The organism is Pseudomonas sp. GW821-FHT11D10 (assembly GCF_058808435.1).
Window position 1 is genome coordinate 126,871 of record NZ_JBXARR010000008.1, and the last position, 57,205, is coordinate 184,075.

Sequence of the window (57,205 nt, forward strand, 5' to 3'; positions counted from 1 at the left end):
CTCTCACCTAAGGGAGAGGGACTGACCGAGGTGTTTGGGCGAGGTACGCCGACGTGGGATACCGAGGTGAACTCAGGTTTTTGAAAGCACCTCAATCTGCCTCTCACCTAAGGGAGAGGGACTGACCGAGGTGTTTGGGCGAGGTACGCCGACGTGGGATACCGAGGTGAACTCAGGTATTGAACAGCACTTCAATCGGCTTCTCACCACTCAACAGGATGAGCGTTAGCTCGGCTGCGGCTTTTGATCTTGATCCACGGGCGACGTCGGAAGGCTGAGTGGAGGGATTTATCCGGGGGTGGGAGCGCAGCGACCGTTTGGCGAAGCCAAACACATCGAGAGGAGGTGCAGCGAAGCAAACCGTAGGCGATGCCCCCCGGATGAATCCCGGAGCGAAGGAACCCCGAGCCTTAGCGAGCGGGCCGAACGTAGGAGCAAGCCTTTTTTTGCTTACTTTTTTGAGGCGTTTGTCAAAAAAGTGAGTCGCCGTAAGGGCGAAACCCTAGGTGGGCTTGACCGCAGCAATGGATATGCACACAGATCGAAAAGTGTGCAACGTTCAAGATCTACCCCCTCACCCCAGCCCTCCCGAAACGTCGGACCGCCCCCAAGGGGGCGAGGGGGAAAGGGAGCCGATCTTCATGCGGTTCAAAATCTCGATCAGTGCTTGAGAAACGCGGCCACTTTCTGCGCGGCGGCAGCCAAATGCTGTTCATGGGTAAACCCGGAAACCTTCAATGGCTTGAGGTCATGATCGCCGGCCGCTAGCCAAGTCACCTCAATACTCGGCGATAGATCATAAGCCTCGACAGCGTCCCGATTGCCAAGCGCATCCCGCTCCCCCTGAACAATCAACGTCCGAGTCCGCAAAGCAGCCAAATGCTCAACCCGAGGCTTCTCCGGTTTCCCAACCGCATAAAACGGATACCCCAGACAAACCAACGCATCAGCGCCAAGCTCATCGGCAAGCAGGCTGGCCATCCGCCCCCCCATCGACTTCCCGCCAACCGCCAAAACCCCAGCGACATGAAGTCGCACCAAGCCATAAACCTCACGCCAGCACTCCTGCAATTTCCCCGCAGGATTGGGCGGCCGCTTGACCCCATCAACCCGCCGCTGCGCCATATAAGGAAACTCAAACCGCAACACGTTCACCCCCAGCCCAGCAAGGCGCCCAGCCATATCCTTCATCCACTCACTGTCCATCGGCGCCCCCGCCCCATGCGCGAGAATGAGCGTCGCCGAAGCCTCACCAACAGCGGCATCCCAAAGCCACCCGTGATCCCGCAGGCACTGCGCCCATTGATCCCCGTCAATACTGGCCTTGTGCTGTTTGTCCATGCTTGCCTCGCTTTTAGTCTGCCTATAACTCCAGGCGAAGGATTCGCGGCGTTTTCTGCGCGAGCTCACTTCGGCTGAACCGTGGATGGGGAACCATGAACACTTCTATCAGTACCGCCTACAACTACAAGGTGGTCCGCCAATTCGCCATTATGACGGTGGTGTGGGGCATCGTCGGCATGGGGCTCGGGGTTTTTCTCGCGGCTCAATTGGTCTGGCCCGAACTCAACTTCAACCTGCCGTGGACCAGCTTCGGACGCCTGCGCCCGCTGCACACCAACGCGGTGATCTTCGCGTTCGGCGGCTGTGCCTTGTTCGCCAGTTCGTTCTACTCGGTGCAGCGCACCTGCCAGACCCAACTGTTTGCGCCAAAAATCGCCGCCTTCTGCTTCTGGGGCTGGCAGCTGGTGATCCTGCTGGCGGCCATCAGCCTGCCACTGGGTTACACCAGTTCCAAGGAATACGCCGAGCTGGAATGGCCGATCGACATCCTGATCACCATCGTCTGGGTCGCCTACGCCATCGTGTTCTTCGGCACGATCATGCAGCGCAAGACCAAGCACATTTATGTGGGCAACTGGTTCTTCGGCGCGTTCATCATCACCGTGGCGATCCTGCACATCGTCAACAACCTTGAGTTGCCGGTGAGTTTCACCAAGTCCTACTCGGTGTACGCCGGTGCAACCGACGCGATGGTGCAATGGTGGTACGGCCACAACGCCGTAGGCTTTTTCCTCACCGCCGGTTTCCTCGGGATGATGTACTACTTCGTGCCGAAACAGGCCGAACGTCCGGTGTATTCGTATCGCCTGTCGATCGTGCACTTCTGGGCACTGATCACCCTGTACATCTGGGCCGGCCCGCACCACTTGCACTACACCGCGCTGCCGGACTGGGCGCAGTCGCTGGGCATGGTGATGTCGCTGGTACTGCTGGCGCCGAGCTGGGGCGGCATGATCAACGGCATGATGACGCTCTCGGGCGCCTGGCATAAGTTGCGCAGCGATCCGATCCTGCGCTTCCTGGTGGTGTCGCTGGCGTTCTACGGCATGTCGACCTTCGAAGGTCCGATGATGGCGATCAAGACGGTGAACGCCCTCTCCCACTACACCGACTGGACCATCGGCCACGTACACGCCGGCGCGCTCGGCTGGGTGGCGATGATTTCCATCGGCGCGCTGTACCACATGATCCCGAAAATCTTCGGCAAAGAGCAGATGCACAGCATCGGCCTGATCAACGCGCACTTCTGGCTCGCAACCATCGGCACCGTGCTCTACATCGCTTCGATGTGGGTCAACGGCATCGCCCAGGGCCTGATGTGGCGTGCAGTGAACGAGGACGGCACGCTGACCTACTCCTTCGTCGAAACCCTGGTGGCCAGCCACCCAGGCTTCGTCGTGCGGCTGATTGGCGGGGCGATCTTCCTCAGCGGCATGTTCCTGATGGCTTACAACACCTGGCGCACCGTGCGGGCCTCGCAGCCTGCTGACGTCGTTGCTGCCGCGCAGATGGCCTGAGGAGTCCGCCATGAAACACGAAACGATTGAAAAGAACGTCGGCCTGCTGATGCTGCTGATGGTGTTCGCCGTGAGCATCGGCGGCCTGACCCAGATCGTCCCGCTGTTCTTCCAGGACGTGACCAACAAACCGGTGGAAGGCATGAAGCCCTACACCGCGCTGCAACTGGAAGGCCGCGACATCTACATCCGTGAAGGCTGCGTCGGTTGCCACTCGCAGATGATCCGTCCGTTCCGCGCCGAAACCGAACGCTACGGCCACTACTCGGTGGCCGGCGAAAGCGTGTGGGATCACCCGTTCCTGTGGGGTTCCAAGCGGACCGGTCCGGACCTGGCCCGGGTTGGCGCGCGTTACTCGGATGACTGGCACCGCGCGCACTTGTACAACCCGCGCAACGTCGTACCGGAATCGAAAATGCCGGCCTACCCATGGCTGGTCACCCAGCCGGTCGACAGCAGCCACACCGAAACCAAGCTCAAGGTCATGCGCACCCTCGGCGTGCCGTACACCGACGACGACATCAGCGGCGCGGTGGCCAGCCTCAAGGGCAAGACCGAAATGGACGCCCTCGTCTCCTACCTGCAAGTGCTTGGCACTGCGATCAAGAGCAAGAGGTGAGCCATGGTCTTTGAAATGAGCGCGGGGCTGATTCGCGGCCTCGGCACGGTCGTGGTGTTCGTGGCCTTCATCGGCCTGACCCTCTGGGTATTCAACCGCAAGCGCACGCCGGAATTCGCCGAAGCGCGCCTGCTGCCGTTTGCCGACGAGCCGCAACCCGACACTACCCAAGCTAATGAAACAAGGAGTACCCGGCCATGACCACCTTCTGGAGTACGTGGATCTGCGTACTGACCATCGGCAGCCTGATCGGCCTGACCTGGCTGCTGGTCGGCACCCGTCGGGGCGAAACCAAGGGCAGCGTCGACCAGACCATGGGCCACAGCTTCGACGGCATCGAGGAGTACGACAACCCGCTGCCGCAGTGGTGGTTCATGCTGTTCGCCGGCACGCTGGTGTTTTCCGTGGGCTATCTGATTCTTTACCCGGGCCTGGGCAACTGGAAAGGCATCCTGCCCGGCTACGAGGACGGCTGGACCGGCGTCCACGAGTGGGAAAAGGAAATGAGCAAGGCTGACGCCAAATTCGGGCCGATCTTCGCCAAATTCGCCGCCATGCCGGTGGAAGAAGTGGCGAAGGATCCGCAGGCGCTGAAAATGGGTGGCCGTCTGTTCGCCTCCAACTGCTCGGTGTGCCACGGCTCGGACGCCAAGGGCGCGTTCGGTTTCCCTAACCTCGCCGACAAGGACTGGCGTTGGGGCGGCAGCGCCGAAACCATCAAGACCACCATCATGGGTGGCCGGATGGCGGCGATGCCGGCGTGGGGCGAAGCACTGGGCGAGGCCGGGGTGAAAAACGTGGCGGCGTATGTACGCCATGAACTGGCCGGGCTGCCGTTGGCAGCGGACAACAAGGCCGATCTGCAAGCCGGGCAGCAAGCGTTCAGCACTATGTGCGTGGCTTGTCACGGGGCAAACGGCCAGGGCACCGAAGCCATGGGCGCGCCGAACCTGACGCATCCGGCCGGTTTCATCTACGGCACCAGCCTGACCCAACTTGAGCAGACCATCCGCCATGGCCGTCAAGGCCACATGCCAGCTCAGAATGAGCTGCTGGGCAACGATAAAGTGCAATTGCTGGCTGCTTATGTGTACAGCCTGAGCAATGGATTGAATACAGAAAAACTGATTACTGAGGACAATAAAAAGTAATCATTGCGCACAATACTGCCGTACGTTTCCAGTGCGGCAGTTTCCAGCCCCTTTGCGACGCATTGTCGCACCCCTTCACCCCCTCTCCTTTCGGTTACCCGGATTCGGGTCTACGCTTGCTCGATGCGGACTGGCCCGTGCCGGTTCCAGGTCGACCCCGAGCGAGGCGTTGAACGAATCGGCTGACTGACATGGCCGCAAAGGCCGGTAGATACCGGCTGTCGTGCCAATTACCGTCCGTCACCCGAACCGAGCGTTCGAACACACCCCGTTACATCCGACCGGGACCCCTCGCTTTTTTCGTTCGCTGCGACATTTTGCCCGAGGGCAATTTTGTCCTTACGCGGCGCATGGAAAGGCCGCAGAATCAGCGTTGGAAAGCATTGACCCAGGTCATGGCGCGTTGCATTGACCCCCTGCTTTCTACATACTTGCGGCCGATTTTAATCCTAATAAAACACCCAAACCGTGGAACCTTAGAATGAGCACAGCAATCAGTCCGACTGCTTATAACTATAAGGTAGTCCGCCAGTTCGCCATCATGACGGTGGTCTGGGGGATCCTTGGCATGGGGCTCGGTGTCTTCATCGCCTCGCAACTGGTCTGGCCGGAGTTGAATTTCGGTCTGCCGTGGACGAGCTTTGGACGCCTGCGCCCGTTGCACACAAACCTGGTGATTTTCGCCTTCGGTGGTTGTGCACTGTTTGCCACTTCCTACTATGTCGTGCAGCGAACCTGCCAGACGCGACTGATTTCCGACAGCCTCGCGGCCTTCACCTTCTGGGGATGGCAAGCGGTGATCGTCGGCGCGATCATTACCTTGCCGCTGGGTTACACCACCACCAAGGAATACGCGGAACTGGAATGGCCCCTCGCCATTTTGCTGGCCATTGTCTGGGTCACCTACGGTCTGGTGTTCTTCGGCACCATCACCAAGCGCAAGACCAAGCACATCTATGTCGGTAACTGGTTCTACGGTGCGTTCATCGTGGTGACCGCGATGCTGCACATCGTCAACCACATGTCGCTGCCGGTCAGCCTGTTCAAGTCCTACTCGGCCTACTCGGGCGCCACCGACGCGATGATCCAGTGGTGGTACGGCCACAACGCCGTGGGCTTCTTCCTGACCACCGGCTTCCTGGGGATGATGTACTACTTCGTGCCGAAACAGGCCGAACGTCCGATCTACTCGTATCGTCTGTCGATCGTGCACTTCTGGGCGCTGATCACCCTGTACATCTGGGCCGGCCCGCACCACCTGCACTACACCGCACTGCCGGATTGGGCACAATCGCTGGGCATGGCGATGTCGATCATCCTGCTGGCGCCAAGCTGGGGCGGCATGATCAACGGCATGATGACCCTGTCGGGCGCCTGGCATAAGCTGCGCACCGACCCGATCCTGCGCTTCCTGGTGGTATCGCTGGCGTTCTACGGCATGTCGACCTTCGAAGGTCCGATGATGGCGATCAAGACCGTCAACTCGCTCTCGCACTACACCGACTGGACCATCGGCCACGTACACGCCGGCGCACTCGGCTGGGTAGCGATGATCTCGATCGGCGCGATCTACCACATGATCCCGAAACTGTTCGGCCGTGCGCAGATGCACAGCACCGGCCTGATCAACGCGCACTTCTGGCTCGCGACCATCGGTACCGTTCTGTACATCGCTTCGATGTGGGTCAACGGCATCACTCAGGGCCTGATGTGGCGTGCAATCAACGATGACGGCACCCTCACCTACTCGTTCGTCGAAGCGCTGCAGGCCAGCCACCCTGGTTTCATCGTCCGCGCCCTGGGCGGTGCGTTCTTCGCCAGCGGCATGCTGCTGATGGCTTACAACGTATGGCGCACCGTTCGCGCCTCGAACCCGGCTGAAGCCGAAGCCGCCGCCAAGATTGCCGTAGTTGGAGCTCACTGATGAAGCATGAAGCCGTCGAGAAGAACATTGGCCTGCTGGCTTTCTTCATGGTCATCGCCGTCAGCGTCGGTGGTCTGACCCAAATCGTTCCGCTGTTTTTCCAGGACGTCACCAACAAGCCGGTCGAAGGCATGAAGCCGCGCACCGCCCTTGAACTGGAAGGCCGCGACGTTTACATCGCCAACGGATGTGTCGGCTGCCACTCGCAGATGATCCGTCCGTTCCGTGCCGAAACCGAACGCTATGGCCACTACTCGGTCGCCGGTGAAAGCGTCTGGGATCACCCGTTCCTGTGGGGTTCCAAGCGTACCGGTCCGGACCTGGCCCGCGTCGGCGGTCGTTACTCCGATGACTGGCAGCGTGCGCACTTGTACAACCCGCGCAACGTTGTCCCCGAGTCGAAAATGCCGGCCTACCCGTTCCTCGTAGAAAACAAGCTCGATGGCAAAGACACGGCCAAGAAAATGGAAGTGTTGCGCACGCTCGGCGTCCCTTACACCGACGAAGACATCGCCGGTGCCAAGGATGCCGTGAAGGGCAAAACCGAAATGGACGCGCTGGTGGCCTATCTGCAAGGCCTGGGCACCATCATCAAAAGCAAACGGTGATCTTGATGGATATCGGGATGATTCGAGGCCTGGGCACCGTTGTCGTGATGGTTGCCTTCATCGGCCTGGCGTTGTGGGTGTTCAGCCCCAAGCGCAAGTCGGAGTTTGAAGACGCGACCTTGCTGCCCTTCGCGGATGATCCCGAAGCCATCAAGCACGTCGAGCAAGCTTCTAGGAGTAACAAAGAATGACTACATTCTGGAGTCTGTACGTCACAGTCCTCAGTCTCGGTACGATCTTTTCCCTGACCTGGCTGTTGCTGTCGACCCGCAAGGGCCAGCGCACCGAGCAGACCGACGAGACGGTCGGCCACTCCTTCGACGGGATCGAGGAGTACGACAACCCACTGCCGAAATGGTGGTTCATGCTGTTCGTGGGCACCATCGTTTTCGCTCTGGGTTATCTGGTGCTGTACCCGGGCCTGGGCAACTGGAAAGGTCTGCTGCCGGGCTACAACTACCTCGATACCGAGAAGCAGACCGCGTTCGCCAACGGCCAGACCGGCTGGACCGGCGTTCACGAGTGGGAAAAGGAAATGGCTCGTTCGGACGCCAAGTTCGGTCCGATCTTCGCCAAGTTCGCTGCCATGCCGATCGAAGAAGTCGCCAAGGATCCGCAAGCCCTGAAGATGGGTGGCCGTCTGTTCGCCTCCAACTGCTCGGTCTGCCACGGTTCCGACGCCAAGGGCGCTTATGGTTTCCCGAACCTGACCGACGCCGACTGGCGCTGGGGCGGCGAGCCGGAAACCATCAAGACCACCATCATGGGCGGTCGTCACGCCGTGATGCCGGCCTGGGCTGAAGTGATCGGTGAGCAAGGCGTGGCCGACGTGGCCGCGTTCGTGGTGAGCAATCTGGATGGCCGCAAGCTGCCGGAAGGCACCAAGGCAGACGTCGCCAACGGCCAGAAACTGTTCGCCGCCAACTGCGTGGCGTGCCACGGCCCGGCGGGCAAAGGTACGCCAGCGATGGGCGCACCTGATCTGACCCACCCGGCCGCGTTCATCTACGGTTCGAGCTTCGCCCAACTGCAGCAGACCATCCGTTACGGCCGTCAGGGCCAGATGCCTGCCCAGGAACAACTGCAAGGCAACGACAAGGTTCACCTGCTGGCGGCGTACGTTTACAGCCTGTCCCACGGTGAAAAACCAGCGGAAGCCGAGGCCCAGTAAAGCCAACGCTTGAAGCAAAAAAACGGCCCCGCCAATGAGAATTGGCGGGGCCGTTTTGTTTCTGCCCTTTGAATGGCCGACCAGCGGTCAGGCTCGTCAGGCCTTCCCGGTTGTGAGACGCCGGACGCAGTAGTAACGTTGCTACATATCTTCTTCAGGAGAGGTCGCAATGATGGCCATCACCACCATTTCCAGCCGTGAATTCAATCAGGACACAAGCAGTGCCAAAAAAGCCGCGCGCAATGGGCCGGTGATCATCACGGATCGTGGCAAGCCCGCCCACGTACTGCTAAGCATTGAGGAGTACGAAAAACTCACCGGCCTCAACGCGAGCATCGTCGATCTGCTGGTCATGCCTGAAGCGGCAGACATCGAGTTCGAAACCGAGCGTGCCGTGATCACTCACCGCCCCGTGGATCTGTCCTGAATGTATTTGCTCGACACCAACGTAATTTCTGAACTGCGCAAACCCCAGGCCGACAAGAACGTTGTCGCCTGGGCCAGAACCGTCATCTCCCCTCGCATGTTTATCTCGGCCATTACGCTGAAGGAACTGGAGACCGGCGTCCTTCGCATGGAACGCCGTGATCCGGCTCAGGGAAAGATTCTGCGCACCTGGCTCAAGCGCCACGTGATGCCGGCCTTCGATGCGCGAATCCTGCCGGTCGATGCCGCTGTCGCCCTGCGCTGCGCGCGCATTCATGTGCCGGATCAGGCCAATGAAAGTGATGCGCTGATTGCCGCGACGGCGCTGGTTCATGGGCTGACGGTGGTCACCCGCAATGTCGCCGACTTTGAATCCAGCGGCGTTGCATTGATCAACCCGTGGGAAAGCCGAAACTCCGAGACCTTTTGATAGGCGCTGGCCGGCAATCAATCAGGGAAGCCGGCCGCCACCCAGACTGTCCATTGCGCCAGGCGGTTTGCGCTTGTCGCCGGTTTTCGACTGATTGTTGCTCACCTGAAGCCCTTCGCCTTTCGCCGACTCCAGCGCGCCCAGAGCCGCTTGCATATACGAGACCACCAAAGGCGAACCGGGAACACTGCCACTTAAAAGGTGCTTCAACGCCTCTATTTCCTGAGCGACACTCCATTCATTGCTCTTGAAGTCATCCATATCTGTTCATCCTTGAAAAATTCGAGATTGAAAAGCGTCGAACCGACAGACACTGCCGCGCCAGGACGCTTTACTCACGCACCCTACAATTGCTCACGCCTCGCCTCCAACGTTGCATTGTCACAGTGCATGTTCAGAAGCAGGCATGGCCCACGAACGACGCGCGCCGAAAACCCGTCCATACTTAGCAAGTCAATTGATCTGCATCATGCTTTGTTACATTCGCTACACCATTCATGATTTTTCCCCAACGCGACCAAAGGTCGCACCCGTTCGTCGGCATGACAGGCGTATCATTGCGCCACCGCAACACCCCTTTTTGACCCCGGCCGGCACGTATCGACCGAGGCATTTTTCCACTGCCGTGGGATGCAATGATGAGCAACCAGATTCCGGTACACGACGTCACGCCACCCAGCAAGAACGCGAACAACAGCGTCGACCTTTACGCCTCTCGAGAAAAAATCTACACCCGTGCTTTCACCGGCCTGTTCCGCAATCTGCGGATGATGGGCGGCGCGGCGCTGTTCCTGCTGTATTTCGGTACGGTGTGGTTGAACTGGGGCGGCCATCAGGCCGTGTGGTGGAACCTGCCGGAGCGCAAGTTCTTCATCTTCGGCGCCACGTTCTGGCCGCAGGACTTCATTCTGCTTTCCGGCCTGCTGATCATTGCGGCGTTCGGCCTGTTCTTCATCACCGTGTATGCCGGCCGGGTCTGGTGTGGGTACACCTGTCCGCAAAGCGTGTGGACGTGGATTTTCATGTGGTGCGAGAAGGTCACCGAAGGCGACCGCAACCAGCGCATCAAGCTCGACAAGGCGCCGATGAGCGCCAACAAGTTCCTGCGTAAATTCGCCAAGCACGCGCTGTGGCTGCTGATCGGTTTCGTCACCGGCATGACCTTCGTCGGCTACTTCTCGCCGATCCGCGAACTGGTCTTCGAATTCTTCACCGGGCAAGCCGATGGCTGGTCGTATTTCTGGGTTGGTTTCTTCACCCTCGCCACCTACGGCAACGCCGGCTGGCTGCGTGAGCAGGTGTGCATCTACATGTGTCCGTATGCGCGTTTCCAGAGCGTGATGTTCGACAAAGACACGCTGATCGTTTCCTACGACCCGCGTCGCGGCGAAAGCCGTGGCCCGCGCAAGAAAGGCGTCGACTACAAGGCCCAGGGCCTGGGCGACTGCATCGACTGCACCATGTGCGTTCAGGTCTGCCCGACCGGCATCGACATCCGCGACGGCCTGCAGATCGAGTGCATCGGTTGCGCCGCGTGCATCGACGCCTGTGACAGCATCATGGACAAGATGGATTACCCGCGCGGGCTGATCAGCTACACCACCGAACACAACTTGTCCGGGCAGAAAACCCATAAACTGCGGCCACGCCTGATCGGCTATGCCGTAGTGCTGCTGGCGATGATCAGCCTGTTGGTGACAGCCTTCTTCATGCGTTCGCTGGTGGGTTTCGACGTCAGCAAGGACCGCGTGCTGTACCGTGAAAACGCCGAAGGCCGGATCGAAAACGTCTACAGCCTGAAGATCATGAACAAGGATCAGCGCGACCACACCTACGTGCTGGAAGCCGCCGGTTTGCCGGATCTGCGCCTGCAAGGCAAGCGCGAGATCAAGGTGCCGGCCGGGGAAATCTTCAGCATGCCGGTCGAGCTGTCGAGCGCGCCTGAGCAATTGCCATCGAGCACCAACGAGGTGAAATTCATCCTCAAGGATGCCGATGACGACAGCGTCCATGTAGAAGCCAAGAGCCGGTTCATCGGCCCACAAAATCGTTGAGAGAACTGAACATGCCCGCAGCAAACGCCGCAAGTCCCTGGTACAAGCACCTTTGGCCATGGATCATCATCGGGATTCTGGCCTGTTCGGTGACCCTGACGCTGTCCATGGTGACCATCGCGGTGAACAACCCGGACAACCTGGTCAACGACAACTACTACGAGGCCGGCAAAGGCATCAACCGTTCGCTTGATCGCGAACTGCTGGCGCAGACCCTGAAGATGCGCGCTGCCGTGCATCTGGATGACGTCACCGGCGAAGTCGACCTGCGCCTGAGCGGCGACAGCCAGCCGAAAACCCTGGAACTGAACCTGATCTCGCCGACCCAGCCGGAGAAGGATCGCAAGATCGTCCTGGCCCGCAGCGAGACTGAAACCGGCCGCTACATCGGCCAGTTGAGTGACAAGATTGAAGGCCGGCGTTTTGTTGAGTTGCTGGGCACTCAGGACGATCACGTGTGGCGGATGTTCGAGGAAGAGCTGGTCAGCCATGACAAGGATTTGTTGCTGGGTGATGAGCCGCTGCAAGGTGCTGAAGACCTGAAGAAGTAAGCCTTTTCCTGATGACCACCCCCATCCCCTGCTACCACTGCGCCCTGCCCGTCCCGTCCGGCAGCCGCTTCACCGCCGTCGTGCTCGGGGAATCCCGCGAGTTCTGCTGCCCGGGCTGCCAGGCCGTGGCCGAAGCCATCGTCGCCGGCGGGCTGGAAAGCTATTACCAGCACCGCAGCGAAGCCTCGGCCAACCCCGAAGCGCTGCCGGTGCAACTGGTCGATGAGCTTGAGCTGTACGACCGCGCCGACGTGCAGCAACCCTTCGTGCGCCACGAAGGCGAACTGGCCGAAACCACTCTGTTGATGGAAGGCATCAGTTGCGCCGCCTGCGGCTGGCTGATCGAGAAACACCTGCGCACCCTGCCCGCCGTGGCCGAGGCGCGGCTGAACCTTTCCAATCATCGCCTGCATGTGCGCTGGGCTGACGCCCAATTGCCGCTGAGCCAGATCCTCGGCGAACTACGCCACATCGGCTACGCCGCATACCCGTATCAGGCCGACCGCGCCAGCGAGCAACTGGCCAGCGAAAACCGCCTCGCCTTGCGTCAGCTCGGCGTCGCCGGGCTGCTGTGGTTCCAGGCCATGATGGCGACCATGGCGACCTGGCCGGAATTCAACATCGACCTCAGCCCGGAGCTGCATACGATCCTGCGCTGGGTCGCGTTGTTCCTCACCACGCCGATTGTGTTCTACAGCTGTGCACCGTTTTTCAAAGGGGCCATGCGCGACCTGCGCACTCGCCATCTGACCATGGACGTCTCGGTTTCGCTGGCCATCGGCGCGGCGTATGTCGCCGGGATCTGGACCTCGATCACCGGGGTCGGCGAGCTGTATTTCGACGCGGTGGGCATGTTCGCGCTGTTCCTGCTCGCCGGCCGTTACCTCGAACGCCGCGCCCGCGAGCGCACCACTGCTGCCACCGCGCAACTGGTCAATCTGCTGCCCGCTTCGTGCCTGCGCCTCGACGACGCCGGCCAAAGTGAACGCATCCTGCTCAGCGAACTGCGCCTCGGTGACCGGGTGCTGGTGCAGCCCGGTTCGGTGCTGCCGGCGGACGGCAAGATTCTCGATGGTCAGTCGAGCATCGATGAGTCGGTACTGACCGGCGAATACCTGCCACAACCGCGCACCAAGGGCGATGCCGTCACCGCCGGCACGCTGAACGTGGAAGGCGCGCTGACCGTCGAGGTACAGGCGCTCGGACAGGACACGCGACTCTCGGCCATCGTCCGCCTGCTGGATCGCGCCCAGGCGGAAAAACCACGGCTGGCGGAAATAGCCGACCGCGCCGCGCAGTGGTTCCTGCTGCTGTCGTTGATCGCAGCGGCCGCCATCGGCCTGCTGTGGTGGGAGCTGGATTCTTCGCGAGCGTTCTGGATCGTCCTCGCCATGCTGGTGGCGACCTGCCCGTGTGCGCTGTCTCTGGCAACACCAACTGCGCTGACCGCCGCCACCGGCACCCTGCACAAACTCGGCCTGCTGCTGACGCGCGGCCATGTGTTGGAAGGCTTGAATCAGATCGACACGGTGATCTTCGACAAGACCGGCACCCTCACCGAAGGCCGGTTGGTGCTGCGTTCGATCCGACCGCTCGGCGCCCTCGACAGCGATCAGTGCCTGAGCCTCGCCGCCGCCCTGGAAAACCGTTCCGAACACCCGATTGCCCGCGCCTTCGGTCGCGCGCCGCTGGCTGCCGAAGATGTCCACAGCACGCCGGGGCTGGGGCTGGAAGGTTTGGTTGGCGAACAGCGCTTGCGCATCGGTCAGGCGGATTTTGTCTGTGACCTCAGCGGCGCGCCGGTGCCATCGATGCCGAAAGAACCGGGTCAATGGCTGCTGCTCGGTGACAGTCAGGGGCCGCTGGCCTGGTTCGCCCTAGACGACCGTCTGCGCGATGACGCTCCGGCCCTGCTCGCGGCGTGCAAGGCGCGCGGCTGGCGCACGTTGTTGCTGTCGGGTGACAGTTCCCCGATGGTCGCCAGCGTCGCCGCCGAACTGGGTATCGACGAAGCCCGTGGCGGCTTGCGCCCGGACGACAAGCTGCAAGTGCTGCAACAACTGCACAAGGACGGCCGCAAGGTATTGATGCTCGGTGACGGGGTCAACGACGTGCCGGTGCTGGCTGCTGCGGACATCAGCGTGGCCATGGGCTCGGCCACCGATCTGGCGAAAACCAGCGCCGATGCTGTGTTGCTGTCCAACCGCCTCGACGCCTTGGTACAAGCCTTCACGCTGGCCCGCCGTACTCGCCGGGTGATCATCGAGAACCTGTTGTGGGCCGCGCTGTACAATGGCCTCATGTTGCCGTTCGCCGCCCTCGGCTGGATCACTCCGGTGTGGGCCGCCGTCGGCATGTCGATCAGTTCGCTGACCGTGGTGCTCAACGCCCTGCGCCTGACTCGCCTGCCGAGCGCGCCGGCCGTCAGCGCCACGTCAGAAACCCGCCCGCTGCCGGCCTGAGCCGCGCGGGCATGGAGTACAGATGCCAGCTCTCTACGTGATGATTCCGGCCGCGCTGCTGATCGTGGCCATCGCCGTCTACATCTTCTTCTGGGCGGTGGACAGCGGCCAGTACGACGACCTCGACGGCCCGGCCCACAGCATCCTGTTCGACGACCAGGACCCGAACCACACCGCCGCAGTGGACGAAGCCAACCCGACCAAACCGGACGACAAGGCGCCACCCCATGCTTGAACTGGCGCCGCTGCTGGTGTCTGCGTTGATTCTCGGCCTGCTCGGCGGCGGGCATTGCCTGGGCATGTGCGGCGGTCTGATGGGCGCGCTGACCCTGGCGATTCCCAAGGAACAACGCAGCCGACGCTTTCGATTGTTGCTGGCCTATAACCTCGGGCGGATTCTCAGCTATGCCACGGCCGGATTGCTGATCGGGCTGGCGGGATGGGCGGTGGCCAACAGTCCTGCTGCGCTGTTCATGCGCGTACTCGCCGGGTTGCTGCTGATCGCCATGGGCCTGTATCTGGCGGGCTGGTGGAGCGGTCTGACCCGCATCGAAAGCCTCGGGCGCGGACTCTGGCGTTACATCCAGCCAGTCGCTAACCGATTGCTGCCGGTGTCGAGCCTGCCCCGGGCTTTGCTGCTCGGCGCGCTGTGGGGATGGCTGCCGTGCGGGCTGGTTTACAGCACGTTGCTGTGGTCGGCCAGCCAAGGTAATGCACTCGACAGCGCGTTGCTGATGCTCGCTTTCGGGCTCGGCACCTGGCCGGTGCTGCTGGCGACCGGACTCGCGGCCGAACGAGTGACCGCGCTGTTGCGCAAACGCAGCGTGCGCATGGCCGGCGGTCTGCTGGTGATCCTGTTCGGTATCTGGACCCTGCCGGGGCCGCACCAGCACTGGCTGATGGGCCACTGATCCCGTTGATGCAAATCAAGATGCCTTTTTGTGCCCTCCCCTAGACTCGGCACACTGCCAGCCTATCCGGGGGAATGCCCGCATGCTCGACGCCATTCGTTGGGACACCGATTTGATCCGCCGCTACGACCTGGCGGGGCCGCGTTACACCTCGTACCCGACGGCCGTGCAATTTCACAGTCAGGTCGGCACCTTCGACCTGTTTCACGCCCTGCGCGACAGCCGCAAGGCCCTGCGCCCGCTGTCGCTGTACGTGCACGTGCCGTTCTGCGCGAACATCTGCTACTACTGCGCCTGCAACAAGGTCATCACCAAGGATCGCGGCCGAGCGCTGCCGTATCTGCAACGGCTCGAGCAGGAAATCCAGCTGATCGCCTGCCACCTCGACCCGGCGCAGAAAGTCGAGCAACTGCACTTCGGCGGCGGCACGCCGACCTTTCTCAGCCACGATGAGTTGCGCCAGTTGATGGCGCACCTGCGCAAGCATTTCAATCTGCTGGACGATGACTCCGGCGACTACGGCATCGAAATCGACCCACGCGAAGCCGACTGGTCGACCATGGGCCTGCTGCGCGAATTGGGCTTCAACCGGGTCAGCATCGGCCTGCAGGACCTCGATCCGGCGGTGCAACGGGCAGTCAATCGCCTGCAAAGCCTGGAAGAAACCCGCGCGGTGATCGATGCGGCGCGCACCCTGCAATTTCGCTCGATCAACATCGACCTTATCTACGGTTTGCCCAAGCAGACTCCGGACAACTTCGCCCGTACCGTCGAGGAAGTCATCAGCCTGCAACCGGACCGTCTCTCGGTGTTCAACTACGCGCACCTGCCGGAACGCTTCATGCCGCAGCGGCGGATCAACGGCAACGAACTGCCGAGCCCGGCACAGAAGCTGGAAATGCTGCAACGCACCATCGAACAACTGACCGCCGCCGGTTACCGCTACATCGGCATGGATCACTTCGCCCTGCCCGACGATGAACTGGCGATTGCCCAGGAAGAATCGACCCTGCAACGCAACTTCCAGGGCTACACCACACACGGCCATTGCGACCTGATCGGGCTGGGCGTATCGGCCATCAGCCAGATCGGTGATCTGTACTGCCAGAACAGCAGCGACCTCAATCATTACCAGAACACCCTCGCCGGCGCGCAACTGGCCACCAGCCGGGGCCTGGTGTGCAACGCTGACGACCGCCTGCGCCGCGTGGTGATTCAGCAACTGATCTGCAATTTCAGCCTGGAGTTCGCCGAGATTGAGCGCAGTTTCAACATCGATTTTCAGGGTTACTTTGGCGCGCTCTGGCCACAATTGCAGGGCATGGCGCAGGACGGGTTGATCGAACTGGATCGCGAGCGCATCACCGTGCTGCCGGCCGGGCGCCTGCTGGTGCGTTCGGTGTGCATGGTGTTCGACGCGTATCTGGAACAGCAGAACCGCCAGCGTTTTTCGCGGGTGATTTAGCTCTTCATCAGCAGCGAGTTGGTTTTCAGGTTCTGGTCAGCGGTCAGGCCCGATTGGTCGATGACTTTGGCCAGGGACAGGTTGGCGGTGATCAGACCGTTGTTGAGGGCGGAGATGGCGCCTTTGAGGGCAGCGATCTTGGCGAAGCGCTCTTCGTTGGAAAGGGTCTTGTTGGCCATCAGTGCGTTGATCTGGGCATTCTTCTCGGCGATCTGCTGGCGAAACTTGCGAATCATCTTCAGCAATTGCTGGACGTTTTCCGGCAAACCGCTTTCTTCGATATCGCGGTTTTTCCCGCCGGCACCGGCGGATTTTGCGATGGCGGCACCGGACAGCGACACTTTGACGCCCTCGACCAAGGTCGGGCTTCCCAAAGACGCCGCGTCTGTGCCGGACTCATCGTCAACGGAGGTTTCAGTACTTTCCAGCAACGACGCAACGCCACTGTTACCGGGGGTCAGCGTACCAATAGCGGTCATCGAAGCGGTTCCTTGCATGCCGTCAGATACCTGCTTATCGGCCGTCATCCCTGCGGCTTTATGCCGTGGGGGCAATCTCGCCACAGGCTGGCCTGAATGTCCTCCGCTGGGTTACCCTTACGCCTTATGTGTGTTTTCCCACAAGGATTTAAGAAATGTCCGAGCCAGTTAAACTGCGCGCTCACAACCAGGCTAATTGCAAGGATTGCAGCCTGGCCCCTCTCTGCCTGCCACTTTCGCTGAATCTGGAAGACATGGATGCGCTGGACGAAATCGTTAAACGTGGCCGCCCGTTGAAAAAGGGTGAGTTCCTGTTCCGTCAGGGCGACACCTTCGATTCCGTTTATGCAGTACGCTCCGGCGCCCTCAAGACCTTCAGCCTGAGCGACACCGGCGAAGAGCAACTGACCGGCTTCCACCTGCCGAGCGAACTGGTCGGGCTGTCCGGCATGGACACCGAGAAACATCCGGTTTCCGCCCAGGCGCTGGAAACCACCTCGGTCTGCGAGATTCCGTTCGAACGCCTCGACGAACTGGCCCTGCAATTGCCTCAGCTGCGCCGTCAGTTGATGCGCGTAATGAGCCGCGAAATCCGCGACGACCAGCAAATGATGTTGCTGCTGTCGAAGAAAACCGCCGACGAGCGCATCGCCACCTTCCTGGTCAACCTGTCGGCGCGTTTCCGCGCTCGCGGGTTCTCGGCCAACCAGTTCCGCCTGAGCATGTCGCGCAATGAAATCGGCAACTACCTTGGGCTCGCCGTGGAAACCGTGTCCCGGGTCTTCACCCGCTTCCAGCAGAACGAACTGATCGCAGCCGAGGGCAAGGAAATCCATATCCTCGACCCGATCCAGCTCTGCGCCCTGGCCGGCGGCTCGCTCGAAGTCTGATCTCGACCCGCGGCCGAGCGTATCGTTTCAGCCGCGGGTATACTGCGCCGTTTGCAGCCCTGCCAGGACACCTCGACGATGGTCTTCGACTCCTTCGACATCAAATCCCTGATCCGCCCCGTGATCGATTTCCCGAAACCGGGCGTGATCTTTCGCGACATCACCCCGCTGTTCCAGTCGCCCAAGGCCTTGCGCCTGGTGATGGACAGCTTCGCCCACCGTTACGTCGAAGCCGACTTCACCCACATCGGCGCGATGGATGCGCGCGGTTTCCTGATCGGTTCGGTGCTGGCTTATCAGCTGAACAAGCCTCTGGTGCTGTTCCGCAAGCAAGGCAAACTGCCGGCGGACGTGCTGGCTGAAGGTTACGCGACCGAGTACGGCGAAGCGTTCCTCGAAGTACACGCCGACAGCCTGTGCGAAGGCGATTCGGTGGTGATGTTCGATGACCTGATCGCTACCGGCGGCACGCTGATCGCAGCGGCCAACCTGATCCGCCGCATGGGCGCCCGCGTTCATGAAGCAGCGGCGATCATTGATCTGCCGGAGCTGGGTGGTTCGCAGCGTCTTGAGGACATGGGGATTCCGACGTTCTGCCTGACGCAGTTTGCGCTGACTGACAAGTAATCAGCCCCGCGCTTCCGATCGCTCCCACGCTCTGCGTGGGAGCGATCAAATCTAAAGCCCCATCTGCTTGCTGATGATCTCGTTCATCACTTCCCGCGTCCCGCCGCCGATCGACAAGATGCGGTTATCCCGATACAGCCGCTCCACCAGGCTTTCGCGCATATAACCCAGCCCGGCGAGAATCTGCACCGCCTCGTTGGTGATGCGGTCCGAAGTGTCCGTGGCAAAGTTTTTGGCCATGGAAATCTCCTTGATCACGCTCTGCCCCGCCGCCATCTTCGCCGCCTGCCGGTAGGTGAACTCCCGCGAGACTTCCAGCGCCGTGGCCATTTCCGCGAGGCGATGCTTGATCACCTGGAACTTGCCGATGGGTTTGCCGAACGCTTGCCGCTCCTTCGCCCACTTCAGGCTTTCTTCCAGCGCCAGTTGCGCGGTCATGTTGGCCATCAGCGCCAAGGCCAGACGTTCGCTCTGGAAGTTGCCCATGATGCAGGCGAATCCCATGTTTTCAGCGCCGATCAGATTTCCCACAGGCACCCGGCAATCGTCGAAGAACAATTCAGCCGTGTCCGACGCCCACCAACCCATTTTCTTCAGTTGCCGGCCGACGGTGAAACCGGGCGTGCCCTTCTCGATCAACAACAGGCTGATGCCGCCAAAACCGGGCGCACCGGTGCGCACCGCGACGGTGTAGTAATCGGCGCGCACGCCACTGGTGATAAAGGTTTTGCTGCCGCTGACCCGATAGTGATCGGCATCGCGTATGGCGCGGGTTAGCAGGTTGGCGACGTCGGAACCGCCGCCCGGTTCGGTGACGGCCAAAGCACTGATTTTCTCGCCGCTGAGCACTTGGGGGACGACACGGTCGCGGACTTCGGGCCGGGCCCATTTGACGATCGGCGGCAAACCGATGTCGAGCGAGCCGAGCCCGGCCACCAGTCCGCCGGAGCCGCAGCGCATCAGTTCTTCACTGGCGGCGATCTTGGCGAACAGATCACCTTCGTGACTGCCGCCGAGCGCTTCGGGGTAACCGATGCCGAGGATACCGGCCGCACCGGCCTTGAGGTACAGCTCACGGGGAAAGCTTTCGGCTTCTTCCCACGCATCGATGTCCGGAAGGATCTCGCGCTCGACGAAACGTCTGACGCTGTCGCGGACCATTTGGTGGCTGGGGTCGAAGTATTCCTGGAAGGCGGGCATCGGCGAACTCCATGGAAGGGTTCGCCGAACTTAACCGAGCGCTTGCTTGGTTTTCAACAGGATTGTGTGGCTCAGAGGGAAATCGGCTTGCGCCCGGCAAACGAGTGAGCCAGCGTGCCGCCGTCCACCAGCTCCAGTTCGCCGCCCAACGGTACGCCGTGGGCGATGCGCGAGGCGATCAGGCCTTTGTTCTGCAGCAACTGAGCGATGTAGTGGGCCGTCGCTTCGCCTTCCACGGTCGGGTTGGTGGCGAGGATGACTTCGGTGAAGGTGCCCGCCTCTTCGATCCGCGCCATCAGTTGCGGAATGCCGATGGCTTCCGGGCCCAGGCCGTCCAGCGGCGACAGGTGCCCCTTGAGCACGAAGTAGCGACCGCGGAAACCGGTCTGCTCCACCGCGTAGACGTCCATCGGACCTTCCACCACGCACAGCAACGTGTCGTCGCGGCGGGTGTCGGCGCATTGCGGGCACAGATCGTCTTCGGTCAGCGTGCGGCACTGGCGGCAGTGTCCGACCCCTTCCATGGCCTGGCTCAAGGCCTGGGCCAAGCGCGTACCGCCGCTGCGGTCACGTTCGAGCAACTGCAACGCCATACGCTGGGCAGTTTTCTGACCCACGCCCGGCAAAGTTCGCAGGGCGTCGATCAGTTGGCGAATCAAAGGGCTGAAGCTCATGGGGAAAAAGTCCGACAAAACAACGAGACGCGGTTTATACCCGCGCCTCCGGCCAGCGTCAAATCCTCAGTCCCGGGCGACCCGCACCACCAGTTTGCCGAAGTTGCGCCCCTCCAGCAGCCCGATAAACGCTTGCGGCGCCTGCTCCAGGCCATCGACCACGTCCTCGCGGAATTTCACCTTGCCGTCGCGCACCCACGGCACCATGGCGCTGATGAATTCCGGCTGACGGTCGCCGTAGTCGTCGAACACGATGAAGCCCTGAATCCGTACGCGCTTGGTCAGCAAGGTGCGTTGCAGTGCAGGCAGGCGATCCGGGCCTTTCGGCGCTTCCGAGGCGTTGTAGCCGGCGATCAAGCCGCACAGCGGGATCCGCGCCTTGGGATTTAGCAGCGGCACGACCGCATCGAAGACATGGCCACCGACGTTTTCGTAATAGATGTCGATGCCATTGGGGCAGGCCTTGGCCAGTTGCTCGGCGAAGTCCGGCGCCTTGTGATCGATACAGGCGTCGAAGCCCAGTTCTTCGACCACGTATTTGCACTTCTCGGCACCGCCAGCCACGCCAACGGCGCGCAGGCCTTTGATCTTGGCGACCTGGCCGACCACCGAGCCCACTGCGCCGGACGCGGCGGCGACCACCAGGGTCTCGCCTTCTTTTGGCTGGCCGATGTCCATCAAACCCATGTACGCGGTCATGCCGGGCATGCCCAGCACGCCGAGCGCCATCGACGGGCTCGGCAGCCCGGACGGGATCGGGATGATGTTGCGGCCATCGCTGATGCTGTGGCTTTGCCAACCGGTGGCACCCACGACCAGATCGCCGGGATGGAATTTCGGATGACGCGACTGTTCGACCCGGCTGACAGCGCCGCCGGTCATGACCTCGCCGATTTGTACCGGCGCCGCGTAGGACGGCGCGTCACTCATGCGCCCGCGCATGTAGGGATCGAGCGACAGGTACAGGGTCTTGAGCAACACCTGGCCGTCTTCAAGGTCCGGCAGCGCCTCGCGCTCCAGACGGAAGTTCTCGGGCGTCGGCGCGCCCACCGGCCGCGAGGCCAGCACGAAGCGTTGATTGAGGGTCAGAGGGTCGGACATGTCAGCGTCTCCTTTGAATGATGAATTCGGCGGTATAGGGAGCAGACCGTTGGGGCGGTAGGGTGTTCGATGTTTATTCCGGCAAATCGTGTTGACGCTTTCGCGAGCAAGCCCGCTCCCACATTTGAAATGCAATCCCATGTGGGAGCGGGCTTGCTCGCGAAGGCGTCATTACAGCCAACACATCTCTACCGGCCGGAAACAAAAATGCCAGGCGCGATGCCTGGCATTTTTTGTAGCTCATCCAACCCGCAAAGGCGAATCAGAACGGCAGCTTCATACCGGCCGGCAGGTTCATGCCAGCGGTCATGCTGCCCATTTTCGCCTGGCTGTTGGCTTCGATCTGACGCACGGCGGCGTTGACGGCTGCAGCCACCAGATCCTCGACCACTTCGCGGTCGTCTTCGTCCAGGCCCGGCAGTACGCTCGGGTCGATGCTGACTTTTTTCACGTCATGACGACCGGTCATCACCACGGTGACCAGATCGCCACCGGCTTTGCCGGTGACTTCGGCGTTGGCCAGTTCTTCCTGCATCTTGGCCATTTTTTCCTGCATCTGCTGCGCCTGCTTCATCAGGCCGGCCATGCCACCTTTCATCATGGGAATCACCTCAAAAGTACTTGGATCAAAACAGCGCCCGGCCAAACTGGCCGGACGCCTTCAGTTATTAGCCCTGACTGACCAGGGCGTCGACAGGTTCAATAGTATCGTGTCGCACGACCGCACCGAACTGCTGCACCATCTGCTGGATGAACGGATCGCCGTGGATCGATTCCTCCGCCTCGCGCTGACGGTTGGCACGGCGCCGGGACGCGGCCTGGGCCGGGGTTTCCTGCTCGGGCTTGATCAGCTCGATGGTCAGGGTCAGCGTGCGGCCGTGGAACTGGTTCAGCGCATCGTTCAGACGACGCTGCTGGGTGGCGTTGAACAAGGCGCTGTGGGCCGGGTCCAGGTGCATCAGCCAGTTGTCGCCATCGACCGCGATCAGCGTGCAGTTGGCGGCAATGCTGCCGGTCATGCCGGAGATCGGCAGTTGCGGGAACAGCTCCAGCCATTGCAGGGCCAGACCGGTGGCCGGTGCGGCGGCAGGTTCCGGCTCGGGTTCGGGGGCCGGTTCTGCGGCGTGTTCGCTGGCCAGATCGTCGAGGTAACTGTAGGCCGAATCCATGTCCGGCTCGATGTAGTCCTCGTCGAGCGGCGGCTCGTCGTCCATGTCCATGCCCGGTGTGGCGGCATCGACGTCGGCTACTGACGGCTCGGGAATCGGCGCGGCGGCCCACTCCGGGGCGTCCGGCACGACGCTGTCCGGGGTCGGCAGCGGCATCGGCGGCAAATCCGGTGGTTCGGCGGTGGTTTCCAGCACCGGCTCGACGGCTGGCTGCTGCACAGGCGCCGGTTCTACCGGATCGTTCCACGGCAGGTCGACGACGTCTTCAACGGCGACCGGCTCGGGCTCAGGAACGGGTTCAGGCGCAATCACCGGGGCAACCGGCGCAGGCTCGGAAGCCGGCGCAGGTGCAACCACCGGCGCCGGCGCCGGCGCAACAGCCGCAGCAACTACCGGCGCAGGTTTCGGCGCGGCAGCCACTGAGTTTGCGGAATCAACTGTGGCCTGGCTGATCCCCACTGGCTTTAGCGGTTGCCTCGGGGCGTCCGCCGTGTCTGCCGGCCGGAAGGCCAGCATCCGCAGCAGCACCATTTCGAAACCGCCTCGCGGGTCCGGCGCCAGCGGCAAGTCGCGGCGACCGATCAGGCCCATCTGGTAATAGAACTGCACGTCTTCGGCCGGCAACGCCTGGGCCAGGGCCAGCACCCGGTCACGGTCGCCGTGGCCGTTGTCGACACCTTCCGGCAAGGCCTGGGCGATGGCGACGCGGTGCAGCACGTTGAGGATTTCCGAGAGCACGCCGTTCCAGTCCGGCCCCTGTTCGGCCAGATGGCGCACGGCTTCGAGCAACGCCTTGGCGTCGCCTTCGATCAGCGCATGCAGCACGTCGTAAACCTGGCCGTGATCCAGCGTACCGAGCATTGCCCGCACATCGGCGGCCAACACTTTGCCTTCACCGAAGGCGATGGCCTGATCGGTCAGGCTCATGGCGTCACGCATCGAACCGTCGGCCGCGCGGCCGAGCAGCCACAGCGCGTCGTCTTCGAACGGGACGTTTTCGGCGCCCAGAACGTGGGTCAGATGCTCGACCACTCGCTCAGGCGTCATGTTCTTCAGGGAGAACTGCAGGCATCGCGACAAAATCGTTGCCGGAAGTTTCTGCGGGTCGGTGGTCGCCAGGATGAACTTGACGTAGGGCGGCGGCTCTTCGAGGGTTTTCAGCAGCGCATTGAAGGAATGGCTGGAGAGCATGTGCACTTCGTCGATCAGGTAGACCTTGAAGCGCCCGCGGCTCGGGGCGTACTGCACGTTGTCGAGCAGCTCGCGGGTGTCCTCGACCTTGGTCCGGCTCGCGGCGTCGATCTCGATCAGGTCGACGAAACGGCCTTCATCGATCTCGCGGCACACCGAACACTCGCCGCACGGGCTTGAAGTGATACCTGTTTCACAGTTCAGGCATTTGGCGATGATCCGCGCAATCGTGGTCTTGCCGACGCCCCGCGTACCGGTGAAGAGGTAGGCGTGGTGCAGGCGCTGGCTGTCCAAGGCATTGATCAGAGCCTTGAGCACATGGGTCTGGCCGACCATTTCGCGGAACGAGCGCGGACGCCATTTACGTGCAAGAACCTGATAACTCATCGAAAACCGTCGCGGCAAAGGAAGCAGAAGCGGCTAATGCTAGCGGAGCAAGGGCAAAATTGCATCCGGTGTGCTCGTCTATTCTGGCTAAGCTGCATGAGCGAGGGCTTTTGTCGGCTCGGGATCGGGAATTACCGGAGCGTTTATGCGGTGGGCCGTGGGGGCATTACTGGGATTGAGCCTGAGCGCGATGGCGTCGCAACCGCCGCTGCGCTTCGTGGTTGCCGACAGCTGGGCGATGCCGATGGTGCAGATCGAACGCGGCCGCCCGACCCAGGGCATCCTCTACGACATGATGCTCAGCCTGGCGACCCAGGTCGGCGTACCGGCGCAATTTCACGTCCTGCCCCGCGCCCGGGTGCAGAACGCCATGGAACACGGCGAAGTCGACGTGCGCTGCTATGCCGCACAATCCTGGCTGCCGAACCTGTCCGGCGATTACATCTGGAGCATCCCGCTGTTCTTCCAGCGCGACCTGCTGATCAGTCGTCAGGACCAACTGCCCAACGCCGACCCGGCCCACCTGCCCCGCCAGTCGATCGGCACCGTGCTCGGCTACAGCTACCCCACGCTGCAACCGATATTCGACGCCGACCGACTATGGCGCGAAGACGCGCGCAATCAGGAGCAGGTTCTGGACAAACTGCTGGCCGGCCGCTACCGCTACGCCGTGAGCAATCAATGGACCCTGGACTGGTTCAACCAGCGCCTGCTGCCGGGGCAGCAACTGCAAGCGGTGGCGGTATTGCAGGAGCAGAAAGTCGGCTGCTATGTGCGTAACGACCCGAATGTGCCGGTGCAGCGGATATTGAGGACGTTGCTGCGAATGAAAATGTCGGGGGAGATTGATGACATTATCCGGTTGTATACCGGTGGTTCGGGCGGCGAGCCGTAAGCCAGATCCTCAATGCCCCGCCGTATCACGAAACTGCTGGTACTCGTGATACTCCACCCACGCGACCACATCGTACGGCACGTAAAGTTTCAGCCTGGCGCGGGAGATCGCGATGTACACGGCGCAGATCCGCTGATCGAACGCGTAGGCATCCTTGAATTTCTCGTTGGTCAGCAACCCCGGTGTCAGCAGGACCTTGTCGAACTCCATGCCCCCCGCCTCTTCCGCCAGCATCAACAGGCAGCCGTTGCCGGCGTTGTCGATCATTCGGTTCAGGCGCGTCAGGTCGGCAATCATGAAGCCGTTTTCCAGCTTGGCCTTGACCCGCAGAAACGACTCGTCGAACTGGTTGGCGTCGCACACGGCCTGCCAATCGGGCAAGTCGCTGAAGTACGGATGCACGCCGTTTTCGCTGAATTCGGAACGGTAGAAGTCAGGTTTGAACAGTTCGATGGCGGTGGCCATGAAATGCTTGAGTTCATCCTGAGTGCGCTTGTCCGGGAATCTGAACTTGCAGTTGGAATCGTGGAGGTGGATGGCCCAGATCATCGTGTCCCACGGCGATGCCGTCAGCACCACGCAACCCTCGGACGGCACGAAACCTTCCGGGTACTCCTTGATAACAACATCGGCGTCACTGGCGCCTTCGAACGGAATCTTGCCCTTCTGCGAATGCCGGGCGATCAGCGGATTGACCAGCCGCTCGACGTTGCGACCCGAACGCACGGAATAGCTGATATCGCTTTGGCGAACCTCACGGTGCCGTTTAACCGGCACACCGCTGGCCTGCTGGTACTCGTCGCCGAGGGTGATCAGTACCTGACGGCCACGTTCGATGATCTGCAACAGCGAGCCGGGAATGTCCTGACTTTCGTCGATCAGCACGTGCGTGTAGCGCGCCGGCACCACGCAACCGGCGATGCAGGCGCGCTTGATCATCAGCAGCGCTTCGAAGCCGGTCTGGCTGCCCCACGCCGGGTTGAGTTCGAGGTAGCCCCACACGCGGCTCGAATACTCCAGCAACACCTGAGCGTCGACGCTGGAGAGCGGCTGGTTGAAATGCGGCAGATGCTTCGCCGAAAAAGTGTGATCGCGGAAGCGGCAGTAGCGCTCGATCACCTTGAGGCAGAGCTCAAGGGTCGCCTGCCCGTCGTGGTGGCGGAAACCGAAGATATTCAGCTCCTGCGCCAGCGCCTGTCGGGTCGGGATTCGCCCTCCCTCCGCCTGAGGCCTGCGCCCGAGCATCAGCGACTGTGCAAATGCCAGGAAGGTCTTGCCGGCCTTCTTCTCGCTCGGCCCCACCATGCGCTGGCGAAGGACTTCCAGTTTGGCCGGGGTGCGCGCCAGCAACAGGGTCTTTTCCGGGCGCAGATGCTCCAGCAACGCCACCAGCAGATGGCTTTTGCCGATTCCCGCATAGCCCTGAACGTGCAGGTCTTCGTCCAGGTTGGCGCGGAAGGTTCTGACCAGTTTGTCCTGTGCCGGGCTTAACCAGCGCTCGCGGTAACGGGGCGTTACTAACGGCTGACTGAACGGGTCATGACTGCGATGGCGCCGGACTTTGTATTCGAAATCCCACTGGCCATCGGGCAACAAGTAGTCACGTGCCGATATTTCTTCGGCCAGCAGAAAACGCAGGTTGAGAGGGTTAAGAACCTTCAGGCCGAAATACAGTTTGCGCGGGTCGAACAGTCGCTGCGCTTCCGACAGCAGACCAGCAGTCGCTGACTGTCGTTTTTCGGCAGCCCATGACAAGAGTTTGGCCAGAATTTTCTCTGCCGCCACGGCGCCGAGATCCTGCTCTTTCGTCTGCACCAGATTCTGGATGACCAGCACCGCCGCCAACTCCGGATCGGTCAGGCTTTCGAGCGCTTTGGCGCCGCCCGCCTGCAACAGGTTCGCGCAGGTTTCATCCGTGACGGGCAGGAACACAGGGCTGGATAGATCGGAATGTTCCGGGAGCATAAAACCTCGCGGCCAGGGCGCAGACCTTACAGGGTCGATCCCGGCCAGACTCTTCATTTATTTCGGTGGCTGCGAGTATGCGCGATTGCAGGGGAAATGATTACCCCGTGTCGGCGCACTCGAGAGCAGGAGGTTTGGGTACGAACCGCCAAATCGCAGGCATAAAAAAACCGCAGTGGGCGAAACCCATGCAGTTCAGTTGACGCGTTCGATGTTCGTTAAGGTGGTAACCCTACCAGCCACACCCCGGCACACAATGTTCCCGCTGTGGCTGCTGCCTTCCGGCTCTGACCAGGTTCACGGGTAATCGTTGCGGGGGGACCGATAGGGTCACCATAACGACACTCGCCTGTCGGCGAGCCGCGCCATTGTACCTATCTGAGACGAAGTTACAACCGCTGGTTGCAGATAAAAAATATGAGCTGCTTCAAGGACATGCAAATTCCTGGTTACAGCCGAAGCTCCTGCAAGGTCTCAAGGCTTACTCAAGCTGGACCCCGTGAAAAACCGGGCTTGCCCACAAGGCCTTCTGCCGCTTCAAAGCCGGCATAGGTATCTCGGCGTGGAAGCACCGTTCTGGCTTGCCAAAGACTGAGTGTGTAACGGGCCGCCCTATCCGCAGATCTGGGCGGAGAGGACAAACAACGGGTATCTATTCAATACCAGCCCGCTTCTTTTTCTTTACCGCTGATCGGGACTGTCAGAAATGACAGTAGACATGAGATCTAGTCAAAACCATTTTAGTACTACAGATAGCCACCAGCATCTGTAAAGCAACTAACCTTATCTCTCGCGAGAAATAAAAATGAAAAACGAACCGTTGGTCGCTTCAAACAAAACCCCATTCTCAATACTGACTTTTGAAAACCTTTCGCTATCGCAAGACCTTTACACACGGACCAGTTTGACAAATCCTGACTGGATGCTTATCAAAACTTGGCCAGGCGGTATGGGCTTCCCTACGACGACTCTTCTTCGCCCCAACCTCCACGGATTAAAAGTACCCTACATCTCAGATTCGACCACATTAGAAATGACCAACTCAGCAACAAAAGGCATATTTGATTTAAAGAAAGTTGGCAGCAAAATTATTTACACTACAGCTAGCCCCCAGGCATCAATTGAAGAACGTTGGGGCTGGGGCATCAGGACAAATATCGCGCTTATAGTGGACAATCAGGTACGCCATCCCGACGACAGCCCTACAAAATTTCATGAAGAACATGGCATCCAGTACCTGATGACAAGCGGAGAAAAAAATAACACTTACTCGAGCCAAGGAGAAAAGTCCACCGTAGTTCCAGATAATGCCTATTTTACTTTCACAACCAATACTAGTATGTACTTTTCAATATCAGACAACCCAGCAGCAGCTGTTCATCAAATGATCTCTGAGGAACTTGTAAAGGTAGATAGCCGCATCTTGCAAGGCTTCGCATCTTCTGGCGGACGTTACGCCCTCACCAACAACAAAAACTCTCTTTATCCTGACGGAAAATCAAGGCTAGTTATAAATGACGGCTTTTCGGAAAGCACGGCAACAATCGTATTCGACCATGACACAACCAACAAAACCGTTGAGATCTCGATTGAATCACACACCGCTGAACATTGCGAACTCAGAGGCTCAGAGATTGTATTTGCGCTATAACTTACCGATTGAATATCCAATCTAAATAGATAGCCAAATTAGACTACAAGGAGAGATAGTTTAAATTTCACGAACGAAAACAGGGCTTTGAGAAAGACAGACCCGGTAGCCACTCTCGGCACACAATGTCTTGTGGTGGCTGCTCCCCTCCGGTCTGGCAATGTTCACAAACTATCGTTTACAGAAGTCCGACGGGGGTCACCATAACGCCGAAAGATGCAATTTTGAATTTATTGCGCCTGAAGCACCTCGTCGGCGCGGCCGCCCTCTTGCTGGATCACCAGATGAATGAAGTGCAGCTTGGCAATCGCCGCCGGCGGCAGCACGAACGGATAGAAATCCGGCTGGCCCATGCTGCGCGACAGTTCGTTGAGCATGCCGGCCAGTTCGATCCATGCGTTGACGAACGACAGGAACGCCGCGCCGCCGGGATGCTCGGGGTCGTACAGCGTGCTCGACGGAAACGGCTGGTAATCCAGGTCCATCTCCCGTGCGCTCATGCCGAAACCCAGCGCGGTGTCCACCGCGTCCATCATGTGAAGGTAATGCGCCCAGGTTTCCGCCCAGTCTTCCCACGGGTGCATGGTGGCGTAGGCGCTGACGTAATGCTGCGGCCAGTCCGCCGGCGCGCCCTGTTGATAATGCCGCTCCAGCGCCTCGGCATAACTGGCGCGCTCGTCGCCGAACAGGTTGCGGAATGAACCGAGCCACGGGCCGTTGTCGATCAGGCGATCCCAGTAGTAATGCCCGACCTCATGGCGAAAGTGCCCGAGCAGCGTGCGATAGGGTTCGTGCATCTGCGCCCGGACCTGTTCGCGGTGGGCGTCGTCGGCTTCTTCGATGTCGAGAGTGATCAGGCCGTTGGCGTGGCCGGTCATCGGCGCGTTGCCCTCCAGATCGACGCCGATGAAATCGAAGGCCAAGCCGGTGTCTTCATCAACGGTTTTCGGGACGACCGGCAGGCCGAGGCTGATCAGTTGCGCCACCAGCCGCCGCTTGGCGATTTCCACCTTGCGCCAGCGTTCGGGGTTTTCCGGGACGGACAGGTCGGGGATGGTGCGATTCAGATCGCAGGCAGCGCACAGGGTGTCGTGATCGTTGGCGGGCAGCAGCCAGTTGCAGGCCGCCGGGGTGTCGAGATTGGCGCAACGCCTGAACAGCCCGGCCTCGGGATCGACGTCCAGCGTCCAGGTGCCCTCTTGCGGCCCCGGTTGCAGCGACGTCAGCCGACTGTGTTCCGGTTGATAACCCAGCGCCGCGTTGCAGGCCAGGCACTGACTGTTGCGAAAGAACAGCGACTGGCCACAGCGGCACGGCCAGACTTTGCTGTTGCGCGAGGATTCGCCCATGAACGGCGCGACGATGCGGGAACTGAGCTGCTCGAAAAAGCGGTACATGGCGATCTCTCCCTTGGGCTTGCCAAGACTAGATCATTCCCGCGAGTTGATCGTTCCCGCGCGTTGCGTCAGGCGGAAATACCGTGTCCTTTCAGGAACGCGATAAACGCCTCTTCGTCCATCACCTTCACGCCCAGTTCGTTGGCCTTGGTCAGTTTCGACCCGGCGCCTGGCCCGGCGACCACGCAATGGGTCTTGGCCGACACGGAACCGGCGACCTTGGCGCCGAGGCTTTCCAGGTGTTCCTTGGCGACGTCCCGGCTCATCAGCTCGACCTTGCCGGTCAGCACCCAGGTTTCCCCGGCCAGCGGCAGGCCTTCGACGACTTTCTTTTCGCTCTGCCAGTGCATGCCGAAATCGCGCAGTTGCTTCTCGGCGTCTTCAGCCAGTTGACGATGCTCGGGCAAGGCGAAAAACTCGCGAACCGAGTTGGCCTGCTTCTCCGGCAACGCCTGGCGCATGTCCAGCCAGTCAGCGCTCATCACCCCTTCCAGCGATTCGAACTTGTCTGCCAGCTTCTGCGCCCCGCCCGGCCCGACCGAAGGAATGTGCAGCTTGTCGAGGAAGCCGCCCAGCGTGGTGCTGGCGGCAAACTCGGCGCCCAGCTCGCCCTGATCCTGAATCTGCAACCCGTGACCCAGCAGCTCGGTGATCACCTGCTGGTTGTGCGCATCTTCGAAGAAGCTGTGAATCTCGTGCGCCACTTCCAGACCGATATCCGGCAAGTACGTCAGCACTTGCGGCAAGGCTTGCTGAACACGCTCCAGCGACCCCAGCGAACGCGCCAGCACCTTGGCCGTCTCTTCGCCGACATCCGGAATGCCCAGCGCATAGATGAAGCGCGCCAGACCCGGCTTCTTGCTGTCCTCGATGGCGGCCAGCAACTTGTTGCTCGACACCTCGGCGAAGCCTTCCAGATCGACGATGTCCTCGAACTTCAGCGCGTAAAGATCAGCCGGCGAACTGACCAGACCTTCGTCCACCAGTTGCTCGACGCTCTTGTCGCCAAGGCCTTCGATGTCCATCGCGCGACGGGAGACAAAGTGAATGATCGCCTGCTTGAGTTGCGCACCGCAGGCCAGTCGGCCGACGCAGCGATACACCGCGCCTTCGCTGATGGTTTCCTTGCCCTTGCTGCGCTTGACCAGTTGCGTGCGCTCGACGTGGGATCCGCAGACCGGGCAGCTCTCGGGAATCTGCACAGGGCGCGCGTCTTCAGGGCGGCGCTCCATGACCACTTGCACCACTTGCGGGATCACATCGCCGGCGCGGCGAATGATCACCGTGTCACCGATCATCAGACCCAACCGGGCGACTTCGTCCATGTTGTGCAGCGTGGCGTTGGCCACGGTGACGCCGGCAACCTTGACCGGTTTCAACCGCGCCACAGGGGTGACGGCGCCGGTGCGGCCGACCTGGAATTCCACGTCGAGCAGTTCGGTGAGCTCTTCCATGGCCGGGAATTTGTGGGCGATGGCCCAGCGCGGTTCGCGGGCGCGGAAGCCCAGTTCGCGCTGATCGGCAATGCTGTTGACCTTGAACACCACACCGTCGATTTCATAGGCCAGCGAGTTACGGCGTTCGCCGATATCGCGGTAGTAATCCAGACATTCGCCGATGCCTTTGGCCAGTTTCAATTCGTGGCTGATCGGCATGCCCCAGGCTTGCAGTTGCTTGAGGTTGCCGATGTGGGTGTCGGAAATATCGTGAGAAACCTGACCGATGCCGTAGCAGCAGAATTCCAGCGGACGGTTGGCGGTGATCTTCGAATCCAGCTGTCGCAGGCTGCCGGCGGCGGCGTTGCGCGGGTTGGCGAAGGTCTTGCCGCCGACTTCCAGTTGCGAGGCGTTGAGGCGTTCGAAACCGGCCTTCGACATGAATACTTCGCCGCGCACTTCCAGGGTCGCCGGCCAGCCCGTGCCGTGCAGCTTCAGCGGGATGTTGCGCACCGTGCGCACGTTGACGCTGATGTCTTCGCCAGTGGTGCCGTCGCCGCGCGTGGCGCCGCGTACCAGCACGCCGTCCTGATAGAGCAGGCTGACCGCCAGGCCATCGAGTTTCGGCTCGCAGCTGTATTCCACCGCCGCGCCACCGCCGAACAGGTCACCGGCCGGCAGGTCCAGACCTTCGGTCACCCGGCGGTCGAACTCGCGCATGTCGGTTTCTTCGAAGGCGTTGCCGAGGCTGAGCATCGGCACTTCGTGACGCACCTGGGTGAACGCGGTCAGCGCCACGCTGCCGACGCGCTGGGTCGGCGAGTCGCTGGTGATCAGTTCCGGGTTGGCCGCTTCCAGCGCCTTGAGCTCGTGGAACAACCGGTCGTACTCGGCATCCGGAATGCTCGGCTCATCGAGAACGTGGTAACGGTAGTTGTGCTGATCGAGTTCAGCACGCAGCTCTAGAATGCGGTCTTTGGCGGCAGTCATGGGTGTTCTCTCATAAAGCAAAAGAGCAGCCGAGGCTGCTCAATCTATTTTGCCGATTGCCCCTTTATTGCGAGGCAACCTTTTCAATCAACGCTTCTGGGTCAGGGCGCGACGTTCGAATTCGACGATGCGCTGACGGTAGTGCTCGATGGTCTGCGCGGTCAGGACGCTGCGCTGGTCATCTTTCAATTCGCCGTTCAATTCCTGGGACAGCTTGCGGGCTGCCGCCACCATCACGTCGAAGGCCTGCTTCGGATGACGCGGGCCTGGCAGGCCGAGGAAGAAGCTCACCGCCGGGGTGCTGAAATGGTCGATGTCGTCCAGATCGAAGATACCCGGCTTGACCGCGTTGGCCATGGAGAACAGCACTTCACCGTTGCCGGCCATGCTTTCGTGACGGTGGAAAATATCCATCTCGCCAAAACGCAGACCGCTTTCCAGAATGTTCTGCAACAGTGCCGGGCCCTTGAAGCCGGCCGGATCGCGGCAGATCACGCTGATCACCAGCACTTCTTCGGCTTGCGGCTGATCCTTATCGGCCACTGCCGACGACGATTTGGCGGCAGGCTCGACGAAGTCATCGTCGCGACTGCTGAAGCTCGGGCCGCCATCCAGATCCAGATCGAGGTTCAGGTCGCCCTGGGCCGGACCGTTGCTGCCACGTTTGCCGCGCTTGGAACCGGATTCGCGAGGCTCGCGTGCTTCGCGGGCCGGCATGCTCACCGATGGCAGATCGTGTTCGTCCAGTTGCGGCTCTTTATGGGTATCCAGCACGCGGGCCGGGCCCAACAGCTCAGCGCTGGTGTCCTCGTCCGGCAGGTTGGACAGACTTCGGTCAAGACGGAATTTCAGTTTTCCCTTGCCGCCGCGCATACGGCGCCAGCCATCGAAAAGAATACCGGCTATCACAATGATGCCGATGACGATCAGCCACTCGCGCAGACCGATTTCCATGTAATCCCGTGCCTCTATAAAAAATGCTGAAAAATAAGGGGTTTACACTGTGCAAACCGCTTTAAAACGTGGCGCCAACTCTATGTTCTGACAGGCGTTTTGCCCACGTATACGAAAAATTGACATTAAACTAGCACGACCAAAGACAACTTTACACCGTCTGTCTCATTGGCTTGCGCGATTATGTCGATTGGCCAGCAAGTCGAAGCCGGTAAATATGTCCTACAGACTACAAATACCTTTTCCGACAGCGCCGGCTCAGGCATCCACCATCGCCATCGCCTCCTCGACATCCACGGCTACCAGTCGCGAACAACCCGGCTCGTGCATCGTCACGCCCATCAACTGGTCAGCCATTTCCATGGCGATCTTGTTGTGGGTGATATAGATGAACTGCACGGTCTGCGACATCTCTTTGACCAATCGTGCGTAGCGTCCAACGTTAGCGTCATCCAGTGGTGCGTCAACTTCATCGAGCATGCAGAACGGCGCCGGATTCAACTTGAAGATCGCAAAAACCAGTGCCAGTGCCGTCAGGGCTTTCTCGCCGCCGGAGAGCAAATGGATGGTGCTGTTCTTCTTCCCGGGCGGCTGCGCCATGATCGTCACCCCTGTATCGAGTAGATCTTCGCCCGTCAGTTCCAAATACGCGCGTCCACCACCGAAAACTTTCGGGAAAAGCGCCTGTAAACCGCCATTGATCTGATCAAAGGTATCTTTGAAACGGTTACGGGTTTCCTTGTCGATCTTGCGGATGACGTTTTCCAGCGTTTCCAGGGCTTCGACCAGATCGGCGTCCTGGGCATCCAGATAACGTTTACGCTCGGATTGTTGCGTGTATTCATCGATCGCCGCGAGGTTGATCGCGCCTAGGCGTTGAATCCGCGCGGCAATGCGTTCAAGTTCTTCTTCGGCAGCCTTCTCGCTGGCCTCGGCGGTCAGGGTGTTGAGCACGCCGTGCAGATCGTAGCCGTCTTCCAGCAGTTGATCTTGTAAGGCCTTGCGGCGCACGGTCAGGGCCTGCCATTCCATGCGTTGCTGTTCGAGCTGGCCACGGATCAATTGCGATTGCTGCTCGGCCTGGGTCCGGCGTTTTTCCGCGTCGCGCAATTCGCGGTCGGCGTCTTCCAGGGCGATCTGTGCGGTTTTGAGTTCGTCGTCGACGCTCATGCGTTTGTCGAGCAACTCTTCGAGCTTGAGGCGCAGCTCTTCCAGCGGCGCCTCGCCCTCCTCCAGATTCAGGCTGAGCTGTTCACGTTTTTCAGTGAGGCGCTCGGCCTGCATTTCCAGACGTTCAAGGGCTTGGCGGGTCGAATCGTGCTGAGCCCGCAATGAACCCAGGCGAACGGCCAATTGATGGGCGTGATCCTTGTGCTGGCGCGCTTCCTGACGAACGCGATCCAGCCGTTCGCGCAGGCTGTCGCGCTGGGCCAGCAGCAATTCGCGCTGCTCGGTGTCGAGGGCCATGGCGTCGAGGGCGTCCTGCAACTGGATCCGCGCTTCGCCGATGTTTTCGTGTTCCAGCTCGCGCTGCTCGGCGAGCTCGACCAGTTCTTCGTCGAGACGGGTGCGACGCAGGTTCAACTGCTCGGCCTTGGCTTTGCCCGCGGACAGTTGAGCTTTCAATTCACCTTGCTGACGGGCTTCGTCCTGCAGCAAACGACGCAAATGTTCGCGGCCGTTTTCCTGCTGACGCTGTTGCGCGCGCAGGGTCTGCAGACGGGCTTCCATGGCCTCGACCGTGGCTTCGCGCTCTTCGCGTTCCGCATGCAGCGATTCGATTTCCTGGCCGCGTGCGAGCATGCCGCTTTCGGCTTCGCTGGCGCGGCGCACCCGCAGGAAATGCCGGCCGACCCAGTACCCGTCGCGACTGATAAGGCTCTGCCCGGCAGCCAGTTGGCCGCGCAAAGCGAGTGCCTGCTCAAGGCTGTCGACCGGTTTGACCTGAGCGAGCCAGGGCGACAAATCAACCTGCGCCTCGACCTTGTCCAGCAGGCTGCCGGCCACGCGCACGCCGTCATTGCCGGGGCTGAGCAAACGCAGATCGCCCTGGGCGAAACCGGACAGATCGAAACCGTCGAAATCATCCACCAGCACCGCTTGCAGGTCGGCGCCAAGCACGGTTTCCACCGCCAGCTCCCAACCGGCCTCGACCTTCAGGCCTTCGGCCAGACGCGGGCGTTCGGTGAGGTTGTGTTCTTTCAGCCATTCGGCAGTGCCGGTGCCCGGATCGAGCGCAGCCTGCTGCAAGGCTTCGAGGGATGCGAGGCGACCATTGAGTCGCTGCAAATCGCCCTGCGCCTGTTGCTGCGCGGTCAGCGCTTGCTGCAACTCTTGACGCAGTTGCTCAAGCTTTTCGACTTGGGCTTCTTCGCTGGTCTGCAAATCTTCAAGGGTCGCTTCGGACTCGGCGAGCTGTTCGCTGAGTTCCATGATCGCCGCGTCTTCCGGATCGGCCGACAACAGCGCCCGCTCTTCGCCCAGACGTTTTTGCCGATCGGCCAGACGCTCCATGCTGGTTTCCAGCTGCTGGATGCGCGACTGCTGCACTTCGGCCTGACGACGGGGTTCGGCGGCAGTCAGGTTGAAGGCGTCCCACTGCTCCTGCCAGCCGTGCATGACGGTTTCGGAATCTTCCAGCGCAGCGGCGGCTTCTTCGGCGGCGGCGTTGGTGATTTCCTGCTCGGGGGTCAGTTGATCGAGTTCTTCGCCGAGGGTCAGCAGCAAGGTGCGATCGTGGCCCAGGTGCGATTCGGTTTCGAGGCGTGCGCGCTCGGCTTCTTTCAGATCGTCCTGCAATTGGCGCAAGCGCTGCTGACCGTGCTGGATGCTCTGCTCGACCCGGGCGATGTCACCGCCGACCGAATAGAAGCGCCCCTGCACCAGATTGAAGCGCTCGGACAGGTCATGGTGACCGTCGCGCAGGCGTTCAATGGCCGCGTCGGCGTTGCGTTGCTCGGCGACAAGCGCTTCGAAACTGATTTCCTGGTTGCCGATGATCGATTCGCGCTGACCAACCTGATCGTTCAGATCCTGCCAGCGCAGGGCCGACAATTGCGCCTTGAGCTGGCGTTCTTCGGCTTTGTATTCCTGATACTTCTTGGCGGCCTCGGCCTGACGGTGCAGGCGTTCGAGCTGGCGTTCGAGCTCTTCGCGCAGGTCAGTCAGACGGGCAAGGTTTTCGTGGGTGCGGCGGATGCGGTTTTCAGTCTCGCGCCGACGCTCCTTGTACTTGGAGATGCCGGCGGCTTCTTCGATGAAGTTACGCAGGTCTTCGGGCTTGGACTCGATCAGCTTGGAGATCATCCCCTGCTCGATGATCGAGTAGCTGCGCGGGCCGAGGCCGGTGCCGAGGAAGATGTCGGTGATGTCACGACGACGGCATTTGGCGCCGTTGAGGTAGTAAGTCGTCTGGCTGTCGCGGGTCACTTTGCGGCGGATCGAAATCTCCGCGTACGCCGCCCACTCGCCCAGCAGCGTGCCGTCGGAGTTGTCGAACACCAGTTCGATGCTCGCCTGGCTCACCGGTTTGCGGCTGGTCGAGCCGTTGAAGATGACGTCGGTCATCGACTCGCCACGCAGGTTCTTGGCCGAGCTTTCGCCCATCACCCAGCGCACGGCGTCGATGATGTTCGACTTGCCGCAACCGTTCGGCCCGACGACTGCCGCCATGTTGCTGGGGAAGTTCACCGTGGTCGGGTCGACGAAGGATTTGAACCCCGCCAGCTTGATGCACTTGAGCCGCAAGGTCAGGCAACCGTCAGGGCGGACACCACCAGATCGCAGCTGCGCTGGGCATAAGCCGTCAGCACGATGCGGATCTGCGGCAGGTCACGGGCGAGGACGGCGGCGAGCAGGCGTTCGAACAGTTCGAGGAACTCGCTCATCTCGGCCTTGCGCTGCTCCAGCGCGAGGAAGTACGCGCGGCTCATGGCCGGTTGCAGGTTTTCCACCGTTTCCTGCAGGTACGGGTTGTTGGCGAACGGGTACGCGGCGCGCATCACGTTGAAGCTGTCGTCAACGAAGGTGCGGATGTCCTGACGCTCGTAGCTGGCGGTCAGGCGCTGCTGGATCTGCACGAACGGCGCCATGTCGGACTGGACTTGCCAGCCATTGGCCACTGCGTTGCCGAGCAGGATGTACAGCTCGCTCATCAGCGTGCACAGGCTCTGCACCTTGTGCGCCGTAAGCTCAGTGACGTGGGCGCCGCGGCGCGGCAGGATCGCGATCAGGTGACGGCGCTCGAGGATCAGCAAGGCTTCGCGGACCGAGCCGCGGCTGACGTTCAGCGCCAGCGTGACCTTCTGTTCCTGGATACGCTCTCCCGGCTTCATTTCGCCGCGAATGATCCGTTCGGCGAGGTGGTGAGCGATTTGCTCGGCGAGGCTGTCCGGCGCCTTGAACGTCATGGTTGTCCTTCAAACTCTTCGATCTGCACAAGCGGCGCAGTGTAGCGCAATGCGCGGTCATGGCGGAGTGCCCGCACAGCGGTTTTTGGCACGAATCCCGCAAAAAAGCGCTTGATCCAATGAGGGTCAATACTGAAGAGACACGTGGTTGAGCGACAAAACGGTTTTTCCTGACCTTTAAGTCAGAAAACCATTGACCGAAAAGTCAGACCTGCTAAATTCGGCTCAAGTCGCTCAACAACAATAATGAGTCTGCGAGGCCTTCCGTGATCCAGTTTTTACTTAACCAGGAACTCCGTAGCGAGCACGCCCTGGACCCGAACCTGACTGTGCTCAACTACCTGCGCGAACACGTGGGTAAATCCGGCACCAAAGAAGGCTGCGCCAGCGGTGACTGCGGCGCCTGTACGGTGGTGGTCGGCGAGTTGCAGACGGATGACGACGGCCGCGAGCACATTCGCTATCGCAGCCTCAACTCGTGCCTGACGTTCGTATCGTCCCTGCACGGCAAGCAATTAATCAGCGTCGAAGACCTCAAGCACAAGGGCGAACTGCACAGCGTGCAGAAAGCCATGGTCGAGTGCCACGGTTCGCAGTGCGGTTTCTGCACCCCCGGCTTCGTGATGTCGCTGTTCGCCCTGCAAAAGAACAGCGATGCACCGGATCATGCCAAGGCCCACGAAGCCCTGGCCGGCAACCTCTGCCGCTGCACCGGTTACCGACCGATCCTGGCCGCCGCCGAGCAATCCTGCTGCGCCAAGCAACCGGACCAGTTCGACGCCCGGGAAGCCGAAACCATCTCTCGCCTCAAAGCCATTGCCCCGACGTCGATCGGCGAACTCAACAGCGGCGATAAACGCTGCCTGGTGCCGCTGACCGTGGCCGACCTGGCTGACCTCTACGACGCTTATCCACAGGCCCGACTGCTGGCCGGCGGCACCGATCTGGCGCTGGAAGTCACGCAGTTCCATCGCACGCTGCCGGTGATGATCTACGTCGGCAACGTCGCCGAAATGAAGCGCATCGAGCACTTCGAAGATCGCATCGAAATCGGCGCCGCCACCGCCCTCTCCGACTGCTACGAAGCGCTGAACGCCGAGTACCCGGACTTCGGCGAACTGCTGCACCGCTTCGCCTCCCTGCAGATCCGCAACCAGGGCACCCTCGGCGGCAACATCGGCAACGCCTCGCCGATCGGTGACTCGCCACCCCTGCTGATCGCCCTCGGCGCGCAGATCGTGCTGTGCAAGGGCGAGACCCGCCGCACGCTGGCCCTCGAGGATTACTTCATCGATTACCGGGTCACCGCGCGCCAGGAAAGCGAGTTCATCGAAAAGATCATCGTCCCACGCGCCACGGCCGAGCAGCGCTTCCGCGCCTACAAAGTCTCCAAGCGTCTGGACGATGACATCTCCGCCGTCTGCGCCGCGTTCAACCTGCGGGTCGAGAACGGCGTGATCACCGACGCCCGCGTCGCCTTCGGCGGCATGGCCGCGATCCCGAAACGCGCCGCTCATTGTGAAGCCGTGCTGCTCGGCCAACCGTTCAACAACGCTGTGGTCGAACGCGCCTGCACCGCGCTGGGCGAGGATTTCACCCCGCTCTCGGACTTCCGCGCCAGCAAGGAATACCGCCTGCTCAGCGCGCAGAACCTGCTGCGCAAATACTTCATCGAACTGCAAACACCGCACATCGAGACTCGGGTGACCGCTTATGTCTAACCATCACGGCGTAGAGAAAACTCAAGCTGAACTGGCTGAATTGTTCGCCAAGGACCTGACCACCGGCGTCGGCCGCAGCGTCAAGCACGACAGCGCCGCCAAGCATGTGTCCGGTGAAGCGCAGTACATCGATGACCGTCTGGAATTCCCCAACCAGTTGCACGTTTACGCACGGCTGTCGGATCGCGCCCACGCGAAAATCATCAGCATCGACACCAAGCCCTGCTACGCCTTCGAAGGCGTACGCATCGCCATCACCCACGAAGACGTGCCGGGCCTGAAAGACATCGGCCCGCTGATGCCAGGTGATCCGCTGCTGGCCATCGATGACGTGCAGTTCGTCGGTCAACCGGTGCTGGCCGTGGCCGCAAAGGATCTGGAAACCGCACGCAAGGCCGCCATGGCCGCGATCATCGAATACGAAGATCTGGAGCCGGTGCTGGACGTGGTCGAAGCCCTGCGCAAACGCCACTTCGTGCTCGACAGCCACACCCATCAGCGTGGCGATTCGACCACCGCACTGGCAACGGCTGAACATCGCATTCAGGGCACGCTGCACATCGGCGGCCAGGAACACTTTTATCTGGAAACCCAGATCTCCTCGGTGATGCCGACCGAAGACGGCGGCATGATCGTCTACTGCTCGACCCAGAACCCCACCGAAGTGCAGAAGCTGGTGGCCGAAGTTCTCGACCTGTCGATGAACAAGATCGTGGTCGACATGCGTCGCATGGGCGGCGGTTTCGGCGGCAAGGAAACCCAGGCTGCGAGCCCGGCCTGCCTGTGCGCGGTGATCGCACACCTCACCGGCCAGCCGACCAAGATGCGCCTACCACGGGTCGAAGACATGCTGATGACCGGCAAACGTCACCCGTTCTACGTCGAGTACGACGTCGGCTTCGACAGCACCGGGCGACTGCACGGCATCGCCATGGATCTGGCCGGCAACTGTGGCTGCTCGCCTGACCTGTCGGCCTCGATCGTTGACCGCGCGATGTTCCACTCAGACAACTCGTACTACCTGGGCGATGCGACCATCAACGGTCACCGCTGCAAGACCAACACCGCGTCGAACACCGCGTACCGTGGTTTCGGCGGCCCGCAAGGGATGGTCGCGATCGAAGAAGTGATGGACGCCATCGCCCGTCACCTCAACCTCGATCCGCTGGCCGTGCGCAAGGCCAACTATTACGGCAAGACCGAGCGCAACGTTACTCACTACTACCAGACCGTCGAGCACAACATGCTCGAGGAGATGACCGCTGAACTGGAAGAAAGCAGCCAGTACGCCGAACGCCGCGAAGCGATCCGTCGCTACAACGCCAACAGCCCGATCCTGAAAAAAGGCCTGGCACTGACCCCGGTGAAATTCGGCATTTCCTTCACCGCCAGTTTCCTCAACCAGGCAGGTGCCCTGGTGCACGTCTACACCGACGGCAGCATCCACCTGAACCACGGCGGCACGGAAATGGGCCAGGGTCTGAACACCAAAGTCGCGCAGGTCGTGGCCGAAGTGTTCCAGGTAGAAATGGACCGCGTGCAGATCACCGCGACTAACACCGACAAGGTGCCGAACACCTCGCCGACTGCCGCTTCCAGCGGTGCCGACCTGAACGGTAAAGCCGCGCAGAACGCTGCCGAGATCATCAAGCAGCGCCTCGTCGAATTCGCCGCGCGGCACTACAAGGTCAGCGAAGAGGACGTGGAATTCCACAACGGCCACGTGCGCGTTCGTGACCATATCCTGACCTTCGAAGCGCTGATCCAGCTGGCGTATTTCAACCAGGTGTCGCTGTCGAGCACCGGGTTCTACAAGACCCCGAAAATCTACTACGACCGCAGCCAGGCCCGTGGCCGGCCGTTCTACTACTTCGCCTTCGGCGCGGCGTGCTGCGAAGTGATCGTCGACACCCTGACCGGCGAGTACAAGATGCTCCGTACCGATATCCTCCACGACGTCGGCGCCTCGCTGAACCCGGCCATCGACATCGGCCAGGTCGAGGGCGGTTTCGTGCAGGGCATGGGCTGGCTGACCATGGAAGAACTGGTCTGGAACAACAAGGGCAAGCTGATGACCAACGGCCCGGCCAGCTACAAGATCCCGGCCGTGGCGGACATGCCGCTGGACCTGCGGGTGAAACTGGTGGAAAACCGCAAGAACCCGGAAGACACGGTGTTCCATTCCAAGGCTGTGGGCGAGCCGCCGTTCATGCTCGGCATCGCCGCGTGGTGCGCGATCAAGGATGCGGTGGCCAGCCTTGGCGACTACAAGCATCAGCCGAAGATCGACGCGCCGGCGACCCCGGAGCGGGTGTTGTGGGGTTGCGAGCAGATGCGCCAGCTCAAGGCGGTGAAAGCCGTCGAAGCTGAAACCGAGGTTGTTTGATGATCGTTCCCACGCTCTGCGTGGGAATGCAGCCCGCGACGCTCTGCGTCGCATCCTGAACAACGGACGCGGAGCGTCCAGTGATGCATTCCCACGCGACGGTTCGACGCCTCGACGTGGGAACGATCTGAGAGGTGAGATATGTACAACTGGATCGACGCCCTCGCCGACCTGCAGAACCAGGGCGAACCCTGCGTTCTGGTGACGATCATCGAAGAGCTCGGCTCGACGCCGCGCAATGCCGGCTCGAAAATGGTCGTCAGCGCCCGCCAGACGTTCGACACCATCGGTGGCGGGCACCTGGAATACAAAGCCATGCAGATCGCCCGCGAGATGCTCGCCAGCGGCAAGCAGGACACCCATCTGGAGCGCTTCAGCCTCGGCGCAAGTCTCGGCCAGTGCTGCGGCGGCGCCACGGTGCTGCTGTTCGAACCGATGGGCCAGGTGCAGGCGCAGATCGCCGTGTTCGGCGCCGGTCATGTCGGCCGCGCGCTGGTACCCTTGCTCGCCAGCCTGCCCTGCCGGGTGCGCTGGATCGATTCCCGAGAAGAAGAATTCCCCGAACAGATTCCCCACGGCGTGCGCAAAATCGTCGCCGAGGAACCTGTGGATGAAATCGACGACCTGCCCGCCGGCAGTTACTGCATCGTCATGACCCACAACCATCAGCTGGATCTGGAACTCACCGCCGCGATCCTCAAGCGCAACGACTTCACCTGGTTCGGCCTGATCGGCTCGAAAACCAAACGGGCCAAGTTCGAACATCGTTTGCGTGATCGTGGTTTCGACGCCAGTGTCGTGCAACGCATGCGCTGCCCGATGGGCATCGGCGAAGTCAAAGGCAAGTTGCCTGTGGAAATCGCCATCTCCATCGCCGGCGAAATCATCGCCACCTATAACGCCAATTTCGGCCAGCACACCGCCAGTGCCGAACCGATTGCCAAACTGCTGCCGGTTTCGCGCCGCAGTCAGGCCGCCACACTCAAAGCCTCAAACTGATTAGAGAACCCTCATGCCTCTGACTCGCAAAGCCTACCGCGCCGCCATCCTGCACAGCATCGCCGACCCTGCCGAGGTCGGCATCGAAGCCTCCTACGAGTATTTCGAGGACGGCCTGCTGGTGGTCGATGACGGCAAGATCAGCGCCCTCGGCCACGCCAGCGAACTGCTGCCGACCCTGCCGGCGGACATCGAGATCACGCATCACAAGGATGCGCTGATCACCCCGGGCTTCATCGACACCCACATCCACCTGCCGCAGACCGGCATGGTCGGCGCCTACGGCGAGCAACTGCTGGACTGGCTGAACACCTACACCTTCCCGTGCGAAAGCCAGTTCGCCGACAAGGCCCACGCCGATGAAGTGGCGGACATTTTCATCAAAGAACTGCTGCGCAACGGCACCACCACCGCGCTGGTGTTTGGCAGCGTGCACCCGCAGTCGGTGAACTCGTTCTTTGAAGCCGCCGAGAAGCTGGACCTGCGGATGATCGCCGGCAAGGTGATGATGGACCGCAACGCGCCGGACTACCTGACCGACACCCCGGAATCGAGCTACGTCGACAGCAAGGCGCTGATCGAGCGCTGGCACGGCAAGGGTCGTCTGCACTATGCGGTCACCCCGCGTTTCGCCCCGACCAGCACCCCGGAACAGCTGACCCTCGCCGGCCAGTTGCTCAGCGAATACCCGGATCTGTACATGCAGACCCACATCAGCGAAAACCTCAAGGAAGTCGAGTGGGTCAAGGAGCTGTTCCCTGAGCGCAAGGGCTACCTGGACGTCTACGACCACTATCAATTGCTCGGCGAGCGCTCGGTGTTTGCCCACGGCGTGCACCTGTGCGACGACGAGTGCGCGCGCCTGGCGGAGACCGGTTCGGCGGTCGCTTTCTGCCCGACCTCGAACTTCTTCCTCGGCAGCGGCCTGTTCAATCTGCCGATGGCCGAGAAGCACAAACTGAATGTCGGCCTCGGCACTGACGTCGGCGGCGGCACCAGTTTCTCGCTGCTGCAAACCCTGAACGAAGCCTACAAGGTGATGCAGTTGCAAGGCGCGCGCCTGAGCCCGTTCAAGTCGCTGTACCTCGCCACCCTCGGCGGCGCGCGGGCGCTGCGTCTGGAAGACAAGATCGGCAACCTGCAACCGGGCTCCGACGCCGACTTCCTGGTGCTGGACTACAACGCCACGCCGCTGCTGAGCTACCGCTTGAAGCAGGCCAACAACATTGCCGAAACGCTGTTCGTGCTGATGACCCTGGGCGATGACCGCACTGTGGCTCAGACTTATGCAGCAGGCGCGCTGGTGCACCAGCGCTAGTTTTCCGCAGGCAAAAAAATCCCCCGGTACTTTGCAGTCCGGGGGATTTTTATTGCCTGTCGATTCGACTCAGAGCTTGACCGCCGGCCGCCCCGGCTTCTTGGTCTGCAACAGGTGCGAGAACACTGCATGCAGATCGTCCGAAGCGCTTTCCTCGTCGAGGTTGAGCTTGCTGTCGATGTGATCCATGTGATGCATCATCAGGTCCACTGCCAGCTCGCCGTTGCGCGCTTCGATGGCATCGATCAACTGGGTGTGCTCGTCGTAGGAACAGTGCGAGCGGTTGCCGCTTTCATATTGGGCAATGATCAGCGACGTCTGCGAAACCAGGCTGCGCTGGAAGCTGATCAACGGCGCGTTCTTCGCCGCTTCGGCGAGTTTCAGGTGGAATTCTCCCGAGAGACGGATGCCGGCACCGCGATCGCCACGGGAGAAGCTGTCGCGCTCGTCGTTGACCATCTGGCGCAGTTCGGCGATCTGTTCGGCGGTGGCGTGTTGCACTGCCAGCTCGGTGATCGCGCGTTCCACCAGACGCCGGGCGAGGAACACCTGACGCGCTTCTTCAACGCTCGGGCTGGCGACGACTGCGCCACGGTTCGGCCGCAACAGCACCACGCCTTCATGGGCCAGACGCGAGAGCGCGCGGCGAATGATGGTGCGGCTGACCCCGAAAATTTCCCCCAGCGCTTCTTCGCTCAACTTTGTGCCGGGCGCCAGACGCTGTTCGAGGATGGCCTCGAAGATATGCGCATAGACAATATCGTCCTGGGTTCCGCTGCGGCCGGCTTTGCCTGCTCGCGGTTGTTTCTTGAGGGGTTGCAACTGTTCGTTCATGGGCACTCGAGTCGGGAAGAACTGCGGCGAATTGACCGTGACTGTAATACGGCACAGTGGGTCGCTGGCAAGTATCGCGTAAAAAACAGCGCGATTGTACACAATGGAAGGTGGCAACACGACTGTACGGCTGTTTGTGGCCTCGGCTGTATTGCAACGCTCCGTTACGTTTGAGTTTAGGCTTAAACCCGAAATCCGTGGCTTGAACAAGGAACGCCGCTGTCATGAACGAAATTACCCACACCCGACTGCGCCCGCTGGCGGACACATCGCCCTCCGCCATCGTCGCCGGGTTCATCGCGATGATGACCGGCTACACCAGCTCGCTGGTGCTGATGTTCCAGGCCGGGCAAGCGGCGGGCCTGACCAGCGGGCAGATTTCGTCGTGGATCTGGGCGATTTCCATCGGCATGGCGGTGTGCTCGATCGGCCTGTCCCTGCGTTATCGCACGCCGATTACCATTGCGTGGTCGACGCCCGGCGCAGCGCTGTTGATCACCAGCCTTGGCGGCGTTACCTACGGCGAAGCGATTGGCGCCTACATCACCTGCGCGGTGCTGGTGACGATCTGCGGCCTGACCGGCAGTTTCGAACGGCTGGTAAAAAAGATTCCGGCGTCCCTCGCCGCCGCGCTGCTGGCGGGGATTCTGTTCAAGATCGGCAGCGAAATCTTCGTAGCCGCCCAACACCGCACCGGCCTGGTGCTGGGCATGTTCTTCACTTATCTCATCGTCAAACGCCTGTCGCCGCGTTATGCGGTGCTCGCTGCGCTGCTGATCGGCACCGGGCTGTCGGGCTTCATGGGTTTGCTGGACTTCAGCGGTTTTCATCTGGAAGTGGCGACCCCGGTCTGGACCACGCCGCACTTTTCCCTGGCCGCGACCATCAGCATCGGCATTCCGCTGTTTGTGGTAGCGATGACCTCGCAGAACATGCCCGGCATCGCCGTGCTACGGGCCGACGGCTACAACGTCCCGGCCTCGCCGCTGATCACCGCCACCGGCATCGCGTCCCTGTTGCTGGCGCCGTTCGGTTCCCACGGCATAAACCTGGCAGCCATCAGCGCGGCGATCTGCACCGGGCCGCATGCCCATGAGGATCGCAACAAACGCTACACCGCTGCGGTGTGGTGCGGGATTTTCTACGGGATTGCCGGGGTGTTCGGCGCCACGCTGGCGGCGCTGTTTGCCGCGCTGCCGAAGGAGTTGGTGCTGTCGATTGCCGCACTGGCGCTGTTCGGTTCGATCATCAACGGCTTGAGCATTGCCATGACCGAGGTGAAGGAACGGGAAGCGGCGCTGATCACCTTTATGGTCACGGCGTCGGGGCTGACGCTGTTTTCCATCGGTTCAGCCTTCTGGGGGATTGTCGCGGGGGTGCTGACTTTGCTGATCCTCAACTGGCGCAAGGCCTGAGTAAAAAGCAGGCATAAAAAAACGGCGACCCTCAGGTCGCCGTTTTTTCAGTATCACTTGGCCGCGTTGATCGGCTTTTCCGGATACCAAACGTCCAGCAGCGGGCTGATTTCAGTAGAAGTCAGCTCGGAGCGGGTTTTCAGCCAGGCTTCAACAGCAGCGCGCTGCTCTTCGGAGACCGAACCACGCTTCTGCAGGCAAACCAGACCGAAGTCGTCGCCGCCGACATAGCCCAGACCGTTGGCTTCCATGGCTTCTTTGATGAATGCTTCGAGGAAAGCGTCAATGGCTTCTTCGGACAGGTCTTCTTTGAAGCCCAGGTTCAGTTCGAAACCCAGCTCTTGAAATTCATCGACGCACAGTTTTTTGCGCAGACGCTGGGAACGGTTAGTCGCCATTGGAACAATCCTCTTAAGTAATAACGGCCGGCACTTTACCAGTTTAAGCCGGCGATTGCCCGACTCTCTGGGACGTGCGTGCGACCGCCTGTAAAAAAATAACGAATTGGCGCCCTTGCGAAAGGCACAAGCTGTTACACCTTGGGGCATAATGCCGACACTTTCATGACCACTGAGGGCCTTTTCATCCATGTCCTCGTCTTTTTTCCCCTCGGCTGTAGGGTTTTATTTCATATGATCAAATCGTTGCGTCCTCTGCTCCTGGCCGGTCTTCTTCTACCGCTGGCCTTGCCCGTCTCCGCTGCCACCATCAACACCGCCCTGACCCCCAACGTCGAAAAAGCCCTCAAGGCCAGCAAACTGCAGCCCACTGCCCTGTCGCTGGTGATGGTGCCGCTGGACGGCCCGGGTACGCCGACCGTGTACAACGCCGACGTCTCGGTGAACCCGGCCTCGACCATGAAGCTGGTCACCACGTACGCGGCGCTGGAAATGCTCGGCCCCAACCATCAGTGGAAAACCGAGTTCTACACCGACGGCGACCTGAACGGCGGGATCCTCAACGGCAACCTCTACCTCAAGGGTGGCGGCGATCCGAAGCTGAACATGGAAAAACTCTGGCTGCTGATGCGCGACCTGCGCGCCAATGGCGTGACCCAGGTCACCGGTGATCTGGTGCTCGATCGCAGCTTCTTCGTGCAGCCGCAACTGCCGGAATTCAACGATGACGGCAACGACGAGAACAAGCCGTTCCTGGTCAAGCCCGATTCGCTGCTGGTCAACCTCAAGGCCCTGCGTTTCGTGGCCCGCAACGACAATGGCCGGGTCCTGATCTCGGTCGAACCGCCGATTGCCAGCATCAACATCGAAAACACCGTCAAAGCGCTCAACTCCAAACAATGCACCGGCGGCGTGCGCTATAACCCGGTGCCGCAGGCCGATGGCAGCGTGACCGTGACCGTGGCCGGCCAGTTGGGCGAAGGCTGCAGCTCGCAGACTTACCTGTCGCTGCTCGACCACGCGACCTACACCGCTGGCGCCGTACGGGCGATCTGGAAGGAACTGGGTGGCAGCATCCAGGGCAAGGATCGTCTGGCCCCGACCCCGAGCAGCGCCAAAGTGCTGGCCCGCGCGTTCTCGCCGGATCTGGCGGAAATCATCCGCGACATCAACAAATACAGTAACAACACCATGGCTCAGCAGCTGTTTCTGAGCTTGGGCCAGAAATTCCGCAACGACGCCGACGGCGATGACGCCAAAGCCGCGCAACGCGTGGTCCGTCAGTGGCTGGCGAAGAAAGGCATCACTGCGCCGCACCTGGTGATGGAGAACGGCTCCGGTCTGTCGCGTTCCGAGCGAGTCAGTGCCCGTGAGATGGCCAGCATGCTGCAAGCGGCCTGGCACAGCCCGTACGCCGCCGAGTACATCAGCTCGCTGCCGATTGCCGGCACCGACGGCACCATGCGCAAACGCCTGAAGACCACCGCGATGCGCGGCGAAGCCCACGTCAAGACTGGCACCCTGAACACCGTACGGGCGATTGCCGGCTTCAGCCGCGACGTCAACGGCAACACCTGGGCGGTGGTGGCGATCCTCAACGACAAGGCCCCGTTCGGCGCGTCGTCGGTGCTGGATCAGGTGCTGCTGGATCTCTACAAACAGCCGCGGACGCCGCAGACCGCTTCGGTTCTGTAACCCTGTAAATGATTGTTCCCACGCTCTGCGTGGGAATCATCACAGCCGAAACTGCCGCCCCCCAAACCTGATTGTTCCCACGCTCCGCGTGGGAATACAGCCCGTGACGCTCTGCGTCACTGGACGCGGAGCGTCCCCGGAGGCATTCCCACGCAGAGCGTGGGAACGATCAGGTGGCAGAGGGGCTCAGTTCATCTGCCGCTCAACCCGATCCCGTCCGCCCTGCTTCGCCGCATAGACCCCCGAATCCGCCCGCAGCAACAATGCGTCCGCGCCCTCCCCGGGTCGCCAGCTGGCAATCCCGAAACTGGCCGTCACCACCCCCACCACATCGATTGGCGCACCGCGCAGGCTTTGCCATAACTCTTCGGCCAGCATGTGGGCGTGATCGCCGTCGATGTCCGGGCACAGCACCATGAACTCTTCGCCGCCCAACCGGCAGAACACGTCGGTACGCCGCAGACGATGGCCGATGCGCTCACAGACCGCCTGCAACACGCGGTCGCCCGCTGCGTGACCGTACTGATCGTTGATCCGCTTGAAATGGTCGATGTCGAGCATGATCACCGACAACTCGCCACCGCCACGCTCGACCCGGGCCATTTCGGTGGTCAGGCGCTCCTGGAAATAGCGCCGGTTGTGAATGCCGGTCAGGGCGTCGGTCACCGACAACGCGCGCAATTCTTCTTCGACGCGCTTCAGGTCGGAGATGTCGGAGATATAACCGTGCCACAGCACGCCGCCGCCCGGCAGTTCCTCTGGAGTTGCCTCGCCGCGAACCCAGCGCAGGCCGCGCTCGGGCAGCTGCACGCGGTATTCCTCGCGCCACGGGCTGAGGTTGTCTGCCGAGGCACGGATCGACTTGCGCACGCGGCTGACGTCCTGCGGGTGGATGCGGGTGAAGATCGCTTCGGCGTTGAGCAGCAGCACGTCCGGCTCCAGCTCGTAGATCTCGCGGATGCCGTCGCTGGCGTAGATCACGCTGAAGCGCCCGTCGAACTCCATTTTGAATTGATAGATCCCGCCGGGAACGTGGGCGCTGAGTTTCTTCAACAGCACGTCCCGCGCGGCCAGCGCTTCGTGCACGCGCTTGCGCTCGGTGATGTCAATGCAAATCGCCAGATGCCCGACCCACAGCCCCTGCTCGTCCAGTACCGGCGTGGCCAGCATGTTCACTGGGATGTGGCTGCCGTCCTTGCGCACCAGCGTCCATTCCCGCGCCTCGTGCCCGCCGACTTCGCCGCCCTCCACCAGCATCGCCTGGCAGGTCGGAATAGCCTTGCCATAACGGGCGCTGAGCTCCGCCGCGCGGGCCACGAGCTCCCGGGGAAAGTGGAGGTTTTCCAGGGTCATGTGGCCGATCACTTCAATGCTGCGGTAACCGAGCATTTGCTCGGCACCGGGGTTGAAGGTGTTGATCACACCGCGCAGGTCGGTGGCGATGATTGCCACCTGGGTCGCCGCGTTGAGCACCCCGCGCAACTGGCCGTGGGTGCCGCGCAGTTCCTGTTCGCGCTCATGCAGTTCCTGAGTGCGCAACTCGACCATGCGCAACGCGCGCTGGCGCTGACTGACCAGCACATAAAGCAGCGCGCTCAGCAGCAGACTGAGCAATCCGCCCAGCACCACCACGCTGCCAACCGACGAATGGTTGGCCTGCATGAACGCTTCGCTCGGCAGGATATCCACCTGATAGTCGTGATCGGCCATGCGCACCAACCGGGTAGCGGACAGATCGCTCGGCGCCGGTTCATTGGTCGATTCGAACAGCACTTCATGCTGATCGTTGGTGGACAGATCAAGGATGCGCACCGAGAGATAGTCATGGAACGCATCCGGCAAACCGTCCGCCAGCAGCTGACGCATGCTGATGACGGCCATCACGTAGCCGAACGACTTCGGCTCACCGGGGCGCACCACCGGCGCCACCAACAGCACGCCGCGTGCATAGGCCGGTTCGATCGCCACCAGATGCATCGGCTGCGACACCGCCAGGCCACCGATCTGGTCGGCGCGCTCCAGGGTCGTGCGGCGCAGCGGCTGGGCCAGCAAGTCGTAACCCAGCGGCGAACCGAGCCGGCTCTGGGTCTGGCTGTACAACACCACCACGTATTCATCGCGGGCCGAGGCCAGTTGCAGCTCGCCGCGGGCATTGAGTTCGCGCACGCTGAAGGTGCTCAGGCCTTCATCCCGCGCCCGCTGTTCAAAGGCTGCACGCTCGGCACCGCTCACCCGCAGGGCGAACGAATAGGCCTGGGTGCGCAGTAATAACGGTTGGGTGTAGCCGTCGAATTCGGCGCGGGACACCGATTCGGAGTTGGCGAAGAACCGGCGCAGGCCGTCGAGGCGTTGCTCCTGATCCTGAAAACGTTCTTCGATGCGGCTGTAGCGCTCGTTGGCCAGCAGCTGAAAGCGTTGGCGCAACTGGCTATGAAACTGATTGAGGGTGCCCCAGGCGAGCAGCCCCGTGAGAATCCCGCCGGCGAGCAATACCAGCAGCGCGACCAGCCAGGCCGAGACTTCTTCGCTGATAAAACCCAATATCTTCGGGCGCACGGGGTGCAACGACATAAAAGCCACTCACTACGTCAGCATCTGCGGGAAAAACCCCATCGGCCGTGTGTGAGTTATAGCTATTAGCCACTAATTTGGCTAGCTCTGAACGGATCCAAGAGCCTTTAAAAATCAAGGCTCTGTGGATCCAATTTTGCAGAGTGTCAACGAGCCGTGATTTTCCAGGCGCGGTGGATCTTGCCGTTGCGGGCGAAATCCGGGTCGATGGTGCTGGCGGTGATTTCCTCGACCGCGTAACGCTCGGCCAGGTTGTCTTCGAGCTGGAACTTGCGGAAGTTGTTGGAGAAATACAACACCCCGCCCGCTGCCAGACGGGCCATGGCCAGGTCGATCAACTGCACCTGATCACGCTGCACGTCGAAGATGCCTTCCATGCGCTTGGAGTTGGAGAAGGTCGGCGGATCGATGAAGATCAGGTCGTATTCGTCGCGGGAATTCTCCAGCCACGCCATCACATCGCCCTGCTCCAGACGGTTCTTGTCGGAGAAACCGTTGAGCGACAGGTTGCGGCGCGCCCAGTCGAGGTAGGTTTTCGACAGGTCGACGCTGGTGGTGCTGCGCGCGCCGCCCTTGGCCGCGTGAACGGAAGCGGTCGCGGTGTAGCAGAACAGGTTGAGGAAGCGCTTGCCGGCGGCCTCTTTCTGGATCCGCATGCGCATTGGCCGGTGATCGAGGAACAGCCCGGTGTCGAGGTAGTCGGTGAGATTGACCAGCAACTTCACGCCGCCCTCGGTCACTTCATTGAACTTGCCCTGAGCCGCCTGACGCTCGTACTGCTTGGTGCCGCTCTGCCGCTCGCGGCGCTTGACCACCACGCGGCTCTTGTCGATGTTCAGCGCCTGCGGAATGGCTGCCAGCGCATCGAACATGCGGATCGAGGCCTTTTCCGGGTCGATCGACTTCGGCGCGGCGTATTCCTGAACGTGCACCCAGTCGTGGTACAGGTCGATGGCCATGGCGTATTCCGGCATGTCCGCATCGTAGACACGGTAGCAGTCGATGCCTTCGCGCTTGACCCACTTGCCCATCGCCTTGAGGTTCTTCTGCAGGCGGTTGGCAAACATCTGCCCGCCTTCGCTCAGGCGCGGTTGCTCGATCACGGGCGCCGGAGCCGGCGTCGGTTTGATCGGGTTGCCGTTCTTGTTGAACTTGCGCTCTTGCGGCTCGTTAGGCGTCTGATCGTAAGCGGCTTGCTCGCGCTCGGCCTGACGCTGCTCCGGGGTGCGGCGCTCGCCGGTGACGAACTGATCCGGCAGTACTTTGATCAACAGCAGCTTGCACGGCAGCGCGCCGTTCCAGAACGAATACTGTTTGTGGCTGCGGATGCCCATGCGTTTGCCCAGGTCCGGCGCGCCGGTGAACACCGCCGCTTCCCAGTTCAGGCAGGCCTGACGCAGACGCTCGCCGAGGTTCTGGTAGAGGTACAACAGGCTGGCTTCATCACCCAGACGCTCGCCGTACGGCGGGTTGCAGATGACCAGGCCTTTCTGGTTCTGGTCCGGACGCGGTTCGAAGGTCGCCACTTCGCCCTGATAGATCTTGATCCACTCGCTCAGACCGGCGCGTTCGACGTTGTTGCGGCCCGGCTGGATCAGGCGTGGGTCGGCTTCATAACCACGGATCCACAGCGGCGGCTTGGCCAGACCGGCAGCGGCGCGCTCGACGGCTTCTTCATGCAGTTTTTTCCACAGCGCCGGTACGTGACCCAGCCAGGCGGTGAAGCCCCACTGCTCACGACGCAGGTTCGGCGCCATGTCGGCGGCGATCATGCCGGCTTCGACCAGGAACGTGCCGACACCGCACATCGGGTCAGCCAGCGCGCCACCTTCGGCGGCAATGCGCGGCCAGCCGGAACGGATCAGGATCGCGGCTGCAAGGTTCTCCTTCAGCGGCGCAGCGCCCTGCTGCAAGCGGTAACCGCGCTGGTGCAGGCTGTGGCCGGAGAGGTCGAGGGACAGAATCGCTTCGCCACGATCCAGGCGCAGGTGAATGCGCAGGTCCGGGTTGAGCTTGTCGATGCTTGGGCGGTCGCCCTGCGGGGTGCGCAGTTTGTCGACGATGGCGTCCTTGACCTTCAGGGCGCCAAAGTGGGTGTTGTCGATGCCCGAACCGTGGCCGCTGAACTCCACGGCCAGGGTGCCGTCGGCCAGCATGTGATCCTGCCAGTCGACGTCGAGTACGCCGTGGTACAGGTCTTCGGCGTTTTTCATCGGGAAACGCTTGAGCACCAGCAGCACCCGGTTGGCCAGACGCGACCAGAGGCACAGGCGATAAGCGGTTTCCATGGTCGCCATGCCACGCACGGCGGAGGTGTGTTCGCGGGCCTCTTCAAGGCCAAGCCCGACGGCTTCCTCGATGAGCAGGCCTTCAAGGCCTTTGGGGCAAGTGAGGAAGAGTTCGAAACGGTCGGACATGGTTTTTCCAGAGCCTTTGGCTAATGAACCGGCAACGCATTGCCGATCCGGTTTTCAATCAGGCGCTTTTCTACAAGAGCGCCCGCGTGGCACGAAGGTGTGCCGTTCCATCCCCGCTGCTCGGGTTAAAAGAGCTTAGATGCCGGGACAGATAAAAAAGTTGAAGCAACAAAATGACTCAAAGCAACCCTTCGTCGAATAGTACCCCAGCGCAAACGTGGGTCATTCTCACTAAAGGATTAACCTCATCATCCAGCGCGGGGCCGATCATACCGGGGTTTGGCCAATGAACACTGGATAAATACGCGGTTACTTATGGCCATAGCATCTTTTTCGTTACGTCCTTATGACAAAACGGTCATTCCATCGATGTGACTCATTGGTTAGAACTGGACACAGGTTGACGTCGCAACGGCGTCAACACCTTGGCTCGCCACGCCGGCAGCGAGCCGCCAACGGCAGAGTTTTTCTGCCAGACCTCAATTGAGGTCGACGCGACAAAAACAGTCAACAAGTGAGGGAAACACCCTATGAGAAGACTTAAGCGTGATCCGTTGGAAAGAGCATTTTTGCGCGGATATCAATATGGCGTTGGTGGAAAATCCCGTGAGCTTTGCCCATTTACTCTACCGTCGGTACGTCAAGCCTGGATCAACGGCTGGCGAGAAGGACGCGGCGACAACTGGGACGGTATGACCGGCACTGCGGGAATCCACAGACTCAACGAACTTCACGCCGTCGGCTGACACAGGGCACTTATTCCGACACGACAATCTGATTTCGCAACAACCTGATCACCATGCACGTCCTTCCCGGACGGCGGGCTACGGCCCAGGGGCTCCTTCGAGGAGCCCTTTTTTATGCCTGCCTTTTATGTCCGCCGATCAGCGCTTGGCGGCGATCGCATCCACGGACTCGCGAATCAGCGCCGGGCCCTTATAGATGAAGCCGGAATAGATCTGCACCAGGCTCGCGCCGGCAGCGATCTTCTCGGCCGCATGCTTGCCTTCGGTGATGCCGCCCGCCGCGATGATCGGCAGCTTGCCACCCAGCTCGGACGCCAGCACTTTCACGGTGTGGGTGCTCTTCTCACGCACCGGCGCGCCGGACAGACCGCCCGCCTCGTCACCGTGTTCCATGCCTTCGACGCCCACGCGGCTGAGGGTGGTGTTGGTGGCAATCACCGCGTCCATCCCGGTTTCGATCAGCGCCTGGGCGACTTGCGCGGTTTCTTCGTCGGTCATGTCCGGCGCGATCTTGATCGCCAGCGGTACATGTTTGCCGTGGCGCAGGGCCAGTTCGGCGCGGCGCGTGGCCAGGTCGGCCAGCAATTGCTTGAGCGAATCACCGAATTGCAGGCTGCGCAGGCCCGGGGTGTTCGGCGAACTGACGTTGACCGTGACGTAACTGGCGTGGGCGTAGACCTTGTCCAGGCAGATCAGGTAGTCATCCACCGCGCGCTCGACCGGGGTGTCGAAGTTCTTGCCGATGTTGATCCCCAGCACGCCCTTGTACTTGGCCGCCGCCACCCGCGCCAGCAGGTTATCCACACCGAGGTTGTTGAAACCCATGCGGTTGATGATCGCCTCGGCTTCCGGCAGGCGGAAGATCCGTGGTTTCGGGTTGCCCGGCTGCGGGCGCGGGGTCACGGTACCGATTTCGACAAAACCGAAACCCAGCTGCGCGAAGCCGTCGATGGCCGCGCCGTTCTTGTCCAGACCGGCCGCCAGACCCACAGGGTTCGGGAACTCCAGACCCATGACATTCACCGGCAGCGACGCCGGGGCCTTGCACAGCAAGCCGTTGAGGCCCAAACGCCCGCCCGCGCCGATCAGATCCAGCGAGAGATCGTGGGAGGTTTCCGGGGAAAGTTTGAACAACAGCTGACGGGCCAGGGTGTACATGGGCGGCTATGACTCGGGCGGCGAAAAGAGGCGGCGATTATAGCCGGGCATCGCCCCGCCGCGCGAGGCGCACGGGTAAATCCGTGCGCATGGCATATGCCTTGCACCTTCCTCGGTATCAGCCCGCAGGCCAATGGTGGCGTGCAGGCAAGGACAATGGCGTCGTCTCTCGGTTTTGCGCGGGCAAAGCCTGGGACGACGTTTTTTTTGAGGGTGGCTTTCATGACTCAAACCTCCGCCGGGCCGTTGGCCTGGGTCAACGGCAGCGATGCCCCGGAAAAAAGCGCGATCAACCTGGGCTTCATGGCCCTGAGCGACTGCGCTTCGCTGGTGGTCGCCGCCACTCAAGGCTTTGCTCAGCCTTACGGCCTGACCCTGAACCTCAAGCGCCAGAGCTCCTGGGCCAATCTGCGGGACAATCTGGTCAGCGGCGAACTCGATGCCGCCCACAGCCTTTACGGCCTGATCTACGCGGTACACCTGGGCATCGGCGGCGTCGCGCCGACCGACATGGCGGTGCTGATGGGCCTGAACCAGAACGGCCAGAGCCTCAACCTGTCCCACGGTTTGCAGGGCCTGGGCGTGACCGGTCCTGAAGCGCTGCACCACCATGTGCACCAAACCCGCGCAAAACTGACCTTCGCCCAGACCTTCCCGACCGGCACCCATGCCATGTGGCTGTATTACTGGCTGGCGAGCCAGGGCATTCACCCGTTGCAGGATGTCGACAGCGTGGTGGTGCCACCGCCACAAATGGTCGCGCACTTGCAGGCCGGACGCATCGATGGCCTCTGCGTTGGCGAGCCGTGGGCCGCCAGCGCGGTGCAGCAGAATCTCGGTTTCACGCTGGCCACCAGCCAGACCATCTGGCCCGATCACCCGGAAAAAGTCCTCGGCTGCACCCGCGCCTTCGTCGAGCAATACCCCAACACCGCCCGCGCGCTGGTGATGGCGATCCTCGAAGCCAGCCGTTTCATCGAAGAAAGCCCTGAAAACCGCCGTAGCACCGCGCAGTTGCTGAGCGCCGCGGAATACCTCGACGCTCCGGTGTCCTGCATCGAACCGCGCTTTCTCGGCGACTACGACGATGGGCTGGGCAATCGCTGGCAGGACCCGCACGCTTTGCGCTTTCACGGCGATGGCGCGGTGAATCTGCCGTACCTGTCGGATGGCATGTGGTTCATGACCCAGTTTCGCCGTTGGGGTTTGCTGCGCGATGACCCGGATTACCTCGCCGTCGCCCGCAATGTGCAACAACTGGCGCTGTACCGCGACGCGGCCAACGCAGTCGGCGTGCCGGTCGGCACCGAAGACCTGCGCAGCAGCCAGTTGATCGACGGCAAAATCTGGGACGGCAGCGACCCGGCCGCCTATGCCCGAAGCTTCAAGCTCCACGCGCTGAGCGACAGCGCGCCCCTTCTCGCCCAGCGCTGACAGGAGATCGCGAATATGTTGCGCATTCTGCTGATCAACGACACCGCGAAAAAAGTCGGACGCCT

At 61.3% G+C, this 57,205-nt stretch carries 48 protein-coding genes and 1 other RNA gene (1 of these 49 cut by a window edge); 29 read left to right on the top strand and 20 right to left on the bottom strand.

The genetic code is table 11. The features are described 5' to 3' along the window. Positions 1–660: 660 nt before the first annotated feature. Positions 661–1,341 (bottom strand): alpha/beta family hydrolase, encoded by a 681-nt coding sequence (locus AC1RT4_RS22125; protein ID WP_493087880.1) that lies wholly within the window; start codon positions 1,339–1,341, stop codon positions 661–663. Positions 1,342–1,436: 95 nt separating this feature from the next. On the opposite strand from AC1RT4_RS22125, the gene ccoN (AC1RT4_RS22130) reads away from it, so the two are divergent. From ccoN (AC1RT4_RS22130) to AC1RT4_RS22175, 10 genes are all read left to right on the top strand, one after another. Then, positions 1,437–2,861, top strand: coding sequence for a cytochrome-c oxidase, cbb3-type subunit I (gene ccoN, locus AC1RT4_RS22130; RefSeq protein WP_007960356.1), 1,425 nt, complete (start codon positions 1,437–1,439; stop codon positions 2,859–2,861). A 10-nt stretch (positions 2,862–2,871) separates the two neighbouring features. Then, a complete protein-coding gene (gene ccoO, locus AC1RT4_RS22135) occupies positions 2,872–3,480 on the top strand; it encodes a cytochrome-c oxidase, cbb3-type subunit II (protein ID WP_007960355.1) in 609 nt (202 codons plus the stop codon). 3 nt (positions 3,481–3,483) lie between these two features. Next, the gene (locus AC1RT4_RS22140; protein ID WP_493087882.1) at positions 3,484–3,681 is read left to right on the top strand and encodes a cbb3-type cytochrome oxidase subunit 3; all 198 of its coding nucleotides are present in this window, start codon (positions 3,484–3,486) and stop codon (positions 3,679–3,681) included. After that, the gene (gene ccoP, locus AC1RT4_RS22145) at positions 3,678–4,631 is read left to right on the top strand and encodes a cytochrome-c oxidase, cbb3-type subunit III (protein ID WP_007960353.1); all 954 of its coding nucleotides are present in this window, start codon (positions 3,678–3,680) and stop codon (positions 4,629–4,631) included. The genes AC1RT4_RS22140 and ccoP (AC1RT4_RS22145) overlap by 4 nt, the downstream gene beginning before the upstream one ends. Before the next feature lie 481 nt (positions 4,632–5,112). Then, positions 5,113–6,555, top strand: coding sequence for a cytochrome-c oxidase, cbb3-type subunit I (ccoN, locus tag AC1RT4_RS22150; RefSeq protein WP_007960352.1), 1,443 nt, complete (start codon positions 5,113–5,115; stop codon positions 6,553–6,555). Beyond that, on the top strand, positions 6,555–7,163 hold the full coding sequence (gene ccoO, locus AC1RT4_RS22155) for a cytochrome-c oxidase, cbb3-type subunit II (protein WP_007905434.1): 609 nt from the start codon (positions 6,555–6,557) through the stop codon (positions 7,161–7,163). Before ccoN (AC1RT4_RS22150) ends, ccoO (AC1RT4_RS22155) begins: the two co-directional genes overlap by 1 nt. A 5-nt stretch (positions 7,164–7,168) precedes the next feature. Next, the gene (locus tag AC1RT4_RS22160) at positions 7,169–7,354 is read left to right on the top strand and encodes a CcoQ/FixQ family Cbb3-type cytochrome c oxidase assembly chaperone (protein ID WP_003175465.1); all 186 of its coding nucleotides are present in this window, start codon (positions 7,169–7,171) and stop codon (positions 7,352–7,354) included. Beyond that, positions 7,351–8,334, top strand: a complete 984-nt coding sequence (gene ccoP / locus AC1RT4_RS22165) for a cytochrome-c oxidase, cbb3-type subunit III (protein WP_007951666.1) — start codon at positions 7,351–7,353, stop codon at positions 8,332–8,334. Before AC1RT4_RS22160 ends, ccoP (AC1RT4_RS22165) begins: the two co-directional genes overlap by 4 nt. A 172-nt stretch (positions 8,335–8,506) precedes the next feature. Then, positions 8,507–8,761 (top strand): type II toxin-antitoxin system Phd/YefM family antitoxin, encoded by a 255-nt coding sequence (locus tag AC1RT4_RS22170; RefSeq protein WP_039770179.1) that lies wholly within the window; start codon positions 8,507–8,509, stop codon positions 8,759–8,761. Then, positions 8,762–9,190 (top strand): type II toxin-antitoxin system VapC family toxin, encoded by a 429-nt coding sequence (locus AC1RT4_RS22175; RefSeq protein WP_493087885.1) that lies wholly within the window; start codon positions 8,762–8,764, stop codon positions 9,188–9,190. 21 nt (positions 9,191–9,211) lie between these two features. Here the strand turns inward: AC1RT4_RS22175 and AC1RT4_RS22180 are convergent, their stop codons facing one another. After that, on the bottom strand, positions 9,212–9,451 hold the full coding sequence (locus tag AC1RT4_RS22180; RefSeq protein ID WP_493087887.1) for a hypothetical protein: 240 nt from the start codon (positions 9,449–9,451) through the stop codon (positions 9,212–9,214). Between the two features lie 377 nt (positions 9,452–9,828). On the opposite strand from AC1RT4_RS22180, the gene ccoG reads away from it, so the two are divergent. The 6 genes from ccoG (at position 9,829) to hemN (ending at position 16,633) form a co-directional block, all read left to right on the top strand. After that, positions 9,829–11,244 (top strand): cytochrome c oxidase accessory protein CcoG, encoded by a 1,416-nt coding sequence (ccoG, locus tag AC1RT4_RS22185; RefSeq protein WP_007951662.1) that lies wholly within the window; start codon positions 9,829–9,831, stop codon positions 11,242–11,244. An 11-nt stretch (positions 11,245–11,255) separates the two neighbouring features. After that, entirely contained in the window at positions 11,256–11,795 is a 540-nt protein-coding gene (locus tag AC1RT4_RS22190) for a FixH family protein (RefSeq protein WP_007951661.1), read from the top strand. Positions 11,796–11,806: 11 nt separating this feature from the next. Then, a complete protein-coding gene (locus AC1RT4_RS22195) occupies positions 11,807–14,257 on the top strand; it encodes a heavy metal translocating P-type ATPase (protein ID WP_493087890.1) in 2,451 nt (816 codons plus the stop codon). Between the two features lie 22 nt (positions 14,258–14,279). After that, on the top strand, positions 14,280–14,492 hold the full coding sequence (gene ccoS / locus AC1RT4_RS22200) for a cbb3-type cytochrome oxidase assembly protein CcoS (RefSeq protein WP_102686960.1): 213 nt from the start codon (positions 14,280–14,282) through the stop codon (positions 14,490–14,492). Next, positions 14,485–15,168, top strand: coding sequence for a sulfite exporter TauE/SafE family protein (locus tag AC1RT4_RS22205; RefSeq protein ID WP_039770036.1), 684 nt, complete (start codon positions 14,485–14,487; stop codon positions 15,166–15,168). The genes ccoS and AC1RT4_RS22205 overlap by 8 nt, the downstream gene beginning before the upstream one ends. A gap of 82 nt (positions 15,169–15,250) precedes the next feature. Beyond that, complete coding sequence (gene hemN / locus AC1RT4_RS22210) at positions 15,251–16,633, top strand: oxygen-independent coproporphyrinogen III oxidase (RefSeq protein ID WP_493087892.1); 1,383 nt, start codon at positions 15,251–15,253, stop codon at positions 16,631–16,633. Here the strand turns inward: hemN and AC1RT4_RS22215 are convergent. Further along, on the bottom strand, positions 16,630–17,112 hold the full coding sequence (locus tag AC1RT4_RS22215; protein WP_493087894.1) for a hypothetical protein: 483 nt from the start codon (positions 17,110–17,112) through the stop codon (positions 16,630–16,632). The genes hemN and AC1RT4_RS22215 overlap by 4 nt on opposite strands. A gap of 155 nt (positions 17,113–17,267) precedes the next feature. Here AC1RT4_RS22215 and fnr point away from each other — a divergent pair, with 155 nt between their 5' ends. Then, on the top strand, positions 17,268–18,002 hold the full coding sequence (gene fnr / locus AC1RT4_RS22220) for a fumarate/nitrate reduction transcriptional regulator Fnr (protein WP_007951654.1): 735 nt from the start codon (positions 17,268–17,270) through the stop codon (positions 18,000–18,002). 78 nt (positions 18,003–18,080) lie between these two features. Next, complete coding sequence (locus AC1RT4_RS22225; protein WP_003223345.1) at positions 18,081–18,629, top strand: adenine phosphoribosyltransferase; 549 nt, start codon at positions 18,081–18,083, stop codon at positions 18,627–18,629. 51 nt (positions 18,630–18,680) lie between these two features. Here AC1RT4_RS22225 and AC1RT4_RS22230 read toward each other — a convergent pair whose 3' ends face one another. The 5 genes from AC1RT4_RS22230 to dnaX form a co-directional block, all read right to left on the bottom strand. Beyond that, a complete protein-coding gene (locus AC1RT4_RS22230) occupies positions 18,681–19,829 on the bottom strand; it encodes an acyl-CoA dehydrogenase family protein (protein ID WP_493087896.1) in 1,149 nt (382 codons plus the stop codon). 71 nt (positions 19,830–19,900) lie between these two features. Next, on the bottom strand, positions 19,901–20,503 hold the full coding sequence (gene recR, locus AC1RT4_RS22235; RefSeq protein WP_007951652.1) for a recombination mediator RecR: 603 nt from the start codon (positions 20,501–20,503) through the stop codon (positions 19,901–19,903). Positions 20,504–20,569: 66 nt separating this feature from the next. Then, on the bottom strand, positions 20,570–21,604 hold the full coding sequence (gene curA, locus AC1RT4_RS22240; protein ID WP_493087899.1) for an NADPH-dependent curcumin/dihydrocurcumin reductase: 1,035 nt from the start codon (positions 21,602–21,604) through the stop codon (positions 20,570–20,572). Positions 21,605–21,866: 262 nt separating this feature from the next. Then, positions 21,867–22,205, bottom strand: coding sequence for a YbaB/EbfC family nucleoid-associated protein (locus tag AC1RT4_RS22245; RefSeq protein WP_007951650.1), 339 nt, complete (start codon positions 22,203–22,205; stop codon positions 21,867–21,869). A gap of 67 nt (positions 22,206–22,272) precedes the next feature. Beyond that, positions 22,273–24,351, bottom strand: a complete 2,079-nt coding sequence (gene dnaX / locus AC1RT4_RS22250) for a DNA polymerase III subunit gamma/tau (protein ID WP_493087901.1) — start codon at positions 24,349–24,351, stop codon at positions 22,273–22,275. 145 nt (positions 24,352–24,496) lie between these two features. Between dnaX and AC1RT4_RS22255 the strand changes: the two genes are divergently transcribed. Beyond that, complete coding sequence (locus tag AC1RT4_RS22255) at positions 24,497–25,246, top strand: substrate-binding periplasmic protein (protein WP_493087903.1); 750 nt, start codon at positions 24,497–24,499, stop codon at positions 25,244–25,246. Positions 25,247–25,255: 9 nt separating this feature from the next. On the opposite strand, the gene AC1RT4_RS22260 is transcribed toward AC1RT4_RS22255, so the two are convergent. Both AC1RT4_RS22260 and ffs read right to left on the bottom strand, forming a co-directional pair. Then, positions 25,256–27,211: a hypothetical protein gene (locus AC1RT4_RS22260; protein WP_493087905.1), complete on the bottom strand. Its 1,956-nt coding sequence runs from the start codon at positions 27,209–27,211 to the stop codon at positions 25,256–25,258. Between the two features lie 230 nt (positions 27,212–27,441). Beyond that, positions 27,442–27,538, bottom strand: an RNA gene (ffs, locus tag AC1RT4_RS22265) — signal recognition particle sRNA small type. Between the two features lie 478 nt (positions 27,539–28,016). Here ffs and AC1RT4_RS22270 point away from each other — a divergent pair. Then, complete coding sequence (locus AC1RT4_RS22270; protein ID WP_493087907.1) at positions 28,017–28,862, top strand: hypothetical protein; 846 nt, start codon at positions 28,017–28,019, stop codon at positions 28,860–28,862. Positions 28,863–29,092: 230 nt separating this feature from the next. Here AC1RT4_RS22270 and AC1RT4_RS22275 read toward each other — a convergent pair whose 3' ends face one another. From AC1RT4_RS22275 to AC1RT4_RS22295, 5 genes are all read right to left on the bottom strand, one after another. After that, the gene (locus AC1RT4_RS22275) at positions 29,093–30,259 is read right to left on the bottom strand and encodes a zinc-binding metallopeptidase family protein (protein WP_493087909.1); all 1,167 of its coding nucleotides are present in this window, start codon (positions 30,257–30,259) and stop codon (positions 29,093–29,095) included. A gap of 68 nt (positions 30,260–30,327) precedes the next feature. After that, positions 30,328–32,685 (bottom strand): NAD-dependent DNA ligase LigA, encoded by a 2,358-nt coding sequence (gene ligA / locus AC1RT4_RS22280; protein ID WP_493087911.1) that lies wholly within the window; start codon positions 32,683–32,685, stop codon positions 30,328–30,330. Between the two features lie 87 nt (positions 32,686–32,772). Then, complete coding sequence (gene zipA / locus AC1RT4_RS22285; RefSeq protein WP_493087913.1) at positions 32,773–33,639, bottom strand: cell division protein ZipA; 867 nt, start codon at positions 33,637–33,639, stop codon at positions 32,773–32,775. 258 nt (positions 33,640–33,897) lie between these two features. After that, on the bottom strand, positions 33,898–37,386 hold the full coding sequence (smc, locus tag AC1RT4_RS22290) for a chromosome segregation protein SMC (protein WP_493087915.1): 3,489 nt from the start codon (positions 37,384–37,386) through the stop codon (positions 33,898–33,900). A gap of 2 nt (positions 37,387–37,388) precedes the next feature. Then, the gene (locus tag AC1RT4_RS22295) at positions 37,389–38,048 is read right to left on the bottom strand and encodes a GntR family transcriptional regulator (protein ID WP_007952019.1); all 660 of its coding nucleotides are present in this window, start codon (positions 38,046–38,048) and stop codon (positions 37,389–37,391) included. A gap of 266 nt (positions 38,049–38,314) precedes the next feature. On the opposite strand from AC1RT4_RS22295, the gene xdhA reads away from it, so the two are divergent. From xdhA to guaD, 4 genes are all read left to right on the top strand, one after another. Continuing rightward, positions 38,315–39,769: a xanthine dehydrogenase small subunit gene (xdhA, locus tag AC1RT4_RS22300; RefSeq protein ID WP_493087917.1), complete on the top strand. Its 1,455-nt coding sequence runs from the start codon at positions 38,315–38,317 to the stop codon at positions 39,767–39,769. Then, on the top strand, positions 39,762–42,155 hold the full coding sequence (gene xdhB / locus AC1RT4_RS22305; protein WP_493087919.1) for a xanthine dehydrogenase molybdopterin binding subunit: 2,394 nt from the start codon (positions 39,762–39,764) through the stop codon (positions 42,153–42,155). The genes xdhA and xdhB overlap by 8 nt, the downstream gene beginning before the upstream one ends. A 141-nt stretch (positions 42,156–42,296) precedes the next feature. Further along, positions 42,297–43,154, top strand: a complete 858-nt coding sequence (xdhC, locus tag AC1RT4_RS22310) for a xanthine dehydrogenase accessory protein XdhC (RefSeq protein ID WP_007952025.1) — start codon at positions 42,297–42,299, stop codon at positions 43,152–43,154. Between the two features lie 13 nt (positions 43,155–43,167). Then, positions 43,168–44,472 carry a guanine deaminase gene (guaD, locus tag AC1RT4_RS22315; protein ID WP_179692137.1) on the top strand — a complete coding sequence of 435 codons (1,305 nt, stop codon included), beginning with the start codon at positions 43,168–43,170 and terminating at the stop codon, positions 44,470–44,472. Between the two features lie 69 nt (positions 44,473–44,541). Here the strand turns inward: guaD and AC1RT4_RS22320 are convergent, their stop codons facing one another. Beyond that, positions 44,542–45,306, bottom strand: a complete 765-nt coding sequence (locus AC1RT4_RS22320; protein ID WP_007952027.1) for a GntR family transcriptional regulator — start codon at positions 45,304–45,306, stop codon at positions 44,542–44,544. A 224-nt stretch (positions 45,307–45,530) separates the two neighbouring features. On the opposite strand from AC1RT4_RS22320, the gene AC1RT4_RS22325 reads away from it, so the two are divergent. Next, positions 45,531–46,721 carry a benzoate/H(+) symporter BenE family transporter gene (locus AC1RT4_RS22325; RefSeq protein WP_493087923.1) on the top strand — a complete coding sequence of 397 codons (1,191 nt, stop codon included), beginning with the start codon at positions 45,531–45,533 and terminating at the stop codon, positions 46,719–46,721. Between the two features lie 53 nt (positions 46,722–46,774). On the opposite strand, the gene AC1RT4_RS22330 is transcribed toward AC1RT4_RS22325, so the two are convergent. Next, positions 46,775–47,119, bottom strand: a complete 345-nt coding sequence (locus AC1RT4_RS22330; protein WP_007952029.1) for a YggL family protein — start codon at positions 47,117–47,119, stop codon at positions 46,775–46,777. Positions 47,120–47,353: 234 nt separating this feature from the next. Here AC1RT4_RS22330 and dacB point away from each other — a divergent pair, with 234 nt between their 5' ends. Next, the gene (gene dacB / locus AC1RT4_RS22335) at positions 47,354–48,814 is read left to right on the top strand and encodes a D-alanyl-D-alanine carboxypeptidase/D-alanyl-D-alanine endopeptidase (RefSeq protein ID WP_007952030.1); all 1,461 of its coding nucleotides are present in this window, start codon (positions 47,354–47,356) and stop codon (positions 48,812–48,814) included. 186 nt (positions 48,815–49,000) lie between these two features. On the opposite strand, the gene AC1RT4_RS22340 is transcribed toward dacB, so the two are convergent. Further along, positions 49,001–51,385, bottom strand: coding sequence for a sensor domain-containing diguanylate cyclase (locus AC1RT4_RS22340; protein WP_493087926.1), 2,385 nt, complete (start codon positions 51,383–51,385; stop codon positions 49,001–49,003). A 146-nt stretch (positions 51,386–51,531) separates the two neighbouring features. Further along, positions 51,532–53,802 (bottom strand): bifunctional 23S rRNA (guanine(2069)-N(7))-methyltransferase RlmK/23S rRNA (guanine(2445)-N(2))-methyltransferase RlmL, encoded by a 2,271-nt coding sequence (gene rlmKL / locus AC1RT4_RS22345; RefSeq protein ID WP_207985524.1) that lies wholly within the window; start codon positions 53,800–53,802, stop codon positions 51,532–51,534. Positions 53,803–54,332: 530 nt separating this feature from the next. Here rlmKL and rmf point away from each other — a divergent pair. Then, positions 54,333–54,548, top strand: coding sequence for a ribosome modulation factor (gene rmf / locus AC1RT4_RS22350; protein ID WP_003223300.1), 216 nt, complete (start codon positions 54,333–54,335; stop codon positions 54,546–54,548). 138 nt (positions 54,549–54,686) lie between these two features. On the opposite strand, the gene AC1RT4_RS22355 is transcribed toward rmf, so the two are convergent. Then, positions 54,687–55,706 (bottom strand): quinone-dependent dihydroorotate dehydrogenase, encoded by a 1,020-nt coding sequence (locus AC1RT4_RS22355; protein WP_007952033.1) that lies wholly within the window; start codon positions 55,704–55,706, stop codon positions 54,687–54,689. A 222-nt stretch (positions 55,707–55,928) separates the two neighbouring features. On the opposite strand from AC1RT4_RS22355, the gene AC1RT4_RS22360 reads away from it, so the two are divergent. Both AC1RT4_RS22360 and AC1RT4_RS22365 read left to right on the top strand, forming a co-directional pair. After that, positions 55,929–57,140 carry a CmpA/NrtA family ABC transporter substrate-binding protein gene (locus AC1RT4_RS22360; RefSeq protein ID WP_493087929.1) on the top strand — a complete coding sequence of 404 codons (1,212 nt, stop codon included), beginning with the start codon at positions 55,929–55,931 and terminating at the stop codon, positions 57,138–57,140. Between the two features lie 15 nt (positions 57,141–57,155). Further along, positions 57,156–57,205: the beginning of an ANTAR domain-containing response regulator gene (locus AC1RT4_RS22365; protein WP_007916390.1), read on the top strand. 526 nt of this gene lie beyond the right edge of the window; only the first 50 of its 576 coding nucleotides appear in the window; its start codon is at positions 57,156–57,158; the stop codon falls past the right edge of the window.

Excerpts from the sequence above, each read along its gene's own strand:
- AC1RT4_RS22340 (WP_493087926.1), bottom strand. The coding sequence starts at position 51,385 with ATGTCGTTGCACCCCGTGCGCCCGAAGATATTGGGTTTTATCAGCGAA.
- AC1RT4_RS22270 (WP_493087907.1), top strand. The coding sequence starts at position 28,017 with ATGAAAAACGAACCGTTGGTCGCTTCAAACAAAACCCCATTCTCAATA.
- AC1RT4_RS22195 (WP_493087890.1), top strand. The coding sequence starts at position 11,807 with ATGACCACCCCCATCCCCTGCTACCACTGCGCCCTGCCCGTCCCGTCC.
- AC1RT4_RS22295 (WP_007952019.1), bottom strand. The coding sequence starts at position 38,048 with ATGACGTTCAAGGCGCCGGACAGCCTCGCCGAGCAAATCGCTCACCAC.
- fnr (WP_007951654.1), top strand. The coding sequence starts at position 17,268 with ATGTCCGAGCCAGTTAAACTGCGCGCTCACAACCAGGCTAATTGCAAG.
- AC1RT4_RS22260 (WP_493087905.1), bottom strand. The coding sequence starts at position 27,211 with ATGCTCCCGGAACATTCCGATCTATCCAGCCCTGTGTTCCTGCCCGTC.
- xdhB (WP_493087919.1), top strand. The coding sequence starts at position 39,762 with ATGTCTAACCATCACGGCGTAGAGAAAACTCAAGCTGAACTGGCTGAA.
- AC1RT4_RS22125 (WP_493087880.1), bottom strand. The coding sequence starts at position 1,341 with ATGGACAAACAGCACAAGGCCAGTATTGACGGGGATCAATGGGCGCAG.
- AC1RT4_RS22320 (WP_007952027.1), bottom strand. The coding sequence starts at position 45,306 with ATGAACGAACAGTTGCAACCCCTCAAGAAACAACCGCGAGCAGGCAAA.
- ccoO (WP_007905434.1), top strand. The coding sequence starts at position 6,555 with ATGAAGCATGAAGCCGTCGAGAAGAACATTGGCCTGCTGGCTTTCTTC.
- ccoP (WP_007951666.1), top strand. The coding sequence starts at position 7,351 with ATGACTACATTCTGGAGTCTGTACGTCACAGTCCTCAGTCTCGGTACG.
- ccoN (WP_007960356.1), top strand. The coding sequence starts at position 1,437 with ATGAACACTTCTATCAGTACCGCCTACAACTACAAGGTGGTCCGCCAA.
- AC1RT4_RS22160 (WP_003175465.1), top strand. The coding sequence starts at position 7,169 with ATGGATATCGGGATGATTCGAGGCCTGGGCACCGTTGTCGTGATGGTT.
- ccoN (WP_007960352.1), top strand. The coding sequence starts at position 5,113 with ATGAGCACAGCAATCAGTCCGACTGCTTATAACTATAAGGTAGTCCGC.
- AC1RT4_RS22275 (WP_493087909.1), bottom strand. The coding sequence starts at position 30,259 with ATGTACCGCTTTTTCGAGCAGCTCAGTTCCCGCATCGTCGCGCCGTTC.
- rlmKL (WP_207985524.1), bottom strand. The coding sequence starts at position 53,802 with ATGTCCGACCGTTTCGAACTCTTCCTCACTTGCCCCAAAGGCCTTGAA.
- AC1RT4_RS22225 (WP_003223345.1), top strand. The coding sequence starts at position 18,081 with ATGGTCTTCGACTCCTTCGACATCAAATCCCTGATCCGCCCCGTGATC.
- ccoG (WP_007951662.1), top strand. The coding sequence starts at position 9,829 with ATGAGCAACCAGATTCCGGTACACGACGTCACGCCACCCAGCAAGAAC.
- zipA (WP_493087913.1), bottom strand. The coding sequence starts at position 33,639 with ATGGAAATCGGTCTGCGCGAGTGGCTGATCGTCATCGGCATCATTGTG.
- AC1RT4_RS22325 (WP_493087923.1), top strand. The coding sequence starts at position 45,531 with ATGAACGAAATTACCCACACCCGACTGCGCCCGCTGGCGGACACATCG.
- curA (WP_493087899.1), bottom strand. The coding sequence starts at position 21,604 with ATGTCCGACCCTCTGACCCTCAATCAACGCTTCGTGCTGGCCTCGCGG.
- AC1RT4_RS22245 (WP_007951650.1), bottom strand. The coding sequence starts at position 22,205 with ATGATGAAAGGTGGCATGGCCGGCCTGATGAAGCAGGCGCAGCAGATG.
- rmf (WP_003223300.1), top strand. The coding sequence starts at position 54,333 with ATGAGAAGACTTAAGCGTGATCCGTTGGAAAGAGCATTTTTGCGCGGA.
- AC1RT4_RS22255 (WP_493087903.1), top strand. The coding sequence starts at position 24,497 with ATGCGGTGGGCCGTGGGGGCATTACTGGGATTGAGCCTGAGCGCGATG.
- xdhC (WP_007952025.1), top strand. The coding sequence starts at position 42,297 with ATGTACAACTGGATCGACGCCCTCGCCGACCTGCAGAACCAGGGCGAA.
- AC1RT4_RS22170 (WP_039770179.1), top strand. The coding sequence starts at position 8,507 with ATGGCCATCACCACCATTTCCAGCCGTGAATTCAATCAGGACACAAGC.
- AC1RT4_RS22230 (WP_493087896.1), bottom strand. The coding sequence starts at position 19,829 with ATGCCCGCCTTCCAGGAATACTTCGACCCCAGCCACCAAATGGTCCGC.
- ligA (WP_493087911.1), bottom strand. The coding sequence starts at position 32,685 with ATGACTGCCGCCAAAGACCGCATTCTAGAGCTGCGTGCTGAACTCGAT.
- AC1RT4_RS22190 (WP_007951661.1), top strand. The coding sequence starts at position 11,256 with ATGCCCGCAGCAAACGCCGCAAGTCCCTGGTACAAGCACCTTTGGCCA.
- AC1RT4_RS22355 (WP_007952033.1), bottom strand. The coding sequence starts at position 55,706 with ATGTACACCCTGGCCCGTCAGCTGTTGTTCAAACTTTCCCCGGAAACC.
- guaD (WP_179692137.1), top strand. The coding sequence starts at position 43,168 with ATGCCTCTGACTCGCAAAGCCTACCGCGCCGCCATCCTGCACAGCATC.
- recR (WP_007951652.1), bottom strand. The coding sequence starts at position 20,503 with ATGAGCTTCAGCCCTTTGATTCGCCAACTGATCGACGCCCTGCGAACT.
- ccoO (WP_007960355.1), top strand. The coding sequence starts at position 2,872 with ATGAAACACGAAACGATTGAAAAGAACGTCGGCCTGCTGATGCTGCTG.
- AC1RT4_RS22330 (WP_007952029.1), bottom strand. The coding sequence starts at position 47,119 with ATGGCGACTAACCGTTCCCAGCGTCTGCGCAAAAAACTGTGCGTCGAT.
- dacB (WP_007952030.1), top strand. The coding sequence starts at position 47,354 with ATGATCAAATCGTTGCGTCCTCTGCTCCTGGCCGGTCTTCTTCTACCG.
- AC1RT4_RS22360 (WP_493087929.1), top strand. The coding sequence starts at position 55,929 with ATGACTCAAACCTCCGCCGGGCCGTTGGCCTGGGTCAACGGCAGCGAT.
- ccoP (WP_007960353.1), top strand. The coding sequence starts at position 3,678 with ATGACCACCTTCTGGAGTACGTGGATCTGCGTACTGACCATCGGCAGC.
- AC1RT4_RS22205 (WP_039770036.1), top strand. The coding sequence starts at position 14,485 with ATGCTTGAACTGGCGCCGCTGCTGGTGTCTGCGTTGATTCTCGGCCTG.
- AC1RT4_RS22140 (WP_493087882.1), top strand. The coding sequence starts at position 3,484 with ATGGTCTTTGAAATGAGCGCGGGGCTGATTCGCGGCCTCGGCACGGTC.
- AC1RT4_RS22175 (WP_493087885.1), top strand. The coding sequence starts at position 8,762 with ATGTATTTGCTCGACACCAACGTAATTTCTGAACTGCGCAAACCCCAG.
- ccoS (WP_102686960.1), top strand. The coding sequence starts at position 14,280 with ATGCCAGCTCTCTACGTGATGATTCCGGCCGCGCTGCTGATCGTGGCC.
- AC1RT4_RS22180 (WP_493087887.1), bottom strand. The coding sequence starts at position 9,451 with ATGGATGACTTCAAGAGCAATGAATGGAGTGTCGCTCAGGAAATAGAG.
- dnaX (WP_493087901.1), bottom strand. The coding sequence starts at position 24,351 with ATGAGTTATCAGGTTCTTGCACGTAAATGGCGTCCGCGCTCGTTCCGC.
- hemN (WP_493087892.1), top strand. The coding sequence starts at position 15,251 with ATGCTCGACGCCATTCGTTGGGACACCGATTTGATCCGCCGCTACGAC.
- AC1RT4_RS22215 (WP_493087894.1), bottom strand. The coding sequence starts at position 17,112 with ATGACCGCTATTGGTACGCTGACCCCCGGTAACAGTGGCGTTGCGTCG.